The sequence below is a fragment of the Ruegeria sp. R14_0 genome (assembly GCF_017743975.1).
Taxonomy (GTDB): Bacteria; Pseudomonadota; Alphaproteobacteria; order Rhodobacterales; family Rhodobacteraceae; genus Ruegeria.
Genome location: NZ_JAGHRC010000008.1, coordinates 55318 through 112395, shown reverse-complemented (window position 1 = coordinate 112395; position 57078 = coordinate 55318). Strand labels below are relative to the sequence as shown.

The following is a 57078-nucleotide window of genomic DNA, read 5'->3' as shown; positions in this document are numbered from 1 at the left end:
GGACGAACGTATCAACGGTCTCAAAGTTTCTGGATTAGTCTCAGCTTTCTGCCTAACCTGATTTAAACACTTGGAGGTAGGAATTTGGAACGCCGCCTCGCCGCGATACTTGCCGCCGACGTCGTTGGCTACAGCCGCCTTATCCGTAATGATGAAGCCGGTACTCTGGAGACAGTCAGAACGCATCGCGAACGTCTTTTCGAGCCAATTGTATCGGCGCGGAACGGACGCATTGTAAAATTGATGGGTGACGGGCTGCTGATTGAATTTGCCAGCGCCGTCGAGGCCGTTCGTTGTGCCGTCGAAATGCAGCACTACGTCGGGGCCGAAAACGAGGGTGTACCGCAGGATGCTCAGGTTCGATATCGGATAGGGCTCAATGTCGGCGACATCGTGGTTGATCAGGACGACATTCAAGGCGATGGCGTCAACATCGCCGCTCGGCTGGAAAGCTTGGCCGAACCCGCCGGCATCTGCATGTCGGCCAACGTCTTCGATCAGGTTAAGGACAAACTCGACCTCACCATTGAAGATGCGGGACTACATCAGGCCAAGAACATGGCGGACCCATTGCACGTCTTCAATTTGGCGCTCGATGAAAAGGCCACGGCTTTGGTATCGCCCATTGTGCCAAGTGCAGCAAAGCCTGCACAACGTCGGTTGGCAGTTGCCATCGGCGTCGTGCTCGCCATGGTCTTGGGCGTAGTGGCGTGGTGGCAGCCCTGGAGTACTGATGCGATATCGTCCGCCAATGGCGACCAATATCCGACTGCGTCTGGCAAACCGTCCATCGCGGTCATGGCTTTCGATAATCTGAGCAACGATCCGAGCCAGGATTACCTGAGCGATGGTCTGAGCGAGAACATCCTGACGGCGTTGTCCCGGTTCTCCGATTTTTTTGTCATCGCGCGCAATTCGACCTTTTCGTACAAGGATAAGCCCACAGCGGTGCAGCAGATTGCGCAGGAACTTGGCGTGAGATACATCGTCCAAGGCAGTGTTCAGATCGCAGGTGAACGCTTGCGCGCAAATGCGCAATTAATCGATGCCACGACCGGCAAGCATCTCTGGGCCGACCAATACGACCGCGATCTGCAAGACATATTTGACGTTCAGGATGAGATTACCCGCACCGTCGCTTCGACGTTGAGCACCAGTATCGATCTCGCCGAGTATGACCGGCTCAAGCACCAGCCCACTGAAAGCCTCGGGGCCTATGAACTCTCCAGACGTGCTGAGGAACACTCGCTGAGATTCAGTAAGATGGACAATATTCAGGCGCAGCGGCTGAGTGAGCAGGCGATTGCGCTCGATCCAAACTTCGCGGGCGCATATGCCGAACTCGCGTGGGCACATGCCTTTGGGTACCGCTTTGGCTGGAGCGAAGACCTGTCTCGCGAAGAATCCCTCGATCTTGCCTTTGAAATGGCCAGAAAAGCGATTGATCTGGAACCCCTCGATTTTGCCGGTTACGCCGTTCTGGCTTATATAACGATGTATGCTGGCGATCTCGACCGGGCGGTAACGCTGTATGACAAGGCAATCTCGCTAAACCCGAATTCTGCGGGCACCCTCGTGAACTCAATGGACCCTCTGGTCTACAGCGGACGCGCCGAAGAAGCCGTGGAACGGATGCGCTCAGCGATCCGCCTCAACCCGCATCATCCCGATTGGTATCTGTGGAACCTGGGATGGGCACAGTATTTTGCGGAAGATTACGCAGGCGCTCTTGCGTCGATTGAAAAGATGAACGAAGTCCCGGATCGCCTAAGACGCACGCTTGCACCGATCCTCTTGCGGTTGGGGCGAGAAGAAGAAGCAAAAGCAATGATCGACGAATTCTTGGGAGATAACCCCAACTACAGCATCGAAGAGGCAAGGAAAGCGCCGTTCGAGAGCGACGATTACCTCAACCGATGGCTGGGTGACTTGCGCAGACTGGGGGTCCCGGAAACCAAGCCTTGAATGGTTGAGTCGGCATAGCTGTCATTTGTGCGCAATGCAGCATCCGGGGCTTTGGGCTCCTTCGAGACCTTCGCTGCCATCAGCTCAAATGACCGGTACGCTCGCAGACCCTTTCCATCAATATGAACTGGCGGCTGCGTGAGAATCCTATCCACTGTCACTTTTTCGAATCCGCGTGAGCGCATCGAAGTCGATTTCTTGCTTCTGTTCGTCACTTATATCCGGCCGGGTTTCCGATACCGGCTGGGGCCCTTGGACGTCCCACATCACCGCATGTGAGCCTGTACTCCAACGATAAACCCAACCAACAACACTGCACCCATCGGTCCCGATCAGATTGGCGATCGCGACGCCCTCACCCCTATCATCGTTCACTGTTTACTGACTTCCTGCACTGTGGCGCTGCGAATTGCGGCGTGGGGTTGCAGAGCGTTCACTACGACCGCGCGCCGGACTTCGTTGATTTTGGCTACCTGGTCCTCGATGAGGGAATGATCATCAGACCGGGAAAATGGGTTTCCGCGTTCTCAACAATTCATTGGCTTCATATCCTGTGGTCGGGCTCCGTGGCGGCTTCGACAATCGACAGGACTTCATCTTTATCAAAGCCGATAACCCTCGCCAGAACTGTAAACTCCACGACGTCGATACGACGCTCGCCGCTTTCGAGACGTGCCACAAACGACTGGTGGCGTTTGAGCTTCGCCGCCAACTGCTGCTGGCTGAGACCCGCATTCTGACGTGCATCAACCAACGCACGGACGAGCGCCAACTGGCCATTTGTTCTGATTGTCTTTGCCACGCGTCACATACCTTTTGTGACGTCGCTAGCGGATGAAATCTGTTATCTAAAAAGTAGATATTTGAGGGTGTTACCGGCGTCTGGTTTCCATGGGCTGCAAGTCTGATGCACACCCAATCGCCCATCAATCCCCCACCAGTTCCAGAAACCGACCGTAGTCCTGACTGACTTCGCGGGCTTCTTCGAAGGCGCGCGCGCGCTCCTGCTCGAGGCAGCGGAAGTAGTCCTGAATGTCCGTTATGTAGACCTCAAAGTCCCGTCGGATGATGTCGGCATAATCCCGAGCGGCCTGCGAATCGCTTGGAACGAACGGCTGGACCGGGGCGAGGCATGACCCGGCCTCGCTTGCGACCGGAGCGAGCATCAGCAAGGCCACAGCCTGTATCTTCACCCACCGGCTCAACCACAGGTTTCTGAAACCCCTATTTTCCTTGATAGACTCCATTGGCCGTGCCTAGTGTTTGTGTAACCGAGATACAGCCGTATCTGTCGCAATATATCTTGCGATTAATAATATACTATCGTAACTCTGGGCTTCAAGTGGGAATGCCCGGTTGTTGCGTGTTTGAAGAAAGCGTGAGCCGGGCCATGAACTGGGACATCGAAGCACCAAATGTGGTTACGGAAGCACGTTTCCGCGAACTCGTGGAAAGTGGCTATAGCGCAGAAATCCTGTGCCAGGAATCGGCACACAAGAAGGGCCCGAGTTATTACGGGGTCTGGATCATGCGTGCCGTGTCTGACGAAGGTATTGAGAAGCTCTTGGTCACCGCCCGCACACGAACAACCTACAACGACATCAAGATCCGCGAGTTCAAGACGATCACTGGCGTGGTCTCCTTCCTCATTGGCATCGGGTTCTCCCATGCCGATGTGCCACTCGAAGAAGGCCAACGGACTTCGCATAAGCTGGCGGCCACCGACAAGCGCGCCAGCGACTAGCCTTCTTCTCTTCAGCCTTCTGGCCGCGCCAACCTCGGCACAGATGGTGCTGGTCATGGAGAGCGACGGCTCTCTGACCCCATCCCGGTCTCAGGACAGTTTTGCCCGCAACTACAATGACGGCATAGGTCAGGGGTCTGCTGCTGATGAGCTAGCGATCCTCGGTGAAGATGAACCCGATACTGAACCTGACGCATTGCGTTTTGCAGCCTTCTCGCGGCCCGCTCCCCTGCCCCGCGCCGATGTCCTCTCCGGGATTCAGACCACGGCCTTGCGCTATGCCGGCCATCCCGGCCTGCGTCGCGCGGGGCTTTCCGTGACGGATTGGCTGACGCTCTATCGCGCCAATATCGAGGTTGAGAGCGCCTACCGGCAGGATGCGATCTCGAGTGCAGGTGCCATTGGCCTTGGTCAATTGATGCCAGCGACGGCGCGTGATCTGGGCGTCGACCCGCGTGATCCGTTGCAGAACCTCGACGGCTCCGCCCGCTACCTCGCGATGATGCTGGAGACGTTCGGCGATCCGCGCCTGGCGCTGGCTGCCTACAACGCCGGACCCGACGCCGTGCGCCAGTACAGCGGCATTCCCCCCTACCGAGAAACCCAGAACCACGTGGCCCGCGTCATGGCTGTCGTGGCCCGATTGGAAGGATCGAATTCATGAAACAGATTTCAAACCTCTTTGTCGCCTCGCTGGCGCTATTCCTGCTGATTGCCGAACCCGCCCTCGCCCAGAGCATTGATCTCTCCCCGATCCAGAGCCTGTTACAGGGCATTGTCGATGCGCTGACCGGCCCTCTTGGTGTGGTCATCGCCACACTCGCGGTCCTCGGCGTTTTCTTGAGCTGGTTCTTCAACATCATCGACCTGCGCCAAGCGCTTTGGGTCCTCGTGGGCATCGCTGGTGTTGCCGCCGCTCCCACCATTGTTGCCGCGGTCTTCGCCGGTGGCTGAACGCTCGCCCCTCTTTCTGGGCCTCGTGCGCCCGCCGAAGCTTCTGGGCCTGCCCATCATGTACGCGATGGTCTGGCTCTTCGGCTCGGTGCTCTTGTTCGTCTGGGTCCAGCACATCGCGGTGCTGGGCGTGGCCGCCCTTCTTTATCCGGTGCTGTGGAAGGCCGCAGATTGGGACCCGCGTTTCATCGACGTGATGATGACGGCCCTGCAGGAGACACCGCCCACGCGCAACAGGTCCATCCATGGCGGGGACAGCTATGCCCCGTGATGACGCCCGTGATGCTGCGCTCGATGCCCGCACAATGACGCCAGACTGGTATGCGCGGGAGACCCGGCTTGCGCATATGCTGCCATATGTGAGCCTCGTCGACGACCAGACCGTGCGGACGCGGGTGAACGAACTCTTCCGCTGTATCCGGCTCGAGGGGATCAACAGCTACACGACGGACGATGCCTATCTCGACAAGGTGACGGCGCTCTTTGCCCGCATCGTCGCGCAGCTCGGGCCGGAATTCAGCTATTACGTCCACAAGGTCTCCAAGGCCATCAAACCTGATCTCGACCCGATCCGTGAGGACAGCTTCGCAGGCGAGGTCGACCGGCGCTGGCGCGCGAAACTCGAGACCAGCGGGCTCCGCGACAAAACACTGACGCTCACCGTCATTCACCGCCCGCCTCCGAAAAGCCTCCTGCCGCACCTCGGCCGCAGCGCGCCGGACCGACTGAAGGAGGAGACCCGCAAACGCCTGCAGCGCCTCGGTGAGGCCGTGAACGTCTTCCTCTCGGGGCTTACCGAGCTCAAGCCGCGCCAGCTGTCAGCCGGATCGGGAGAGTTGGTGGGATTTTTGGGCGCGCTCAACACGGGCACCGAGCTGCCGCTCTACCCGGCCAACACCTACGGCTTTCTGTCCTTCAACGTCGCCAATACCCGCGTGACGTTTCATGGGGACCATTTCGAGCTCTCGGAAGGCGTCGTGGGGCATCGCTACGGCAAGAGTTTCACCATCGGGGAATATTCCGAAGGCACCTCCTGCACCATGTTCGACATGCTGAACCTGCCGGTCGACATGATCGTCACGCAGTCCTTCACGCCGATCAATTCGAACCTCATGGCGGGCCGCATCAAGCGGCAAAAGCGGCAGATGCAGGCGAGCCAGGACGCGGCCCTCTCGCTGATGGAAGCCCTCGACATCGCCGCCGACGATCTCGAGGCCAAGCGCCAGAGCTTCGGCGAGCATCATATGGTCGTGACGCTCTTCTGCGACACGCTCGAAGAGCTGCAGACGCTGAGCGCGGAGATCGTGAATGCCGCCGCGACCGAAGGCGTGAAGATGATCGGCGAGCGGGTCGCTGCCAAGGCGCATTACCTGAGCCAGCACCCCGGCAACCAGCCCAAGCGCGTCCGCGCCAGCGCCGTCACCAATCGCAACTTTGCGGATTTCGCGGCCTTTCACCGGACGCAGCTCGGCAAGCCGGCCGCACAAACCCCCTGGGGCCGCGTCATCACCTATCTGCCCACGCCCGAGCAGAGCGCCTACCGGTTTTCCTATCACGAGCAGGGATCGCCCGACAAAGAACCGACCAGCGGCCATACCCTGATCATGGGGCGGCCCGGGTCCGGCAAATCGGTTCTGTCGGCCTTTCTGATGACCCAGGCCCGTCGAGCAGGGGCGCGGATCTTCGTCTTCGATTACCGTCTTGGTATGGAGATGGCGGTGCGCGCCAATGGCGGGCGCTACGCGTCCCTGAACGCCGGCCAGCCCACGGGTCTCAATCCGCTCTGGACAGAGACCGATGCGCGGGGCACCGCCTGGCTCTCGGACTGGCTTGCCACGCTTCTTTACCGCGCCGACAAGCCGCTCACACCGGCACAGACCAATCGCATCCAAGAAGTCGTGCGCCAGAACGCGCAGGCCACAAACCCCGCCTTGCGGAACTGGCGGGATTTCGCGTCGCTTTTTGTGTCCACCGATGATGGCGGCGATCTGCACCAGCGCCTGCTCGAATGGACCGAAGACGGCCGCTACGGCTGGATCTTCGGGCAGAGCCTCGAGGACACGTTCTCGCTCAAGGGCGATGTGGTGGGCTTCGATCTGACCGGTATTCTCGACAGCGAGGCCGACAAGGAACGGATGGCGGTCCTGTCCTATCTCTTCCGCCGGGTCGAGCGCGAGATCGAGGACCGCCGCCCCACCATCATCGTGATCGACGAGGCCTGGAAAGCGCTCGACAACGCATATTTCGCCGAAAGGTTGTCGAACTGGCTCGTGACTGCGCGCAAGCAGAACACCGTCGCGGTGATGATGACGCAATATGCCAGCCAGCTCGAGCGCACCCGGACCGGCAAAACCATCATCGAGGCGGTGCCGACGCAGATCCTGCTGCCCAATATCCGCGCGCAGCCTGCGGATTACGCAATGCTGAACCTCACGGAGAAGGAACTCGACGTCCTTCTCAACACGGGCAGCAACAGCCGCTTGGCGCTGATCCGCGACGATCAGGGCTCAATCGTCGTCGATGCCGATCTGAGCGCGCTTGGACCCAATCTCACCATCCTTGGCGGCATGGAAAAGGGCGAAGCGCTTGTCGGCGCCGATTACCGCGACCGCCCGGACTTCTGGAGGCTTTCATGATCCGTATTCTTATCGCTTTGGCTGCGCTCGGCGCGCTGGCCTCCTGCACCCAGTACCGGGAGCCGCAGGCCAATTGCTTCACATTCCTTGCGTCCACGGCACCCGTCGCGCCCGATTGTGACTTCACGCCCCTTGGCACCCCGGAGGGCGACGTTGAAGTCTAGCCTGCCTCATATCCTCGCATTTTGCTTGCTGCCCGGTCTCGGCTTCGCCCAAGGCGTGCCGACCAATGACAGTGGGCTGACCGCGCGTGACATCGTCGAGACCGGCGATCGCGAGGCAGACTTGGCCCTTCAGGCCGACAAGCTTGCCGTGCGCGAACTCATCACCGAGATCGAACGGGAGCAGCTGGAAACCCTGCAACGCATCCTCGATGCCCAGACCAGCTTCGGCGGTCAGGGCTTGCCGGCTATGGTCTCGGGGCTGGAAAGCGGCAGCGGGGATCCGGCCCGGTCAGTCGAGGCGGTCTATGGCAATGCCGACATCGACCCCAATCCCGGCGGTGCGCAGATGTTCGGGGATGCGGCGGAAAACATCGAGCAGCTCATTATCCGCGTGGCTCAGGAGACCAGCGGCTTTGCCGGCGTTGGCCGCGCGGGCCTCTCCCCGGTCCAATGGCGCGCACTCCTACAGGCGCTGATCTGGCAGGAAAGCCGTTTCACCATCGGTGCACGCTCTCCCGTCGGCGCCTTTGGCCTCACCCAGATCATGCCCGGTACCGCCAGCGATCTGGGCATCAATCCGGAATACTATGACAGCCCCTACCTGCAGGTGCATGGCGGTGCACGCTATCTCGCGACACAGCTCAACACCTTCGACGGCAATATCATCAATGCGCTCGCGGCCTATAACGCGGGACCCGGCCGGGTTTTCGAGTATGGCGGCGTGCCACCCTTTCGCGAGACCCAGCACTACGTCCAGGTGATCCCCGAACGCTATAACCTCTATTTGACCCGTATCGGCGGGATCGAAGCGCTTGGCACGATCGACCCCGCGCTTCTGGCCAATGCCAACCTCTCGCTCACTGGGCACGGCGCGGCCTTCTATGGCAACAACTCACCCGCCGCGATCAGGCAAGCCGCCCTACGTATTGCGGATATCGTCGAACGGATTTCCGAGACCGAGGATGTGCAGGAGAGCGTTGCGCTCAACACTTATGCCCGCGCCGAACTCGTGCGTCTCGTGGCCGCCCGCATCCGGCTTCAGGCCGCCCGCACCCGCGTGCTCTCCGCCGAAGAGCTGGCCCAGGCCAGCGCCCGCATGGCCGAAGGCGCGTTCATGGATTTTACGATCAGGGAGATTGAATGATGGGACATCTGCTCTTGAGGACAGCTTTGGCCACGACACTTGGGGTTGGTCTGCATCTTGGCGCCCTATCCCCCGTCCTCGCGCAAGGCGTGCCCGTCGTCGATACCCAGAACATCGCGCAAAACATCCAGCAGCTGCGGCAGATGATCGAGGACGAGATCTTGCAAAACGAGCAGCTGACGCAGCTCCGCGAACAGCTCGGCCTTCTCACGGACCAACTCGCGGAGCTGCAAAGAACCTACGAGGCCCTCACCCGCCTCGCCGAACTGCCGGAGATCATCCGGACGGAAATGGAAGACGAGTTGAATGGTCTGCTCGACCAGGAGTTCGGCGACATCCTCGCCACGATTGAGGCGATCAAGACTGGGGATTTCTCCGGCCTGTCCGGTTCTGGCGCAGGCGAGATCGAAACACAGATGGACCGGGTGCTGGCCGATCTCGGATTTGACGATGACACCCTCTCGGAAATGGCCACGAGCGGCAATCCCGGGGCCAACCGTGTGGCGACACAAGCCACGACCGGCGCCCTGGTCTCGGCGGCGGCCCAGAACAGCTATGAAGACGCGGGCCAATCGCTGGAACGAGTCGACCGGCTGGTCGGTCTCATCGACGACATGGATGAACTGAAGGAAAGCGTCGATCTCAACACGCGCATCACAGCAGAACTGGCAATCGCGCTTGTCGCCATGTGGCAGCTCGAAGCCGTGCAGACCGTGGGTGACGGCACCGGCGGTGTGATCGATGCCGCCACCATCGCCGAGGAGCAGCGGTTTATGGACTTCACGCTGCCAGAGTTGCGGGCAGACTGATCAAGGGTTGTGACAGATGGCGAGTGAACAAGAAATCATCGAAGAAGAACTGGTCTACGGTGCCTTGCGCCGCGAACGGCTCTGGCAACGCCTTGGCCTGATCGGCCTGGTCTTCGGTGTCATCGGCTGTCTGAGCGCCGCGGCTGTCTCGATCCTCGATGTCGACCCGCCCCCCGTCGTTGTCCCCTATGATCCTGCCACCGGCTTTGCCCTGCCCGAGGCCTCGGTGGGCGCGACGTCTGTCACGGCCAACCAGGCGATCATCGAGGCGGAGGTGTTCCGCTATGTGACCGACCGGGAGGTCTATAACCAGCTCGACAACGATCTGCGCATCCGCAACGTCCTGCGCCGCTCCGACGGAACTGCCGAGAGCGGACTGCGCCAGATCTGGAACAGCGCCAATAAGAACTACCCGCCGACAGTTTATGGCCCCAATGCCCGGCTTGATGTGGAAATCCTCAGCATCAACCGGATCGGTACGAACCGCGCCACCGTCCGCCTGCGCAAGCGCCTGACCTCCATCAATGGCGTCCAAACCGGGCTTTTCACCGCCACGCTTCTCTTCGAGTTCCGCCCCGAGACCCGCCGCTCCATCGATGAGGTCTGGACCAACCCCTTCGGCTTCACGGTCCTCGAATATTCCATCCGCTCCGACAGATTGGAGAACTGAATTTGTTCCCTGCTCGACTTTTGATATTGCTGATTGCCCTGTTGCCCGGCCTTGCTTTCGCCGAAGCCATCCCGCGTGGCGGGCCCAATGACAATCGGGTGCGGCTGGCAACATATCAAGAAGGTCAGGTCTACCGCCTCAGCGTGTCGCTCACCCATGTGACCACGGTCGAGTTCGGGGAAGGCGAGAGCATCCGCTCGATCATTGCGGGCGACACGGAAGGCTTCGAGATCGACGGCGTGCCCGGCGGTCAGGCCTTCGCGATCAAGCCGGTGGCGCGCGGGGTGCATACCAATGTGACCGTCTACACGAACAAGCGCAGTTATTACTTCAACGTCGAGGAGACCCGCAGTCCGACCTTTTACGTGGTCCAGTTCCGCTATCCGGACGACAATGCACGGCCCACACGTGCCATCGCGGCCCAAGCGCCGAACTATAATTACGGTGCAAGCGCGCGGACCGAGTTCACCCCCACCCGCGTCTGGGATGACGGGACGTTTACGTATTTCGAATTTCCGCGGAACGCGCCGGTGCCTGCGATCTTCCGCTACGCCAATGGCCGTGAGCGTACGGTCAACACGCAAGCCACCGAGGACGGCGTGATACGGGTTTCAGGCGTGAACCGACAATGGGTGCTGCGGATCGGAGAGGAGGTGGTCTGCATCGAGGCCACACCACCTGCGGGGGTAGGCTCATGAGCGATACTGGAAACGCAGACCTCGAGAAACGCCTCGCTGCTCTAGAACAAGGCAAGGGCGCTGGTTCGCCCCCTGCCCCACGGCCCTCACCGCTGCTCGCTTTGGTCGTCGTCCTCGTGATCGGCGCGGGTGGTGCCCTGCTTTATCTTCTCTCACAGCCCGACGAAGAGGAAGCCTTGCCGACGGCCACCCCGGATGTCTTCCAAAACGAGGGGGACGGCTTTGGCGCCATCGAGACCTTGCCCCCGCCCGAGCCCGAGGTTGTGTTTGTCGGACCGGATCCAGTCGAGCCCAACGCGGAGCTTCTGGCGCAGATCACCGCGCTGCAGGCCCAGATCGAGGAGTTGCGCAACGCCCCTGAACCAGTTGTCGAGGAAGACACCGCTGCCGCAGATGCGATTGACGCGCTGACCGCGCAGATCGCGGCCCTGCAAGCCGCGTCGGAAACCGCGCAACAGCAGTTTCGCGATGAGCTCACGGCGCGCGACCGCGAACTGGAGCAACTCCGCATGGACCTTGAGCTCGCGCAGCTTGAGGCCAACCGGCCCCTTCCGGCACCCATCGGGCCCACCGAGGACGAGTTACGCGCGCGGGAAGAAGAGCGGCTCCGGCGCGAGGAAGAAGCAAGACGGCTCGCGGAACTTGAACGCCGCGCCGCGGAGGAACGCGCCTTCCAGGAGCGGCGCATCGCCTCGCCGACCATCGCTTTTGGCGGTGCCTCCGGAGCGAATGAAACAGCTCTGACCGAACGCACTTTTGGCGAGGTGACGGATTTCGTGCTGAACGGGGCGCTGCCCTCTACCGTGACGCAGGCCGAGGTGATCGCCAATCCCTCCAACACGATTCTACAGGGCACCATGATCCAGGCCGTCATGGAAACTGCCCTTGACAGCTCCCTGCCCGGCCAGACCCGTGCCGTGGTGTCCGAGGATGTCTACAGCGTCGATGGCGCGCGCCTCTTGATCCCCCGCGGATCCCGTCTCATCGGGCGCTACCGCGCTGGCGTCGATATCGCGCAGCGCCGGGTCACCATCGCCTGGGACCGGATCATCCTGCCCGCGGGCCAGACCGTCCAGATCAGCTCCTTCGGAGGTGATGAACTGGGCCGTTCTGGCGTCACCGGTTTCGTGGACACACGCTTCGCCGAGCGTTTCGGGTCGGCCGCCCTGATCTCGCTGATCTCAGCAGCACCCAGTGCTGCCGCCTCCGAAGTCCAGGATGAGACTGCCGCCGACACTCTCGAAGACGTTGGCGATGATCTGGCAGATGCCACGGACTCTGTGATTGGCGACTACCTCTCCATCGGCCCCGTCATCTATGTCGACCAGGGCGCCCGCGTGACGGTAATGGTCGACCGGGATCTGGAGATCTTCTGAGCCCATGTCGCTGAGCTATCTCCAGACCTCGCTTGATCGGATCGACGCCGCCGCACGCGACGATGTCATCGAGATCTGCATCAACCCCGACGGCACCTGCTGGGGAGAATTCCAGGGCGATCACTTCATGCGAAAGCTGGACCAAGAGCTGACGGCAACCGAAGTGAAGGACCTCGGCAACCAAATCGCCTCTTCCGCCAACACTACGATGAGCAAGGACCGCCCGATCGTCTCGGTCTCGATCACCTACAAGGGCCGCCCGATCCGGGCTCAGGTCATCACCCCACCCGCCGTGCTCTCTGCCATGTCGATCAGCCTGCGGTTTTTCTCAAGCCTGCCGCTCGATGGGATCGCGCTCGATTTCCTCTATGGCAAGGAACGCAAACTCGAAGAACTCCGCCTCGAGAAAACCCGGGAACTACGCGAGGTCGTGGCCTCGGGCGTGATTGATGATGCGCTTTCCTTCTGCGTCGAGAACAAACTCAACATGATCGTCTCGGGTGGCACCTCCACCGGCAAGACCGTCGCCGCGCGGAAGATCCTCTCTCACGTGCCTACCGATGAACGCATCGTCACCATCGAGGAAGCCGCCGAGCTTCTGCCGACCCAGCCCAATGCCGTGACCCTCATCGCCAATCGCGACGCGGAATTCCAGACAGCCGATGTTTTACTCACCGCGACACTGCGCATGCGCCCCGATCGGATCATCCTCGGCGAAGTGCGGGGCAAGGAGGCCATGACTTTCCTCGAAGCGATCAATACTGGCCATGGCGGGTCCATGACCACGCTGCACGCCGAAACCCCGCAATTGGCCGTACAGCGGCTCGCGATCGCGGCCCTCAAAACAGAGATCCCCATGACCTATGCCGACATGATCCAGTACATCGAGAATTCCATCGACGTGATCATCCAGGCCGGTCGCCATGACGGCAGACGCGGCATCACTGAATTCTACCTCCCCGGCGCAACCGAGATCGGAGCTTCGCAATGAAGACTTTTGAGTACGATATCCTCAGTTTCCCCATGACCCGCAAGACCAGCCTTTCCGACATGCAGGCCAGCCTGAATGCCAAAGGTGCAGAAGGCTGGGAAGTCGTGTCGATCAGCTCCTCGGAATTCGCGAATGTTGGGCATACGGTCTTCCTGAAACGCGAAACGACCACCATCGGAGCCACGGCATGAGGCTGGCACGGCTAACCCTTGCTTTGACTGGGGTGGCCCTGAGCCTACTGGCTGTCCCCGCCTTCGCCGAACCCAATCTGGTGCCGACCCTCGATCGCAACTTTGACGTCTGTCCGGACCGACCCACCGAGCCCATGTGGATGCAAGAAATCCCCCTGCGCCAAGCCTATCAGCGCGTGGTGGTCCAGGACATCTATCGCGCCCGAAACCTCGAGCGGATTGTCGAGTCCGGCAGCTGCGATTGCGAGACCCGGTTCCCATCTTGGGACGGAGCTGAGGCGGTGTTTCATGGGCGCCACGCCGGTGACGAACGCTGGGAAATGCTGGAAGCTTCCGATACCTACAATCGACGCGCCAACGACGTTCGCATTGAGGCCAAAGCCATCTGCGAAGCCGCGGGCAATTGGTAAGGCAACCCCCTCATGAGCGTCGTCACCTACTTCGTTGAAACCTCCCAGGGCTATCTCGACACCGCGGCGGAAACCCAGTTTGGGTCCGTCGCGGCAACGGTCGGCACGCTTCTGGTACTGGGAACAACGCTGGTGGTGATCCTCGTCTTCCTGAACATGATCTACCAGTACAAGGCGATGGACGGGCGCACGGCTTTCTGGCTCGCGGTCAAGATCGGGCTCATCGGGATATTCGCGACCAACTGGGTGCAGTTCAACGCGCTTTCCGCCGCTATCCTTGCCGGGATCGACAGCATTGCGGGGGGCCTCGTGGCCTCAGTTGGCGGTGGAACTCCCGGCCCTTCTGGTACCTTCGCGGAAGAATTCGACCGATTGATCGCGGAACTCGGCGACTACCTCAATGCCGCCGGATCAGAGCTTAACTGGATGGCAGGTGCCATGCTCGACATCGTCGGGGTCCTGTTACTCTCGATACTCGGCGGGCTGGCTGCCTTTATCCTCGTGGCCTCGCGTTTGATGATCGCACTTCTGATCGGAATAGCGCCGGTGATGATTTTCCTGACCCTCTTTGAGGTGACCAAAGATTATTTCGCGCGCTGGCTTTCGGCGTTGGTTTCCTTCGCGCTCTACCCCATCGTCGTGGCCGGCGTGTTCGCGACGATCACCGGCGTTTCCTCCGCACTCATCGGCGAGCTTGGCGACCCGGAAGGCGCCTCAAACATCGGCGCGCTCATCCCCTTCTTCATGATGGTGCTCATGGCCAAGGGCTTCATCATCGCCACACCCTTCATCGTCCGCGCGATCTCGGGCAATATCATGTTGCCCGCCCTCTCCGGTGGCCTCGGCGGCGGCTACAGCTTCGCCCGCGCTGCAATGGGCAGCCAACAGGCCTACAACCGCTACCAGATCGGCGGGGCAAGTGGCGCGGAGTACGCAGCCCTCAGGGCTCGGCAGTTCTTCGGGGTACAGCAGATGCCCGTGCGGCAAGGGATGGGACAGACGGGTCAGGCAAGCGGCACAGGGTCACCGGGGGCCGGGTCCCAGATGCTGGCGCAACTGGCCCGGTTGGGAAGGCTGGGGCGGAGGTGATGAAGTTTTGTTTTGCAAGGCTACTGAGCCATGGATGAACGGCGGTCCCATAAACATTCACCAGTAAAAACGGTACCACTAGAGCGGGTTCAAGCAGTCCTGCGCTCAGCAGTGAATGGAAGATCTGTCGGGCTTGAAGAGGCAATAAGTGTTCTGGATTGCGATGCACATCACGCCAACCGCGTCTTGCGCCAGATGGCCGAGGCTGGATACTTGGAGCCTGCCGACATCCTTGACGGTTTGTTTTATTGGCAGCTAACACCGAACGGAACTCGCCTGGCAATGGAACCCAAGCGAAAGCGTATCGGGCTCGATAAGGTTCAAACCATCATTTCTGAACTGCTTGCTCGGGCCAAGGTCATCAACAGCGATCCGAACCGCCTGCAGCGTATCACGTTGAAGCTGTTCGGCAGCGCGCTCGGGGACCGTGACGACTACGGGGACGTAGATGTTTCGATTGCGTATGTGCGACGCCAGCTAAGCGATATCGAACGTGAGCGCATCGAAAACACACTGAAAGCCCGTCAGAGCAAGTCAGACCGCCAATCCTTTCACGGACGTCTCATGGGGGCGGAACGTCAGGATACGCGCGAGATCATGGCGTTCCTCAAAAAGGGTCTGCCACATCTTTCGCTCATGAATGATGATCCTATGGACCTCGGGACATCGTACCGCTGGCTGGTCGACCACGACGTGAAAACGGACAGACCAGTTGATGTACCTGACGATATCGTTCGACCCAATGGGCCTTCGATCCTCGACCAACACCCGAGGAAACCGCTACCGCCCATCACACTGCTTGAAGCACGACACAGAGCCATTTCTGCGGATACCAAAGTTGCGATTGATGACATGCGCATAGGTTTGGAGGACGCAGCCACGCTCGAAGAACGAATGTGGTCTCCAAAGGTGACACGCAAAGGCGCTTTCGTTGCCAATGACATCAGAAGTGAGAAGCGGGGCAAATTCGCCGGGTTTCAGCACCTATGTCCGATCTGGAAGAAAGACCTCGGCGGCGTAGCGATGTTGAAGGAAGCCCTCGACTGGTGCGATGAACATAGGGTTTGGGTCAGGGACCTATATCCGGGAGTTTCAATCCAACGGTCCGACCGGACACATATCATACGCCTCGGTTGGGGCCATGACCTGATCTATTTCAATGTCGGCGGCAAATCGACAACTGGGAGCCTGCTCTCTGGGAGTCGAACACGCGTTTCCAAAATTGACTTGGCCGGAGCCTATGCCGTCGGAAGGGCACTTTCGAAGATGTATGACGAAAGTAGGTCCGCGAAAATGCCATGGTTCAGCGCTGACATTTTGCTTCCGTTAGTCGAGCTAGACAGGCTTCCAGATTTCCCGCGGCTGCATAAAACGGGCGCGTTTAGAGAAGGCGCGTTTCAAGGTCTGCGGGAGGTCACCTTCTTCTGAGCCGGGATCATGGGCCCTACCCCGAACGAACTGGTTTCAGTAGAAAAGCACGTCTAATTGCCCGGCTCTACCTTGACGATCAACTGGCTTTGGCTGTCGTATCTGTACTCATGCAACCTGCGTTCTTGAATGAGCTGAACTGCTTGGCTGACATGCTCAGGGAGCACGTAGAACCATTCTCGAGGATGGACCGCCTTGCCGAACCGGTCGGTGATCACAAGACCCTGCGGCCGCGCCGCGTCAAAAAAGCGATGCAAGAGATCCTCGACCTTCATGCGCTCCAGATTATGCAGCTCGTAGGTCGCAACAATTTCGACGGGCGCGAGCAGGAAAGTTGGATCGTTCTTCGCATCAGCGATACGCCGCCGGACATCCTGACTGGTCACACCGACCTTGTGCAGGATCTTTGATATTTCTACGATTTCCGGGTCTCTGGACAGGCTTCGCGCCACATACACTGTGCCGGTGACCGCCATGCTATCCTGATCCCATTCCGGATCGAGCCGCCCAAACCCGGCTCTTTCGACGATCCGTGCGGTATTGTCTGCTGCAAGCGCTTTGCGGAATGACGACGACAGAGGATCGTTCTCCATGCCATTGGAAAAGATGATCCGTAAACGGTGATCTGGCTTACCGCTCCTGCGCGAAAGTTCCGTTTTTTCGGCGACATAGACCAAAAGGCCGCGATGGATGAAGAAGTCGCCTTCGTAGACCGTGATCTCAACATTGTCCTGAACCGGGAGAACCTTTCGATCTCCGGACTCGAGCTTCGACTGCATCTCGGCAAAGCCGCCTTCGAAGTGTTCGAAATCCGGACACGGGAACATGTCGGCCCGGTGGTCAGGCAACTGGCGTTCTGAAGCTGGCGTCACATTACGGATGTTGAGAAGCGCGTCATGCACGTCGAGGTCATCATCGCCGAAGATGTCGTCAAGGCTTGCCGGAACTTCCTCGTCGGAAACGTCTTCGCGCCAATCGGGCTCAGGCACAGCCGGAGACTCCGTTTCGGCATTGCTCGCAGTAGGCGCCACTGGATGACCATGCCCAAGAAGCCGGTTCCGGTCTGCCTCCATCATCGCAGCCGTTGGACTGGTCCGGATCGATCGCCAGATCGTCCCGAGTTTCATCTCTTCGAGGTCCAGGCTGTTGTCGTCCGGAATGTGGCCATTCGACTCGTAAAAAGCATTCACCTGCGAGACGATCTCGGCATTGCGGGCGTCTGGCGTTGCCGCCGCGCCGCGGTTCCGCTCCTGGATTTCGAGCAGCCCGAACTCATCCGGCTCGTCGAAGATTTCATCGAGGGATCGATAGCGCGGCATAGGGCTCAGGTTCCCGACTGAGCCGCTCGCTGGCGTTCGGCCTTTTTCGTCTTGATGTATGCGTGAGCCTCCGCAAGGCGCTTCTCCAATGGATCGGCCGAATGCGGGTTGGGTTCGCGGCCTTCCTGCGCCCGAAACCGCTTGATGCGCGGCCACAGCGTCAGAGCTTCTTTTTCGGTCATCTGGATGCGCTGTGAAATCATCGCGTCCTGGATCGTCTTCAAGAGTGGCGTGTCGAAGGCACGCGAGGCGACGTCGAAACCTTCCTTAAACGGGTTCACGCTGTCGATCAGGTCGATATCCAGTTCGCGCACGTTCACGAACCGTTTCACCATGTTCATCAGCGACAGGTTTTCCGACGGCTCAGCGTCGTACTCCTCGCCCTCTTCAGCAAACCCGCCTTCTTGCGATGCGCGTTTCGCCATGCCGATCAGGTTCATCCGCGCTGCGAGGTCCTGGCGCACGGATTCCGTTTCGTCATCGGACAGGTTTTCGTAGGTTGTCTCGATGATATCCGTCAGCACCATCTGAGTAGCGACTTCCGGGGCCACATCATCCGCGACAACGCGCCGGTCCATGGCTTGGCAAGCCTTGGCCACGAGTTCGTTCATGTCGTTTTCGACAATCGCACGGGCGCGGGCCGTAGGCGGCTCCATCAAGCCCTTGATCCCGATATGCACAGTGCCGTCGTTCGTTGTCTCGACGGGCGCGCGGATATCCCCGTCTTCTCGGCGATAGAATTTGAAGTTGGGCGCCAGCACCTGCTCCATCAGCATCGCACCCGAAATTGCCTTGAGCATGTCGTTGACCGCGTCAGCGACGACTGTTGTTTCCACACCGGGCTCAGCGACCAGGTTGGTGAACTGGGCGTGGGGCTTGCCAGGTGCATCGCGAGTCGCCCGACCGATGATCTGGACGATCTCCGTCAACGAATTCCGATAGCCGATGGTCAGCGCATGTTCGCACCACGGCCAGTCGAACCCCTCCTTGGCCATTCCAAGCGCGATGATGATATCGACCTTGGCCCTATCCGCCGCGTCGTCCCGCTTGCCATCAGGACCCTTCGCCTCTGCCTGCAACGCGGCCTTGATGCCGTCGCGTCCGTCGCCGTCATCCACCAGGTCGGCGATTTTCAAAACCCTGCCGTCCGAGGCGCGTTTGACCAGATCGAACCCGGTGCCCGGATCGCGGCCGACGTGCTCACCGATCGCGCCCATGATCAGCCCGACCTCATCGTGCTTTTCGCCGAACGCCTCAGCAGACCCGCGATGCGGGATGTGGACTATCGTCTTGCGGTCGGTGTCGAGGACATCGGGGATCGCCGAGATGTACCGCCCCCGATAGAACGCATAAGAAATCCCAAGTGACTTCAGGTGCTCGTATCCCTCAAGCTGCTCATAGTAGCTGTAGGTGATGGACTTGAACCGCGCCTCATCCTCGGGGCGCAGGACCGGCACGCTGTCGCCCCGGAAATAGGACCCGGTCATCGCCATCATGTGCGCTTTCTCTCGGGCCAGCAGCTTGCGGAGGATCTCGCCTAGACGGTTATCATCCGCCGCCGCTACGTGATGGAACTCGTCGACCGCGATCAGGAAATCGTCGAACGCCTCCACCCCGCGAGCCTTCTCGATCGCGTCGAAAGCAAAGCGGAACGTCGCGTGAGTGCAGACGATCACACGGGCATCGCTGTCCATGAAGGCTTCGAACGCTTTCACCTTCTGAGACTTCGCCATGCCGTCTTCACCCGATAGGCAAAGGTTCCATTGCGGGTCCACGTCCCAATCGGCCCAGAACCCGTGCGAGGTGAGGTCGGTCGAACGGAATGAACTGCCGATAGAGGTTTCAGGCACCGCCACGACCACTTTCTTCACGCCCTGGTTTTCCAGCTTGTCGAGCGCTAGAAACATCAAGGCACGGGACTTGCCCGCCGCCGGTGGCGCCTTCAACAGCAGAAACTGTGCGGCGCGCGCCTCGTAGACGCGGGCCTGCATCGGGCGCTGGCCGAGGCTGTTCGTCTTGGAATCCGCGCCGGAATGGCCATAGGTCATACGCACAAGATCAACCATTACTCTTAACCATTCTTCTGGGGGCCTCTTCCTTCTTCAGCTTCTCGATCCGGGCAGCATAGAGCTTGAACAACCGCTCAAGCCGCTCGGTATCGTTGCGGAACGGACGCCCGATATACATCGTTTCGAGCAATTCGTCATTCTGGCGGTGCACCTCGCGCAAGTCGTCCGGCATCTCGTCGGGGTCGTATAACTGCGCGATGGTCTTGGGGTGGTGCATGTAGCGCGTCTTGAGGATTGCTCGTGCAGACGCGTTCAGTGTTTCCAGCTGATCCTCGGTGAAGCGAGGCACGGGGAAGGTGTTCCAGCCAAGCGTGTTGGAATAGCGGAAATCCGATTTGAGCTTGCCGCAGACCGTGCCGATCCAGACCAGATGAAGACGCGAAGCGATGAGGGCGAGGCACCATTCGGGGGCATCGTACAAAGCAAAATTTAGGTCCGAAGCGATAACTTCCGCCCCCACACGGTCGACAGGAAGGTACGGGCGTCGTTCGGAACTGACCCGTGGGATGAGCAATGCGGACTCTCGCGCTGTGCCTTGTATCTGGACAAAGCGATGCGCTCGCTCGGCAAATGCTTGCGTGGACTCAGCTGGGCTTTGACGTCTATTTTCGGCAACAGCTTCTAGGCGCTGCTTGATGAACGGAGAGGCGGTCGCTTCAGCTACTTCTTCGTCTGCGATCCAAAGGCACCATCGGTCCTTACCTTTTATAAGTTCTTCTGATCCCAAGTATCTCTTCACAAACCGCCCAAAGCCAGCGACTTCGAGGGCTGACTTCTCTTCGACCCCTAGCACCAGATGGCCACCATCTCTTGGCATGTTCCCAAAAAGCATCTCTGGCAGACCGAATAATGAGGCCCGCTCGGCTGTAACAAATGCATCGGACGCGTTGAGGAGGTAGGCATTGATATTGGTGGCTTCGATGCCGGTGGTATCATCGAAGACTATCTTTTTCGCGGAGGTCTGGTTTCGCAGACCAACAATCACGCACATTACTGCTGCATTGGCAGATGCGTTGTTTTTCCATTTGAAAGTTCGATGCGCAAAGCCGATTTGGATTCCGTCTTCCAGAATGTGTGGCCAAAGCGTTGGCACCGAGGCGCCCTGACAAATGGAGTTTGTTGCGACCAGCGCTGCTGCAGATCTCTTTCCGCGAATGTAGTTGGCAGCTTTGAAGTACCACGCCGCGACCATGTCCAAGGCCTTTTGGGTACCCGGAACTTCCTCGAAAACGGCAATAGTGTCGTTCTTCTGTTGAGTGGTCATGTTCCGGCCGCCCAAGAAGGGTGGGTTGCCCGCAATGAAAACCTCTTCATTCGCCCCAGGCGGCGGACAGACTGCCTCCCAATCCAATCGCAGTGCATTGTCGCAAACGATGTTCCCGCCATCTCGCAGGGGCAAAGCCGGGGCGGTGTTTCCGAACATCTCGCCGAAGCGCGCATTGGCCTGATACTCGGCGATGAACAGCGCCAGCTTGGCCGTCTCCGCCGCAAAATCCGTGATCTCGATGCCGTAGAAATTCGCCAGCCGCACACCTGAGAACATCTGTGCAGAAGCCCCGCCATCCAGCTGCGCCAGATGCTCCAGCACGCGCATCTCCCGGGCACGAAGCTCCCGATAGGCAACGACGAGGAAGTTGCCCGATCCGCAGGCCGGGTCGAACACCCGGATTCCCTCTATCCGTTTAAGAACGCGCGCCAGCCCCTTGCGGCTATCGCCGGCCTTCTCGATCTGCTCATCCAGATCATCAAGGAACAGCGGCCCCAGCACCTTGAGGATATTTGGCACCGAGGTGTAGTGCATCCCCAGCTCGGACCGTTTGTCCGGATCGGCGACCGACTGGATCATGGACCCGAAGATGTCGGGGTTGATCTCTTGCCAATCGAGCTGGCAGGCGTCCTGAAGGTAGCGATAGGCCCCACGGTCGAATTTTGGCACATCCAGCGCATCGGCGAAAAGCCCGCCGTTCACAAAGGGAAAGGCGTCAGCCCAAGCCGGAAGGTCCTGACGCTGGCCGTCGGGGAGGTTCATCGCGGCAAAGGCCGAAGCGATGCAGGACTGCGCCTCTTCACCCTTGTCGCCCGCATGGGTGAAGATGAGGCGCGAGAACAGGTTGTTTTCGAAGATGCCCACGTCTTCTGCGAACATGCAGAAGATCAGCCGAGTCATCAGCTGGTTCAGGTCATGCCGCCGTTCCGGTGTCTTCCAGTCCGGGTTCTTCTTGAGAAGCGCATCATAGAGTTTGGCCAGTCGCCCGGCCGCTTTGACGTCGACTTCATTTTCCTCCGCCGCTTTGTAGCGCGACATGCCAGCCGCTGGCAGGAAGAACCCGAAGTTGTGATGCAGGTCCGCGAACTTGATGTGCAAGCTGTCGCCCGAAGCGACATGTTCGGCGGACAGGTCAACACCGTCGGTTGCCAGAAGGATCGCCGGTTTGTGGGTGGTGGTCTTCTTGTCCGACCGGATCATCGACAGGCCCTGGTCCACGGCACCAGGGTCAGTCACGATAGCATAGAACTTACGGTTCATCAGGACCGCGCCGGGCACTTTCGATTTGTTGATTGTCCCACTGCGGAGCTTTGAAACCGTGGCTTGCGGACTTCCCATGGCGGCAGCGAACGCAAACGCGAACTCGCCGCCGTCGAACGGGCGAGCGGCGATTTCTTCCAGGGCGTCTGCGATTTCTGTCGGGTTCATTTAGGGTCCGTCGGTAAACTCATACGAATGCTACAGAAATTTTGGAGCGATGACGATAGTGACCGACGCCTCTGACAGCCCAATTCGGCTTTCGCCAATGAAAAAACGTGCGTTGATACTACGCAGCCATTTGAGCCAATCGGAAATCACTGGCGATTTTGGTCCAGCGCAGCATTGTGCAGCAACCATCGACAATGTCGCAAATGAATGATCGGCACCCCGGACCTGAGGCTAAGCTGAAGAAAGTGACATCTTTAATCGGCCAGACATGACATCGATCACCACAGCCCCTTCCACTGCGGATGCCCACAAATACGGTGTGCTCTTCGTATTTGCGGCGGGTGTGCTGTGGTCGACGGTCGGCCTCGGTATTCGCCTGATCGAAGACGCCGTCGTGTGGCAGATACTGCTCTACCGGTCGATCAGCCTGTCGCTGTTTCTCTACGTGCTTATCCGCGTGCGGTCTGGCGAAAGCCCATTTGTTCAGATCCGCCGCATCGGCGCCCCTGCCGTAATTGCGGGGCTCTCACTGGTCGCGGCCTATTCCGGCGGCATCTACGCGATCCAGAACACCTCGGTCGCGAACGCCATGCTACTGTTTGCGACCGCACCGTTTATGGCCGCTGTGCTCGGATGGATCGTGCTACGAGAACCTGTCCGCGCCGCAACCTGGATAGCGATTGCCGTCGCAATCGGCGGGATCGGGATCATGGTCGCCGACAAGTCGGGAGGCGTCGCCCTGAAAGGCAGCCTTGCCGCACTTGGATCGGCCTTTGGCTTCGCGGTCTTCACCGTGGCCCTGCGATGGGGGCGAACCGGTGAGATGCTGCCAGCGGTCTTTCTTTCGGGTCTCTTCGCGATCGCCATCACCTTGGCGATATGCCTTGGCCTTGGCCTCCCGCTGGTTCTGAGCCTCAATGACGGGGGCATCGCCATGGGCATGGGCGTGTTCCAAGTCGGGGCTGGCCTGATCCTCTACACACTGGGCTCGCATAGCCTCCCCGCGGCAGAACTCGCCCTGTTGTCCCTTGCCGAAGTCTTGCTCGGCCCGCTCTGGGTCTGGCTGTTCCTCGGGGAAACCGCGAGTGCGAATACGTTGATCGGCGGTGCTGTTCTGCTCGCGGCCATTGCGGGCAATGCGCTTTCGGGTAAGCGAAGAAAACCACCGCCAATCACGGCTCCTTAGAACCGCAACCTACGGCCCGTTGCCGACCTTTGCTTCGCCGACTAACGCCGCAGCGCGGCATCATCACACCGGACTTTCGCTGCGCCTGCAGAATTTTTGCGGATGAGGGGATCAGGTGCAACCTCGCGCTTACATTCACCTTAAACGCGAAGTAGGCTGGAAGAAAATTTCGGAGCGCCTCTGAAAACCTATGCCATTGAACTTTCAAAAAGCCGACCTTTCACCAACCTGCAACTTCTCGCAATGGGCGATCATTGACGAAGGCCGCCTGATCCGCACTTTGGCATGGCTCTACCTGCGCAAGCCAAAACATGCAGTCCAGATAATCAATCAATTAGAGCCAGGCAAAGCCGGTTTTCCGGGGAAAGTGTTCGCGAATGCAATTTCTCTTCTTTCCATAAGGCTCGCGGACATTGCAGCAGACCTGTCAAGCGCCGACCCGGAAAAGGAAAAAACGGCCAACAACAAGAAAAACAAGCGTATCGAGCAACGCGACGGCTTGCTGTTTCAGCATCTTTCATGGGTTGCAGCATCTATCGACATGCCAGCCGCCCTCGCTACGCCACCTCATGTTCGCAGGGCAGACAAGGGTTTTGACGGCCTGCTTGTGAGTATCCAAGACGGATCCGGTGCAATTTCGAGAGTGGTGCTTTGCGAAGACAAAGCGTCAATCAATCCCAAGAGCCTCGTTCAGGGTAGCGTCTGGAACGAAATCGACGGGATCGTTAACGGGAGTAAAGATCTGGAACTCTTAGATGCGATCACTGCTATTTTGAGAGAACAATCAGGCCTAGGAGGCGACACGCAGGAGGAGCTACTGGAAGCGCTGATATACGAGCAAACGAGGGCATTTAGGGTCGCAGTTACAGCCATGCCAGCAAACGCGGACGCAGATGGCTACCAACATATTTTTAAAGACTTTGACAAACACGCCCTCGGTGCGGACACCGTACGTCTAGCAGAAGTCCTACCATCCGATGATACCCGATCATTTTTGAAATCTTTGGCGAGAAAGGTCAGGAGAGAAATAAAGAGGATCGCAGATAATGTTTGATCCGGTAACAGAGGAGTTGATCGCGGGATCGCCAGATCTGAAAAGCTTGAGTGCGTCGGAACTGGTCGAATTGCTCACGTCTGCCAGCGTAGAAATAGCGACCGCGCGGCTTCTAGCAGACAACTTTGAGACGCTACCGGACGAACTGATTGCCGTTAGGTCTACGATGAGTCGATTGGCAGATGTTTTTGAGGCTCAAGTTGCTTTGGGTGTAAATCCGAAACGCTTGCGCTCAATTGCATTCGTTGCGGGATCTGCACGTCAAATCGTTGATCGAATAGATTGGCTAATCCTGACTGAAGAGCGCCAAAGCCTTCTTAGTGAGGATTGCATCGGGCCTGATATCGCTTCCTCCTTGCTTTTTCTGGCTTCTGAACGGTTTTCCGATGCGGCGGAGGTCGGTCGCGGCATCAGAGCAACTGGTGAAGAAAATGCACTTAGGCGACTGCTGATCCTGACGCTCGGCCGTCTTGCACGGGGGCAATACGAAGACATCTCCAACACGGAAATCGAACAGGTAGATGCTGGTTCGGAAACAAGTGAGGCACTTGCCACTGATCTGCTTTACAGGGAAATTCTTCGGTCGCTTATTACTTTCTCGAAATTCTCGGCAGGACATTTGGAACCTGTAGCTCTTGAAGACGTACACTCTACTCTTCAACGAGTTATCTCTCTAGCTGGGCCCATGTCAGAGAGTTTGGAAGGCGTGGCTGACACTCCGATTGTTGCGTTGACCACTTTTCCCGGACCGCACCATCTCGCTTCCCTTTTGCGCATTGCCCTCGGAGCCGTGGCTGACAATCTATTAGTGAGCATTCCGAACCCGAATGGCACTGATCACGGAGCTTGGCGTGACTGGATAATCCGTGAGGCCAAGAGATGGCCTCTAATCTGGGAGAACCACAAAGCTGCTATTGCAACTGGTTTCTTAGATGTGGGCTCTTCCATGATCATGACCACGCCAACTGGCACAGGTAAATCTACCCTATCTGGCTTGAAGATTGCCGCGACGTTGGCGTCAGGAAAAACCGTCCTTTATCTGGCACCAACCCACGCGCTCGTCTCACAAGTAGAGTTTGATCTTAATGAACGTCTCTCAGAACTAGCTGTAGCCCAAAGCCTTGACGAGCTTACCTTGGACGAGACAGTGGAAAGACTGCCCGACATTTCTGTCATGACGCCTGAGAAGTGTTTTGCTCTCCTGACCTTCGCACCGCATCTTTTTCAAAACGTTGGTCTGTTAGTGTTCGATGAATTTCACCTGATGAGCGCCGCCTTCGATCCTACTTCTCGCACCGGCATTCGAGCTGACCGGAGAAGCATCGATGCTATGCTTTGCTTTTTGCAGTTCGGTCAGATCAATGAGAGTTCCGATTTTTTGCTACTGTCTGCGATGATCTCTAATGGATCAGAGCTGAAGAACTGGCTCGAAACCCGAACTGGTCGTCCTTTCGTGGCCTTTGACTATGAGTGGAAGCCGACACGCCAGCTCCGGGGGTGTGTAGTGTATTCACACACCGACCTGAGCAATTTCACTACGCAATTGAACAATGGCGTCACCCCGGACGGGTTGGCCATTCCCTACGGCTTGTTCTCACTAGACTCGAACTGGCTACCACAGCCCGACAGTTCGAGTGCCCTAAAGCCCCTCTCGGACTCCCCGATGCCGCTAGGCGTTGGGGGGCCCAACAAGACCGGATACCGCTGGCTTACCTCGAACCGCAACGAGGTGGCCGCAGAACTGGCGGTCAAGCTTGCGCAGCATGGCATCAAGGTTCTTGTGTTCTGTGAAAGCATCAACTTCACAATATCAACGGCCAACAAGATTAACGCTCAGTTCTCTGCTATCGAACCAACACTTACGGCTGATCAGTCCGTTTTGAGGGAAACTGCGATTGAGGAGATCGGCAAAGTAGAATCCATCTATGACGCAGGGAGCAAAATCGCGGCGGTCCACCATGGTGAGCTTCTTCCCTACGAGCGTCGACTTGTTGAGGGCTTGTTTCGGTCCAAAGAAAGCGGCCTAGACGTGCTTGTTGCGACATCCACACTTGCGCAGGGGCTAAACCTTCCCTGTGATGCCGTAATTCTTGCAGGGACCGACCGACTCGACCCCGAGACTGAAAAACGAAAAAACATGCAAGAGCATGAAATTCTAAATGCATTGGGGCGCGCAGGCCGCGCTGGTCATGCTTCCACGGGCCTAGCTCTAGTTGTCCCCGGCAATCCGGTTCCTTGCGATTTGAACACTTACGTGCCCCGAGAGAAGGTAGTCGCCAGTATGGTTCTCTCGTCCAAAGACAGATGTGTTCCCCTTATTGATCCGCTTTGCACATTGCTTGACGAAATAGAGGTAGAGGCCACCGGGCGTCCCGTCGCTGAGTACCTCGCGCGAAAACTCACTGTTTCATTGAAGCCAAACGAGGATGGAACAACTCCTTTTCAGCTTCTTACTTCTCGGTCTTTTGGATACTTCCAGAAGCGGTCTGTCGACGCCGCAAACGCGGATGCATGGCTGAATGGCCGCAAACAGAAACTTGAACAAGTGTTGTCTGACGCTGAACCAGAAACTCCTGCTACATGGCAAGAGGCGCTCGCCGCGAAAACGGGGGCGAGCCTTAAGTTTGTCCGCAAGCTCGAAAGTGCACTTCCGTCAGCACCATGGCCATCAGTTCAAGCCATAGATTGGGCGATATGGGTATTGGATCAGTTCGACCCCAAGGAGGAAGACTTTGACGCATTTTTCAGGCCCGAGGGCTTGGAGAAGATATTTGCGAGAGCATACAAGAACAAGAAGGATCCGGTGGCAAAGCGAACTGTGGCACTCGCTGGCATTCGCGAGCTCCTGTCAGACTGGTTTGACCAGAAGACTCTATTGGAACTAGATGCAACAATATTAGATTTCATTGTGAAAAACGAAGCCCCGGTCAAGATACCCACCAAGTCCGACGGGATGGCGAAGTTTGCGAGGCGTTTTTCGAACCGCTTTGCGTCCGAGATTAGCTTCGTCATGAGTGCTTTCGCGCAGTTGGTAACAGAAATCGAGCTTGCCACTGGCACGGACCTTGCGCCGATGCCGGGTTTCCTACCACAACTCGTTCGTTTCGGCTTTCCAACACCCTACCACTTTGCGGTTAGCCGAGAGCTATCTACGTCGGCGCGCATAGAAGTTCAAAAGCAATACGAAGGTATCTCAAATTACATCAAGCATGATCCTTCAGACGATTGGGACGCTGTAAGAGCAAAGGTATCAAACGCCATGGCCGTATCGCTCTTCACAAATATTAACGAAGATGATCTTGCGGCCCTGGAAGAGCTGCTCAAGAAGGATAGCGACTCTGAGTAACACGCTCGAAAGGAAAGCAAGTAGAACTTTCTGGTAGAAGGATCCTTCAGAGATTTTCGTGACCAAGGTCCGCTTGCTCGATCTCCGCATAAGCTCGCTGCAACTGCAGCGAATGTCAGTTTTCCGCCCCTCCCTGACAGACACGCGATGCCCAACACGCTATCGAGCAACCAGCTTTTCGCCATCCCCCTCCCGCAGCATCGCTTCCATGTCGTCCAAGCCATCGACATTAGAGCGCATCTGCGCCTCATCACCCAAGCCCACAGCCTCGGTCTCCGCGACCTGGCCCCCAAAATCCATCTCCATCTGTCGCTGTTCCTCGGCGATAACGGCTTGAACGACCGGCGAAGTTTTCTTTGGAGCGACATCAGTTTTCCCTGACGATTGGCCATCAGCAGCCTGGCGTTCGGCCTCAACATCGGCCTCGGGTCCGCCTGACCCGTTCGCTGGCGGTGTCATCGGCATCGCGCGCATGCTCAGCGGCAGCGCGTCTTGCGAGCCCCCTCCCTCCGGTTCCGGAAACGGCAACTCCCCGGCCTGCGCCGCGTGGATCGCCTTGAAGAGACGGTCGTCGAAATACTGGATCCGCTTTGCGCGGACCGGCATCTGGGCATCGATCACCATGACGATCTCGTCGAGCGGCAGACGGCGGGCCTCGTCTTCGGGGAGCAAGGAGCTTTCTTCAGTCCGGGTTGATTGGCTACGGCCCTCGAAGGGGTTTTTGCCAATGGACTGCGAGCGCGTGATGACGGTCTTCGTGGTCTTGCCGACAGCCTTGCTGAGCTCTTCGACGGTCTTCTCATCCGAGGGCGTGAGATAAAGTTTCACGCCCGCGTTGCCCTGCAGCGCACGGCGGGTGTTTTCGCCATAGATTTCATCGAGGGCGGGGATCGTTTGCGTGACCACGGCCAGATGTCCACGATAGGTCCGCAAGGTCTCGATGCTCTCGACCACGATGGGCATCTTGCCGAGGCGATTGAACTCGTCGAGCATGATCATTACGGGCCAGGGCTCATCCGGCCCGGGATCCTTTTCCTGCATGGCGGAGAGGAGATCGGAAAAGAAGAGCCGGATCAGCGGCGCGAGCGGCTTCACCATCAGCGGCTGGACCACCAGATAGACCGAGAAGGGCTTCTTGCGGATCGTCCGGAAATCGAAATCCGAGACCGCCGTCGCCTCATCGATGGCCGGGTTCTGCCATTGATCTAGCCCCGAGGTCATCAGGAGCGAGACATAAGAGGTCAGCGTGTCGTTGTTGGTTGAGGCCAGACGCGTGAAGATCAGCTTGGCGGCCCTGTTCTCCACCTCGTGGCCGCGCGCGAAATACTCCTTCTGCTTGTTCCCGCCCGAGGCCGCGATGCGGTAGATTTCGCCCAGTGTCGGACGTTTGCGCTGGAATGCCAACAGGCCTGCTGCCACAAAGAGATCAATCCCGCCCTTGAGGAGGCCCTGCACCCGGTCATTGTCGCTTTGCAGGAAGAGCGTCGCCAGGAGCTGCAGTTCCATCTGCTGGCGCGCGGGATCTTTCAGCTCAAAGATGCGCAGGAGCGGGTTGTAGCGATGCGTGCGTTTGCCCTCCCAATCGGTGGGGGCAAAGCGATAGACCTTGTCGCCCTGGGCTGCGCGGTGCCGGGCCGTGGCCTCGAAACACTCGCCCTTCACATCGAGCGTCACGGCGGAGCCTTGCCAGGTCAGCAGGTTCGGAATGACAAAGCCCGTGGTCTTGCCACGGCCCGTGGGCGCCACGATCAGCGCATGCGGGAAGACCTTGGAGCAAATGTAGTTGGCGCGGGAGCCCGGCGGCCCCAGCTTACCGAGGATGAACCCGGTGCCGGGCGCCCCGAAAAAACCATTGGCCTTCATCTCGCGCGCAGACTGCCAATGGGTCTGACCAAAGCGTGTAAGGGCGGACCCTGAGAGGGCGAGGCTCAGCATCAGGCCGGCGGCGGCGAAGCTACCGATGATCAGGTGAATAAGTTGCGCGTCCTCCGGGCGGCGATCGCGGATCGCCAGATAGTTCTGCGCGATATAGGCAAAGTCGATCTCGGCCACGAAGCCGAGATTCTGGTAGGTCAGCACCGCCGAAGCGATGGTATAGCCCATGGCCCCGGTCACAAGCGTCACCAGCAAGACGCCGGTTGCGATCCGCGCCTTTCCCATGGGCGCGCTCAATGGACCTGACCCCGCTCGGTCTCGCCATCCACGTCTGTCGCGCGGTGTTTTTCATACTCAGCATCGGCCAGTTCATCGACCACCTGGCGCAAGGCCTCAGTATTGGCCGTCGCGGCATCGGATTGCAGGTAGACCTTGGCGACATAGAGCCGGTCGAGACGGTCCTCAAGAACCTTGTCCAGCGCATCGGCATCGCCGGATGTGAGCCGCTCGATTTGGCGGTCATCCAGCACCCGCGCGATCTCCTCGCGGAAGGCGTCCCGCTCCGCCTCAGTCTCGAAGGGCGCGGACAACTCCCCCGCCCGCTCATGGTCCAGAACACGCGCAATCTCGTCTGCAAGGCGGTCGGCACGGTCAGACTGCGGCGCAGTTTCACCGCGGGCTGCGAGGGGTGCGTCGCGCGTGCCAACCGCAAGCCCCTCGCGCAACTCGTTGTCGCGGCGAACCTGATTGATGGCCTCCGTGTCGCGTATCTCGACGACGGCCGCATAGGTCGCTCCGAGCCCACGGGCAAGGTGGGCCGGCATGTCCGGATAGCGCGCGCGCAAGTCATCCGTGACTGCATCTGCAACGGGCGTACGGAGGTCGCGTCCCTCCATGATGCGGTCGACTTCGCGGGTGATCGCACTGGCGCGGGCCGCATCGGTGATGGTCTCCCTGTAGGGTTCAGACCGGTCGATCACATCGCTAGGGCGTGCGAGCAGATCCGGGTGTGCCTCGAGATATGCACGCTGCTCCGTCTCGATGCGGCGCTCCGCCCGTGAGACAACCTCCCAGTCCCGGTCCTCGATCTGCTGCGCGGTCAGGCCGTCTGCGCGCATCTCCTGACGGATTGTCCCTTCCATCGCCCGGACCGCGTCCCGGTGATAATGGAACCGCTCGCTGATCGGTTCCGCTTCTATGACGCCATCCCGGCGCAGCACGTTCTCGCGCTCCAACAGCGTGCCAAGTTCCACATGCACGTCATTGAGAATGTCGCGGGCCTGTTCCAGATCGGCGCGGCGCTCGAGGTTCAGATCCCGCGCCTCAGCCACTTTGGAGAGATCATCGGCGATCCACTGATGCTCGAGCGCTGCATTTGAGGCGCCCGTCTCGATCCGGGCCACCACTTCCGATGTGCTGATCCCCGTGCCCCGCAGGGCCGCGTCGATCCGCGACCGCAGTCGCGGCTCTGTGAGGCGCTCCAGCTGGCTCTCTTGGATGTTTACCTCGGAATAGACCCCGCCCTCCGAGGGCGCCTCTGACAACGTGCTCGAACGCAATCCGAGAGGCTGCATGTGCTGGACCTGCGTCTGGATCTCGATGAGGCGTTTTTCCAGCACGGGACGTTCCGCGTCAGACTTCTCGGCGATCATGCCCTGCACCCGCGCGAGCTTCTCCGCATAGAGGCTTCTCAGGTCCTCGAAGCTCTGATCCTCGGCCATATACACATCTCCTGTTCGATCCACCTGCCCGCCCCGCGCCAGCACCTCGCCCGCGCGGAAGAGGGCTGCGGCAATATCTTCGCGGGCCTCCCGAGAGGCTTCCGCGGCAAGCGAGTGGTAGACAGTTCTAGTGTTGGCGATCTCCGCTAGCGTCCACGTCAGGTCGGCCCCCACGCGTTCGCGCTCGCGGGGCGCGCGCCCCTCTTCTTTCGCCGCATAGACCTCGCGGGTAGTGGCGGGGTAATGCACAACCCCGCGATCCACCCGCCGCGTGGCTTCCAGGCGTACGCCATACTTTTCCGCCTCCTCGACCATGGCGAGGCGGAAATCGTCATAGTTGAAGCGGTGGTTGCGCCCCAGATAGAAGAACTCGCCTTCCTGCGAGCGGCGGTTGAGCACCAGATGCGCATGGGGGTGATCGCGGTCCTCATGCACCGCGATGATGTAGTCGAAATGCCCCGCGTCGGTCTGGAAGAACCGCTCGGCCACATCCGTCGCGATGTCGCGCACATCCTCCCCGCGCGTGCCGATGGGGAACGACATGAGCATATGGGTCGCCTGGCCCAGCTTGGGCTTGAAGCCCGCATCCCAGCGCTTCGCAAAGCGCTCGGTGAGGTCCTTGATGTCGCCCGCCTCGAGCTTCGTCTTGCCATCCAGGAACCCGCTACTGTCCACGATATGGGTGGACTTGGTGGTGAGGTAATCGAGCTGGTTTGCGAGCTGCGATTTGGTATGCGTGCCCCCGCCCCGGATCGCCTTGAAGACCGCTGGCCGATGCCCCGCAGCCGCGCGCACAAGCTGGCTCTGCTTGGCCACGTGCAGCCCTTGCATCGAGCCCCGGACGCGGCTCCAGCCATCCCGGAAGACCTCGCCCGTAACGGCATGGACAGCATCATTCAGCCGCATGGGCAAACTCCCTCAGCGCGGCCGTGGCCTGCAGCTGCATGGCATCGCGACGGCGGCGCAGGAGCAGGTCGATCTCGTCAGCAGAATCCAGGATGAACCGCGCCAGCCCGCGCATCTGCGCGAGGCGCAATTCGGTGAACTCGGCACTCGTGCCGCCCACGGCCCCCTGCCCCATCCGGTTGGCCCGCGTCATCTGCTTGGCGATCTGCGCGACCCCATTGCCGACCTCGTGCAGAGAGGCGCGGTAGCGCGCCATCTCTGTTGCTATCTGTACGTCCGGAACGAACACTCCGCCAGCCGCTTGGATGAGCCGCCGCAGACCCTCGGCCCGGCTCTCAATCCCCGCCGCGGCCAACACTTCATCGAGCGCCTCAAGCTCCGCAGCCGTCACCTTCACGCTGACAGCGGAGACCGGGATCGCGGCATCCGTCTGGCGCTCGGCATCAGCTTTGAGCGTGTACTGGATCGCCCGGGGCGACACGCCAAACCGCTCCGCCAACACGGATGTAGACACACCTTCCGCAGCCTCGCGAACGATCTCCATGCGGTCCGCATCTGTGAGACGTTTTGAGCGCGACATGCGAAGAAAGACCCCCTATTTCCTGCCACCTTCCACCAAGGCTGCCCCTACATTACGATAATATACCTAGCTGTCAATTATATACTTACGTCGCATTCAGGCTCAGGCAGCCTTGGTGTCCGCTTCACGCCGCGGCCCGCAGGGACGCGGCTCTGCCGCCCTCACCACCGGGCAACCCACCTGTCCTTGGGGTCCCGTCCGCCAGCCCCGCCCGACGGCCTGGCCGAACGCCACGTGTTCGGACGGAACCGCGGGCGGGCGCAAACCCCACCGACAGGGCGGACAGGCAGGGTCAAGGAGGGCCAGATTTGGGTCCCCAAATCTCTGCCGCAAAAACCGGGAGGCCCTGGCCGATAGGTTTTTGTGGATGGCCCCCTTGAGGCTGACTGGCCGGTCTGTCGCGACCTGATCATTCCGGGGGGAGTGCGTCCGTTGAACGCGCAGGGACCGGCATCCCTGGAACAGGGACAGGGCCGCCCCAAGATCGTCCCGGGGCGGCCCATCCTCGTCAGAGGATTCAGTCCTGGGGATCTTTCGCGCTCGGTGGGAACATCACCAGCTCCGAGACCGCGACCGGGAAGTCGAGCTTGAGGCTGAAGAACTCCGAGCCGTCCCCGTTGCGGGTGTTGCGGAACATCGCACCCACGCGCTGAAAACGGGTGCGCTCCTGGCCATCGGTATCGGTGAACTTGACGGGGACGGTGGCGACGTAGTGGTTGGTCATTTGGGTTACTCCTTGTTGCGATGGGGATCACCCGGCACGGGGGCAAGAGGCCCGGTCGCAAGCGCAAATGCGGAGGGTCCGCGGCCAGCCGTGGAAGCCGTATTTGTGCTTGCCGAAGCGTGAGCTGAGGGCACGAACGGGCCGACCCCGTGCGATCCACATCCATGAGCAAAAAGGAGAGACCCGAATTTGTGCCACCACTTTGAAGTCGCGATCGCACCCGACGATACCGATCTGAGGTGGCTTGGTTCGTTCTGATCCAATGCATCTGGATAATGATCCGTCACGCGCACCACACAGCGGGTCAGCGTTCTTCAGCCGCGCGCGAAGATTCGTCGTCTGTGTTGGGTGAGTGCCCCTGCTATCGGCACCAGGGTTGAGGGGGTGGGGGACAGCTGGTGCGGCCACATCGGTATGGCACGGCCAAACCTTCAGCAATGAGCGTACTGCCCACGTCCCGACCGTCAACGAACAACGAGCCACAAAGCCGCCCGAAATTGCATCGATCCGTGCCTTCAGTCCCGGGCCGGCAGGAACAGGTCACGCGCTCAAATTCAATTGACGCCGCACCCTGCACCAATTGACCAAGGCGCGCTGTTGCCTGTTCCCCGACCTGGCGCTCTGCAGTGCAGGATGGTCTCCATGTCTCAGGCGCGTTAAACCCGACGAGACGTACGTTCGCTGTCATGCCTCGAATATCAATCGTATCACCATCAATGATCCGCACATCGCTGGCTCGAAGCGACCGGTCGTGCGAGGCGGGTCGCTCTGCAGGTGGCGCGGCCGGCGATAGGAAACTGGAAGACATCCAGCCCACTCCCAAGTTAGACCGAATTTGGGTCCATTGCCCTTCATCGCGAAGCATTTCGACGCGAGTCCCTTCGCTCAAGACGCCCATCACAGCGTTCGCGGTAGACGGCTCAGAACGTTGGTTGACACGTGTCCCTGTCACATAGACGTAAGTGGTGTTTGTCGTTTGCGATGTGGGAATTGCTGACGGACTGTAGGGCGTGGATCGTGAACTCGACGTCTCAAACAATGATCCAACCAATGCGAAGAACCCGACAGCAATAACCAGCGGCACCATGATTTGGCGTTGAGCCTTTCGCACAGCACGCCGAGGTGCGGTGATTGCGCGGCTCACGGAGATCGGACGAGGTCTCGCCTGAACGACTCTGGAGCTGCGCTTTGGTGCTGGTTTCGAAGTGCCGTCGTCGGCAGCTGCCCTTGTCTGGGCCGGTTTTTCCCCTTCCAGTTTCAGGACTTTGTGCAGGCTGGCGTACTGAGCTTTGCTCAGGCGCGTCTCCGTCCCGTGACGCTCAAACCGTTCAGCCATGTTTGTGAGAAAAGACACTTCCCAATCGTTTGCCTGCCCGGACCGCAAACGCGCATCAATGCGTGATTGGATCTCTTTGGTGCGTTCCGGAGAAAAAGGCATCTAGGAAAAACCTGGGCGGGTGTTGATCGGTGCAACAAATGTCTTCTGCCGCACGGCCACATTAAGCTGTATTTGCATAGAGATACCATCTAGCCATTCCCGAAACCAGATTGGCCGGACTACGATCACCAAGCCTGTCGATGCCCATTGTTGGAGTTAACTGCGACACCACCGATGTTCACACACTTCTGGGAAAACGGTGAAAGGGCCGCCCGAAGGCGACCCCCTCTCTTCAATCCTGCGACGCCTTCTTCGCCGGGTCCGCAACCCGCATGACCGTCAGGCCTTTCGCTTCCGCCTTCTGCCCGAGGTTCAGCGCGACCCCGTTGCCGCCGAAGAGAACAACCCCCGTCGCCGCGAACTTGTCGTCCAGCATTTCGTCGTTGCACTTGAACGGTGCCGCCCGGCCATGCGCGGACCAGCGCGGATCGAAGCGCGCCTGCGCGACCCCGCGTGCCCGGGCCCACCGAGCCGCAATCATCTCCGCCCCGTGCTTGCCACCCTTGTGGCAGAGGAAGATCTCCTGGTTGCGGTTCTGCTTGATCCGCTCGCGAACCTTGTCGAGCGTGTTGAAGATCACATCGACATCGGTCCAGTCGGTGGCGCCTGAGACGATCAGGGGAACCCCCTCGACTTTCGATTTCTCGGCGGTCTCGCGGTCGTGCTGCTCCAGGAGCTGCCGCGCCTCGAAGACCGCCCCGGTCTCTTGCGCCCGGACGCTTGCGCGCGAACCGGCTGCCGGGATGAAGGCGTGGCCCGTCTCGATTTCGTAGCATTCCGCCGCTGCCTCGCTCATCACCTCGATGGCGCTGACAATCTCGCGCAGCTGCAGAAAGCGCGCCTGCGCCTCTTCGAGCGCGGTCTCGGCGATTTCCGATCCGTCGTGGGATTTTGCCAGCGCGCCGATCTTGTCGGCGGTGCGGTCGACCTCCTTGCCAAGCGCCACCTTGCGGCGCTGCAGGATCGTCGCGAGCCCATGGGCCAGCGGTTCGATTTCCGCTTCAAGCCCGGTCCCGCGCAGCTGCCCGAGCAAAGCTTCGAAGCTCTCGCGGATGATGTGGTCGGTCAGGACGTGATCCTCGGGGATCGGGAGCTGTGCGTCCTTCTCGGTCAGCCCGAAAAGTTCGATGGTCTCGTAGGTATTCGCGGTGTCGTAAGCCATGTCTGGTCTCCAGTGTTCGGTTCCAAGGCCACCACGTGAGTGTGGGGGCATGGCCGAATGCCTGGTTTCCGAATCTGCCCGGGTCAGGGACGGCTCAGCCGCCGGCTTGCCGGGCGCAAAAGTTTTCTGCGCGCAGCAACTGACACATGCGCGCCCTCACGCACGGGACCGCCCCAAGCCACAGGCCCCGTCCTCGCCGAAAAGTTTTGCGATCCTTGACGCGGGCTGATTTGGGGGCCATCCGGAGGATATGCTTCCGCACTCATGTGTGTGTGTTTCGACGGTAGGTTTGCCCGACCCGAGCAGGCAAACGGCCCGACCGGACGCGGGAGACGGATGGAGCGCCGGGATCGTTTTGCCACGCAAAACAGACCAGAGCGCAATCCGGCGGAGCGGCCGGGGAGGGACGTGCTCGCGAGGCGGGCAAACCGGGGGCCTGGGTGCGACGCCGCGGTGAGGCCGCATGGCCGAATGCGCGACGGACCGAAGGGCCGTTCGCCCCTGCGACACGCGAAGCCGAGCAGGGAGGCTGGAATGTGAAGGGTCAGGTCAATGGCAAAGTGCACATGCAATTGTAGCGTAGCAGTTCGTCGACGACTGTAATCGCACCTGCAATCCTCCGCAGGATCGGCGGATTCCGGACCTTAAGAGCGTTGTAATCCGCCTACCAGAAACACATATCCTAGGACAACTTAGAGGGAAATTTGAGCATGGCTGTCACGATCACAAAGCAGGCTGAAGCATATCTTGAAGCTTTGGCAAAGGCGCTCGAAATTCCGTCGGCACGCTATGAACAGGCCGAAAAGAGCTATAAATCACTCGGCGACTGGCTGCATCGGGACGCGTCCAGTGTTCGGGATCATGATCCAGACATCTTTGTACAGGGTTCCTTCCGGCTTGGCACGGTCATCAGGCCAATATCTGACGATGAAGAGTATGATGTGGACTGCGCCTGCTCGCTCACAAGTCTCAGCAAGTCGGACCTGTCGCAGCACGATCTGAAGGACATGCTGGGTGAGGAAATCAAGCTTTACCGTGATAGCAAGGGCATCAAGAAACCTGTGCACGAAGGCCGACGGTGCTGGCGCCTCGAATACGCCGATGGCGCGCAGTTTCATATGGATATTGTGCCTTGCATTCCGAACGCTGAGGACCAGCGCTTGCTGCTCGAGGCCCGCAGTCTCGATGCAACCTACGCCGACACTGCCATCGCCATTACGGATAATGAGGTAGCGGCGTATGACGTCATCACGGACGATTGGCCGCGCTCCAATCCGCGTGGCTACGCGGAGTGGTTCAAATCGCGCATGGGCGATGTCTTCCTTCGCAGGCGACAGCAAATCTTGGAAGAGGTGCGTGCTGAGGGTGTGACCGCCAGCGTCGAAGACATTCCGACATACCGCGTTCGCACGCCGCTGCAGTCCGCCATCATGATTTTGAAGCGGCACCGCGACACCATGTTCGCGGACGATCCCACCGACAAACCAATTTCGATCATAATCTCCTCGCTCGCCGCGCACGCCTACCAGGGCGAAGAAACGATTGGATATGCACTGCTATCGATCCTGAACCGGATGGAGGAGGCCATCGAGCATGACGGGACGAAATACGTCATCAAGAACCAAACGGACGCGCTTGAGAATTTCGCGGACAAGTGGGAGGAGCATCCGGAGCGTGCTAGCGCGTTTTTCGAGTGGTTGAAGCAAGCACGAGAGGATTTCTCCGCCGCAAGCCGCCTAGTCGAACACCGGCGAATGTCGACAGTGCTGGCCGACCGTATGGGGCGGCACCTCACCGATCAGGTCAGTGACGCTGCGTTGCAACCAACGCAGCCAGGTTCGCCCGGCCTTGTGAAAGCGGCGGGGGTAGCCTCCGCGGCCTCTGCCCCTAGCGTTTCCTTTGCAGATGCACCTCGTACTCCCAAAAAGCCTGATGGTTTTGCATGACTTGGTGGCTGCTACAGCATTCAAGACTGGGCAGCGAAAAGGCCGCCCTCGCTGAACTCGAAAGCGGCGCGGATTGGCTATCTGTCGAGAACTGGCAGGCCAACAGTGATCTTGAAATGTGCGTCGCTTTTGCCATCACGCATGGCACCAAACGCTTTGTTTTTAGGATGCGGTATCCGAGCATCTTTCCTGATGCTCCGCCGATGATTTTCACAGACGACGCATCGCAGATTTCAAACCATCAGTACGGGGCTGACGGCGAGCTTTGTCTCGAACACCGCCCGGACAACTGGCATCCTTCGATTACGGGCGCTGATATGGTGGCAAGCTGCCAGCGCCTGATTGAAGAAGAGCAGCCCGAGACCGGCGATATCGTGCATGCGCGATCCGCACACACCGTCTCTCTCGGACGCGACCTTCGCTCACAGTCTTGTCGGCTCTTGATGAGCGAGAGGGATGTGGCCGCAGTCAACAGCCTGCCGGACCACCAAGAAATCGAGTTCACGTTTTCAGAGCGGAAGACGTCAACCATCTATGTCGCCTCACTGACGCGGATCGGGTTGAAGGATAATCCCATTTGGGTAAGCGACCTGATCCTGCCCGAAGGATATGCGCAGGAAACTGGGACTGTTGTGCGGGTGCCGGGCGCCAGGGATTCTCGTGCCGTTACCGCAAAAAACCTGGGCGCCTTCCTAGACGACCAAGATCTTGGTGACCTGCGCAGTCGCTTGCTCGAGACTGATGCGTTCGCCCATTTGCTCTTGGGTGACGAAGGTAAGTGGGAACTGTTCTCGATCTTCGGCAAAGCAGACGACCGAAAAATCATTCCGTACAAGACTGTGATGGTCCCGGCCGCGCAACAACGCTTGCCAGACGAGTTCAAGGTGCTCGCCGACAAGACCGTTGGAATCGTTGGATGTGGCTCCGTTGGGTCGAAGGTTGCGGCAAGTCTTTGCAGAACTGGTGTCGGCAAGTTCCTCCTGATTGATGAAGACATCTTCTTCCCTGGGAATGCGGTGCGCAACGAGTTGGACCTGAGTATCACGGGCGCGCACAAAGCGGTTGGTCTGCGCGAGCGACTCAAGAACTTGGCTCCTGAGGTCAGTGTCAGAGTATTTCGCATGACACTTGGCGGCCAGGAAAGCGCGGCGTCGATGGTCGGCGCGCTTGAGGCACTTGGCGACTGCGATGTGCTCATAGACGCCACCGGGTCGCCCACCGCATTTAACATGATTGCGTCGATGGCCACGCGCAAAAGCAAGCCAATGGTCTGGGCTCAGGTGTTTGCCGGGGGAATTGGAGGCCTTGTCGGAAGAGCGCGGCCCCATGTCGATCCAGTGCCGCTCCTGGCACGGGTACAGATTGACAGGTGGTGCGAAGATCAAGGCGTTGAGTGGATCAGGCCGGATGATCCAGAGCGCTATGGCGGGCAAGGCGCTGACGGGAGTCCGATGGTGGCTGACGACGCTGAGGTTAGTGTCGTTGCCGCGCATGCCAGTCGCTTCGTGATCGATCTGCTGGCACGCCCGGACAGTAGCATCTTCCCTTTCTCTGCATACGTGATCGGCCTCTCATCGGAGTGGCTCTTCGACCAACCTTTTGACACACGGCCAATCGATTTGATCCCTGCTGGCGAATGGGGCGAAAAAGTCGAGCCGCTTGATGCAGACTCTTTGGTTGAAATTCTCAGGGCTCACTTGCCTCCAAGGGAGGACGCCGATGCAGTTGCAGTTGCCGATTGATGTTCTGCGACGAATGCGACGCCATCTTCTTAAGTCAGGATCACGTGAGATCGGCGGGATCTTGATGGGCGAAGAAATCGGCGACCAAGAGTTCCAGATTGTTAATTTCAGCGTAGACACCTCCAGCGGGACGCCTTCCCAATTTGTGCGCGACGCCGATCAGCATGATGAGGCCCTCTCGGCCTTCTTTGAAAGAACGGGCGGAGAGTACGGTCGCTTCAACTATCTGGGTGAATGGCACAGCCACCCAAGCTTTAGCGTGCACCCCAGTCTTCAAGATATGCATGCCATGCAAGATCTCGTCGACGGCTATGGAGGCGTTGATTTTGCCGTGCTCTTCATCAGTCGGCTGAGATGGTATTGGCGCTTTGAATGCAGCGCGCATCTCTTTGTGCGCGGCCATTCACCGTCCGTGGTAAGCGTCACACGCGTGGAGTCGACCCCTTAGAAGAAAGACCTATTCAGAAATGCTAAGACGACACTTCGATAACTTTCTTACCAAGCTCATCGACTGGTGGTTTCGCGTCGCAACGATCGAGCGGTTTCTGATCGGAACGGGCGTAGGTCTATTGATCGCGATCTTTGGCGGCGTGCCCTTGATCCTTGAGTTTTTGCGATTTGCACTTGGGGCCCTTCCAGAAGGCGTTGTCCGATTTGAAGCCGCACTCGAGACCATCGATGTCCTCATCTTTGGAGTCGCGCTCCTTCTCATAGCCGCCGGCCTTGCATTTGCGGCCGCCAGATTCGTGGGAGAGGCCCAAGCGCGATCGAAGTTGCGGAACATCGTTATCGAGGCGCGCGGTTTGCGGGACGACGACGGCAACCCACTGGCAGACAAGGTGGCGAAACACCAGAAAGGCACAGTGGTACCCGTTTTGCTGGACTTGAGAAACAGATTGGACGGTCAGGTGATAGCGCCAGAAAGAGCCCTGCAAGAGATAACATCAATGCACCGATCTGTTTTGCAGAACAAGAAGGATGGAGACAGAGCTGATCTTAGGACGATCTATGGCGGGCTGACATCGGTCCCCTACACTTTCCTGACGGGCGTGTTGCTCGACGATGAAGGAAGCATCATCACGTATGACTGGGACCGCGCTCAGGAAGCATGGCGCAAAATCGAAGGCCCTGACGACGGTGCTCAATTTCATGTGGACGGGGTCGAAGCAATCGGTGGTGCGCCAGAAGTCGTGTTGGCAACGGCATTTTCATATCCGATCCAAGATGACGACTTGGCGACGACTTTTGACCTCCCAAGGATCAGACTTAACCTTGATGGCATGTCATCGGACGGACACTGGTCGCAACAAAAGCAGAACCGCCTAGCCCAGGAATTTCTGGAGGTCGTGAAGAACCTCGCTGGGAAAGGCGTGAAGCGGCTGCATCTGGTGCTGGCCGCACCGAACAGCGTGGTTTTCACATTTGGTAGGCGCTACGATAAGCGGAACCTGCCCGAAATCGTAGTTTATCAGTATGAGCGCGGCGAGCCTGTCGCCTATCCGTGGGGTGTATCCATGCCCGTCGCTGACCTTGACGAAGCCAAAGTAGTCTATGTTGGGTGAAACTCTTGAGGCGCGGGATCTCGAACGATTTCTGCGGTCAAACCGCGCCGCAGCAGCGGCAAGGACAACAAAAGTCCGGAATGGGCCGGTAGCCATCTGACTGCGCCGAGAGACTCATCTGCGGACCACGTTTTAGTCCAAACGGACATGGAAAAAGGGGAACCGTGGTCCCACGGCTCCCCTTTCGGTTCGTATCGTTTTATCTCGCGCGCCGATTAGGCGACCAACGACAGCCCCGTGCCTGCATCCTGCGGCTGCTCACCGCTGTCGATGAACGGGATGATCGAGAAGGTCTGCCCACCGCGCTGTTCTTCGTTCTGCACGGCGTTGACGCGCAGGTCGCCATCGGGCGTGTTGATCAGCAGCGACAGGTAGTCATTGCCCGTGCGGCTGCTTTTGGCCATCCACGCCGAGCCGACGCGGATTGGTTTACCCCGGGGCGAGCTGACCTCGATCCGGTAATCCGGGTGGGTCTCCTCGGATTTGTAGCTGTTCTCGATCAGCATGAACTCCAGATCGAACATCATGTTGGCGATGTAGCCGGTGAAGGCGTTGTCGGCGTCCATGGCGGTGAGCTCGCCCGAGATCGAGCCGGATTTCATCAGGCCGTTCGAGACTAGCGGGATGATCTCGAAGTCCCCGCTCTGGGCCGCGCGCGCCTCTTTCGTCTGCACCGCGTTGACCCGGAACGGACCCAAGCCGACATCGATCTGCATCGAGATGTAGGGGTTGCCGCTGGTATTGCCGGTCTCGTTCCAGGCCGTGCCGATACGCACCTTGCGGCCTGATTTGTTGACTGCCGTTACGTCAAAATCCGGGCTGCGTTCGGACATCTTCGGGCGGTTTTCAAGCTGGATGGCGATATCGAAACGTGTCGAATGGATCATGCCGGTGTACTGAGCGGCTGCGGTCTCGACGTTGCGGGTGAGGGTTCCTGCGAACATGGGATAGTTCCTTTTGGATTGGCCGGTGCCTGACGTTCTTGCCAGCGCATCCGGGATTGCTTTCTCGACCCCTTGAGGGATCACAAACCAGAAAGCCTGCTTTCCTTTCAGCCTCGCCCACGGGTCAAAGCTGCCGTCCGAGCGGGAATGCCCCCGCGCCTCCGGGTGCTACGCCCCTCCCCTGCCCGTCTGGTCTTGATTGGCTGCCCGGATTTTCCGCGCTGTCCTTCGATCGCACGATGAAGAACTCCGTTTCTTTTCCGTTCAACCGGTGCCCGCTCCGGTCGGTCAGGCCGATGCAGCTACCGTTCGGCTGATAGGTGATCAGGTACTGACCGAGCCTGTCCTTGTGGACAATGTAGCCGGTATTGGCCCAATGCACGGTCTGGCCCGCATCGACGGCCGCCTTGATATCATTGAGTGTCATGCGATCCTCCTCAAGAAGAATGGTGGGGAAACGACGCAAGAAGCCCGATCTTCCAACCGGGCTTCCATACAGTATTCGTTTGGCAAACGGCCGAGAGCTGTCAGGCGCTTTGCGTGGCCCGCGTCGCGCGCGCCGCCATCCAATCTTTCAGGCCAAGAACCGTTCGTCCGGCGGCAACCTCGGAGGCCCAGGCGACCCTTGGGTCGCCGCAGGGCTCATCGCCAGAATGCCGGTCGATATGGCCATTGGCCATCCATGGCTCGGGCTGGATCCGTCGCAGCCAGTCCGCCATGCTCGGGATACGGCCCTGGCAATCTTCGCGGACATGTTGCTCGCCGATCCAGCGCACAGGTATGTCCCGACCAGCGCTATTGGTCAGGGTCAGGCCGAAGACACGTTCGGCTTCAAACAGGCCTTGAGCATGATGGCGCATGGCTCGGTGCGTGAAGAGCGCGAGGTGCTCTTTCGAGGCGTCGAACCAGTCGTGGACGGCTTGATAGTCGGACGGCACCCCGCCGAATTTCCGGGCAGAGCTTTCAGCATGATGAAGCGGATGGGCCATCTCAAAGACCCTCATCATAGCTGTGCGAGCATTCGACATAGCGGTCCGCGTGATCGAGGGTGATGCTGTCTAGTGCTATGTCCCAGGTCAGCGTGCCGTAGCCGCCCTCGTTGTTTTCGAACCCCGGGTGATGGTGATAGGCGAGCGACCAGGCGAAATCGCCAACTTCTGTGACAAGCGGCTCCGGCAGGTTGACCTCTGCAGGCCGCACCGTCACATCCTCGACATTGCCGGAGTCGCCATAGCCTTCATATTCGGCAGTGACCTCGCTGATGCCAAGCGCACGTAGTTGCGCGAGCAGCTCCACTCTGGATGCCTTCAAGGTGGTTTCGCGCTCTGCACGCCACTGAGCCGCCATTGCGGCATAGTCGATTTGGGGATTGGTCATGGGTCTGTCCTCTCGTCTGAATTTGGGGGGACCGGGCGTGGCATTGGTCTGCACGCGCCCGGAAAGCGCAGACCGGTGAAACCCAAATCCGCGACGCCCGACCGGAAGCCCGCTTTGACTTTTCAGGCGGCTTGTTCTGCCGCTTTGGTGGTTCCCTGCCCGACGATCCGAGCCAGAATGCTTCCCGTGTCGATCCCGTCCCCATGCGGCAGGAACACCCGTAGCTGGAAGGCGATGATCTCGGTGAAGCAGCCGAGGGCCTTGAGGCCATCAATCATGCCCCTGTCCACGCCGCACAACTCAAGGCGCATCTCGCCTGCGACACGGCGACGGGTCAGGGTGAGACCCCGGCCCAGATCGACAGGCGCGGTGGTGCCGAGGGCGGCGGTCAACATCTCCTGCGGTGTTTGCGGGTTGGAGACGAGGAAGCGGGCGCGCAGCGCGGCCGCTCCTTCCTCGCTCAGCGTGCGCCCGATCATGGCGGTCGCCCCATCGGGCGTGACCCGGTAGATGCGCTCATTGGTGGTCGGAATGTCCTTCCAGATCGGCAGCAGCAGCCCGGTCAGCAGGTAGAGCTTGGTCGTGGTGGTTTTTGGCAAGGACGCAGCCTCTGCATCCCAAAGACGTGCGAACTCGGGCCTGTCGATCTCTTCCCAAGCCGAGGACTCAAACCGTGCCTCTTCGAGATAGCTCGACCCGTTTGGCCGCACCGCCTTGCGCATCAGCGTGACAATGTCCTCGTCATACATCTGCATGGGCCGCGCCGAGATGAGCGCCGCGCGACCGGAGGCGCGATTGACCATCGGCAGCTTGTCCGGATTGCGAGATATGGCCTCTTCGGCGCCCAGGACATGGACCGGGTCCGTCACCTTGAGCCCGATGATCCGCGTCACGGCACCGGATTTCGGGCAGGTCCAGAGATCCTCTGTGGAGACCTGTTCGATCCTTTCGCCACGCAGGGTTTCGACGCCGAGATCGAGCGTGCCCGCCGCGCGCGCCCGTTCAGTCTGATCGGCAATCCGGCGCATGAACTCGGCAAAGAGTGCGTTCTGCATGTGGATGGGCAGGGCAAGCACCCGGTTGAGAAACCGCTGGATCGGGGGAAGCTCCTCAAGGAGCACCCCGTCCTTGTCGATCAGCCGCAGGGCCGTCCAGTCGGTGAAGCTCTCGTAGCTCATCGCCTCAGCGCGCCCGGCGGCAAGATCGGCGAAATACCCACGCAGTGCCGCCCGCGCGATCGGGCTTTCGAGATTGTCCTCCTCGCGGAACATGCCCTGCGAGCCGGTCTCGCGCTGACCCTTGGTCAGGGCCCCCAGCTGGTCGAGGCGTTTGGCTATAGTTGACGTGAAGCGTTTCTCGCCATGCACATCGGAGGTGCAGACCCGGAAGAACGGCGCGCTGACCTGTGCTGAGCGATGGGTGCGCCCAAGCCCCTGAATGGCCGCATCCGCGCGCCAGCCGGGCTCCAGTAGATAGTGCCGCCGCCGCTTCTGGTTCTTCGCCGTTTGTGCCGCATGATAGGACCGGCCCGTCCCGCCCGCATCGGAAAAGATAAGGATATCCTTCTCGCCGTCCATGAAGGCTTGGGTCTCGGATGAATTGCTGCTGGCGGCGCGTTTCTCGATGAAGAGGTGGCCATCCTCGGCCTTGAGGGGCCGGATGGACCGGCCCGTGACCTCTGCTACAGCCTCGTCGCCAAAGGCCCAGAGGATCTGATCGAGCGCCGAGGGGATCGGGGCCAGCGTCATCAACTCCATCATTGCCGCATCGCGCAGGGCGAGCGCCTCGCGCGAGACAACGAGCGCGCCGGTCTCATCCCGCAAGGGTTCCGCCACCATGTTGCCGTCAATCTCCACGAGCTTTTGCGCATGAATCGGGAAGGCCTGTTCGAGGTATCCCAGGACGTAGTCGCGCGGCGTTAGCGCGCCCTCGACCAGCTCGTCCTCCGGGTCCATCGTCTCAAGCCGACGTTTCAGCAGGCTTTCGCCTGTAGAGACCACCTGAATGACGCAAGCCTTGCCCGCCGCCAGATCGTCCGCGATGGCGCGGATGATGGTCGGGGCCTTCATGCCCATCAGCAGATGATTGAAGAAGCGCTGCTTCGTGCTCTCGAAGCGAGATTTGGCCGAGGAGCGTGCGGCCGAGGCATTAGTCTCTCCCGAGGCGTCGTTGACGCCGGTCGCTGTCAGCGCGGCCTCGAGATTGTGATGGATCGTCCGAAACGAAGTCGCGTATGCGTCGTAGATCTCGATCTGGGCCGGAGTGAGCGCGTGTTCGAGCACGTCATACTCCACGCCGTCGAAGCTGAGGGCACGCGCCGTGTAGAGCCCGAGCGTCTTGAGATCGCGCGCGACCACTTCCATGGCAGCGACACCGCCGGCTTCCATCGCAGAAACGAAGCTCTCGCGGCTTGGGAAGGGGTATTCGGGGCCCTGCCCCCAGAGCCCCAGCCGCGCGGCATAGGCGAGGTTGTGGACGCTCGTCGCACCCGTGGCCGAGATGTAGAAGACGCGAGCGCGGGGTGCTGCCAGTTGCAGCCGGAGGCCAGCAAGGCCCTGCTGGGAGGGTTTGACCCCCCTGCCCTGCTCAGACCCCGCCGCATTCTGCATGGCATGGGCCTCATCAAAAGCCAGCACGCCGTCGAAGTCTTCGCCCATCCAGTCGAGGATCTGGCTCAGTCGCGTGGTCCCGCATTTGCCCGCCGAGCGCAGCGTGGCGTAGGTGACAAAGAGGATGCCGTCACCCATAGGGACAGGCTGGTCCGGTTTCCATTTGGAGAGCGGCTGGATGTCGGCTGGCGAGCCGCCAAGATCGGTCCAGTCGCGGATCGCGTCCTCGATGAGCGTGGCGGATTTGGAGACCCAGACCGCCTTTCTGCGCCCGGCAAGCCAGTTGACAAGGATAAGCCCCGCGCATTCGCGGCCCTTGCCGCAACCGGTGCCATCCCCGAGGAAATAGCCAAGGCGATAGGCCCGTGCCTCCGGGTCATCATCGGCGCACGTCAGCTTGGTCTGGTCGTCATCGATCGTGAACCGGCCCGGCAAATCACGCCCATGGGCATCATGCGCCATGATGATGGTCTCGAGCTGCGCCTCGGAGAGATGTCCCTCCTCGATCAGCTTGGCGGGCAGGCGTAATTCCGAGCTGGCGGCACCCGAAGGTACGGGTGGCGCAACAGAGGCCATGGCGATGCTCTCGACCAGCGGGGTGGGATGTTCCTGCGCGCCTGCAATCTCGATCCTCTGCGGGCGGTAACGCGCATAGATGTCCGAGACGGGCCTGTTGTCGCGCGGGGTCTCTAAGCTTGCGAAGCTGAGCGGACAGACGGCATTGGCCCGTGGTTTGGAGGTGGCAACAGGCGCAGCGGCGGTCTTGCTTTGGGCAGATGACGGAACGGTCGGCCGAGGATGAGGGATCGCTTCAACCCGTTGGGCCGGGCGCATCTCGGTCCGTGTTTCGGCCACGGCGTCGACAAAAGGAAGGGCTTCATCCAGATCGCACACAACGGCGCGGATCATCTCGCCGTCCTCCTGCACCTTGTCGAAGACCATGAGCTGGGTTTCCACAGAGGTGCCGAGCTTGCGGTAGACCTGCCCAGGCATCGTCAACGCCAAGCGCGGCGTCAGGAGACCGCAGGCGCGGGACCAATGCGCGGCATCGCGTTCGGGTGTGAATCCCGGCGGCATGATCGCCACAAGCCGCCCGCCGGGTGCCAGACGCTTTGCAGCCGCGACGAGATGTTTGGCGGCGATGTGCTTGTCCCGGGAGCGGTCGACCGAGGAGGCGAAGGGCGGATTCATCACCACGACGTCGGGTAGAAGCGGCGACTGCAGCAGATCGTCGATATGCTCGCCGTCATGGCCCGTCACCTCGCCGCCGAAAACCGCGCGCAGGAGGCGCTGGCGAAAGGGGGCGATCTCGTTGAGCAAAAGCGTGGCACCGGCCCGGGCAGCGAAAGCAGCCAGGGCACCGGTGCCAGCCGAGGGCTCCAGAACGGTCTCGCCCTTGCGGACCGCAGCCGCCCGCACGGCCAAGGCGGAAAATGGCAGTGGCGTGGAAAACTGCTGCAGCCGGATTTGCTGTTCCGAGCGGCGGGTTTCCGTCAGCAGCCGTGAGGCAAGCAGCCTTGCAGCAGCGATGTCACCTGCCGCGTCGGCCCCACGCAGCAGCACCTGGACGGCCGCGGCCTGCATCAGGTCATATGCCATGCGCCAATCCCAGGCACCGCCGGCATCGCTGCCATGAAACGTCTCGCGCATGATGCGCGCAAGCGCTGAGCTGCGCAGGGGTTGGTGGTCGACCTCCGCTCCGATTCGCGCGAGGGCAGAGGCGAGATCAGCGTCGGAGATTGAGAGAGCCGAGTTTGCCGGTTTGGGCTTGGACATGGGGATTTCCTTTGGATCAGGGTCTGAGTTCCAAAGGACAAAAAGCCCACTTTCGCTTTTCGGGGAGATGAGGTCAGACCGCGCTGACCTTCAAGGCTTGGTCAGGGCTTGGATTGGCCCTGGCGCTTCGCATCAATCAAAGCCTGCGCGGCCTGCATTACCTGAACCTGTGAAGTTCCAGCGCGCGCATCCTCAAGCGCGGCCTGTACCTGCGCGCGAAACCACGCGTCATACGAATTGACATCAGCCGCCACGGAAATGCTCCTCGAGACCGAAGTGCGGCTGTTCCTTACCCGTTGGGTCCATTGCGCTTTCTCCGACTATGCTATGGGTCGATGCTACATCACCCACAGTGGTGCCGTAAACGGGAAGGCCGTAAGGTTCACAGCTAACCGGGCCACTTACCGATCGGGCGCCGCTTCAAGAGACGTCTCGAACCGCTTGTCCGCCGCCGCAGCTTCTTTCAAGAGCGCGTCGAAATTGTCAGGTGGATTGCCATCTTCCAACATCCCTTTGAACGTCGCATAGGCATCCGTCTTGCTGCCGTAGGCGCGCAGGGTCTTGTCGTCGTTCACCCAGGCCACCACGATGACCTTCGCATCGCTGTTGAACCGATAGAACAGCCGATACTGCTGGAAGAATTTCGCCCGGAACCAGTGCTTGCGGTGATCGCCGAATGTGCCGCCTTGCCGGAAGGCGGCGGCACCCGGATCTGCCGGTATGGCCTCGGTAACCAGCTTGAAGATGGCGGCCAGCCGTTTCGTCGGGTTTTTCTTGCGCCAGGTCTTAGGATCGCGTGCTTTACGCGCCTCGACCTCTTCAATCAGCCCTTCGAGCTGATCCAGAAAGAGCGGATGCGCATAAATCGACCATCCGTTTACGACAAGGGGCGATTGGGCGGGCACGCTATCGCCGCTCATTCATCCTCGAGCGATAGCGGCGCATCGAGATCGACGTCAACGTCTCCGACCAGTGCTGCAAGACGGTCATGCAAAGCCCCATCGAACGCCCGAATGCGGTCCGGATGCGCCTTGATATCGGCCTCGACAAAATCGAGAAAGGCGCCAAGCGCGGGATCATCCTCGTCGCTGCGCACGGGCTCGATATAGACCCTGCCACTCGGCTCGGTGCAGTAGCGAATCTGGTCGCCCTTGCCCAGCTTGAGCTGCTTGCGCACACCCGCCGGCACGGTCGTCTGATACCGATCCGTGAGTTTCGAGACATCTTGTGCGAGCGCTGTCATGGCAGTCTCCTAAAAGAATGGGGATCTTTGCTACCTGCGATAGGTAATGCATTTGCATTGTCTTGTCAAGATTAGACGCAGGATCTGCTGTCGCCGGGCAGGTCGATGAGCTGTCCGGCGCAGCACCTATTCTCGCCCCGCTAGTCACCCGGAACTGAATTTGCCATCATTGATTTGAGACAAATCAGGGGGCGAGCATGCGTGGACGGGCATCAGTTGCGATAGACCTCAGCGATGAGGAGCGGAGTTTTCTGGAAGCGCAGTTGCGCAGGCACAAGGCGGAGCGGTCGCTTTCGGATCGGTGCCGGATTGTGCTGCGATGCGCAGATGGGTTGACCAGCAAAGAGGTCGCGGCGGAACTTGGTCATGCCGAGCATACAGTCGGGAAATGGCGTAGGCGATTTGCCGAACATCGCATAGAAGGCTTGTCGGACGAATATCGTGCGGGCCGTCCGCGCACAATTTCCGACGCGCAGGTTGCCGAGATCATCAAGCAGACGCTGGAAACGACACCGAAGGACGCAACCCATTGGTCAATTCGGTCAATGGCGGCCGAGACGGGATACTCGCATACGACCATCCGTCGCATTTGGAACGCGTTTGGTTTGCAGCCACATCGCTCGGAGACGTTCAAGCTATCCACCGACCCGCTATTCGTGGACAAGGTGCAAGACGTGGTGGGACTGTATATGTCGCCACCCAACCGGGCTATCGTATTGTGCTTGGACGAAAAGTCCCAAATCCAGGCGCTGGATCGCGAGCAGCCCGTTTTGCCAATGGCACCCGGTGTCGCAGAGCGTCGCACCCATACCTACCTGCGCAATGGGACAACATCACTCTTTGCCGCGCTGGACATCGCGACCGGGGCTGTCGTGGGCAAGTGTTACAAGCGGCACCGCGCGACAGAGTTCCTGGACTTCCTCAAGGAGTTGGACCGCAACCTGCCCGAAGGGCCGGACGTGCATCTGGTGATGGACAACTATGCCACGCACAAGACGCCGAAGGTGAAAGCATGGTTGGCCCGCAGGCCGCATTGGCAGGTGCACTTCACGCCGACATCAGCCAGTTGGCTGAACCAGATCGAACGCTGGTTTGCGGAACTCACTCGAAAGCAAATCCAGCGTGGTGTGCACAGATCCGTCGCTGAATTGGAGGCTGACATCATGGCCTTCATCGATGCGCATAACGATAATCCAAAACCCTACAGATGGGTCAAATCAGCCGACGAAATCCTAACCTCCGTCAAACGCTTCTGCCTCAAGACAATGAACCGAACTTCGATTCCGGGTGACTAGGAACTCCGCCAGCACCGGGCTTGCCGCGCCCTTCGCGGAGCTGAGCAGCTCCGAGCCCGCAAGCGAGGCTTTCGAGAGGCGCACGAGCCCACCGGTTTCCTCGATGCGGTAGCACCGGCGTTTTTGCCGCCCGCGCCTGTAGTGGGTCGCGGTGACGATCTGGCAGGTGCTGCCGTCGGTGAGCGTCACCGGTTTTGCGAGCTTGATCTTGTCACCTTCGTCGTAATCCGGGATCGACGCCCAGTCCCGGCAGCGCTGGCGCCAGTCCTGGGCATAGCTCTCTGGGTCCCTCAATTCCGAGAGCAGCGCCAGAAGGCTGAGCGGAGCGCGCGACTCGTTCGGGCCAGCGCTTTCCTCCATGTCCTTGTAGCCCCAGCAGCCCTCATCGTATCGGGTAAGGAATACGGCGGCGAAAGTGATGGAACCATCCGCATCGGTGACATAGGTCGTGTCTTCGACAGGGGTGCCGTCGATATTTGTGACCTTTGCCGCCGCATACCAAGTCGAACCCACCTTGCAGGCTTTGACCAGTTCCGTCTTGCGCCTTTCGCCCTCGAAGGTGCACAGCCGAGCAATCTCCGCTTTCTCATCCGCGTAGGTCTGGACGCGGCCGTCGGTGTAGAAGAGCCAACCCATTACGCCGCCCTCCGGTCATCGATTTCCATCAGCGCATCGAGCGGCACGCGGTAGGGCTGCATGGCGTCGAAATCCTCGCAATTGCCGCAGTTCTGCACGATCGCGAAGGTGTCGCAGGCATCCTTGAGAATGACCCGGAAGGTGCCGCCGAGGCCCGAGGGCACCTCGTAGGTCCCGCCGATGAGATAGTCCGAAGCCCGGCGCACGAAGACGCGGATGCTGTGGCCATCGGTGGCGAGCCGGATGGCCCCCCGCCCCCGGTCGATGAGCACCTGCACGTCATCCAGGATGTCGGTGTAGAACTGGCCGGTCAGATCACGAAACGCCATGCGGCGCTGCGCCATCCAGTCGGTATCCCGAAACGGGTTCATGCCATTGGCGAAAGCAAAGGAAGGATCGGCCTGTTCGGTGGTGACGATACGGGTGGTTGTGCCATCGATGCCGTTTGAGCGCAGATGCACGCCATTGCCGACGATGAGGATCAGGGCGGGCCTGTCCACGGGCCCGTTCCAGTTGGGCAGGAAGGTTTTGCAGGCGCGTGCATGCGCCATTTGCGCCGCAACAGCGGACGCAGAGAACTTGAGAATAGCCATGAGGATGTCTTTCGGTTGGGTGTGGGAGGGTCGACCCGCGCGGGGAATGCCTCGCGCGGGTCGCGTGATGGCTCAGGCCGCTTGCGCGACCTCGCTGTCACGCTCCGGGGTGTCCGCAATGGGCTCCGCCTCATCAAAGGCGACACCGGCGGTCTGCATCATCGGCGGGCACCAAGCGGCCACGGCAGCGCGCTGCGCGTCCGTGAGCGTCGCGAAGGGCTCTGAAAAGAGCTTGTCGCAGAAGGAGACGATCTCCTTCTTGCTCGACGAGGCCAGCGTCACCGCCTCCTGGGCGAGGCCCAGATCCTCGCCGAGGATCTTCAGGAGCCAAGCCTTCTTGAAGCGGTTGAAGAGCGCCGCATTCGGCGTCCAGTGGGCGCGGATGTCGGGCATGATCTCGATCTCGAACGCATGCATCAGGCTGTCGCGCTGGCGGTCCCGCGCGAAGCAGGACTGCGTGGTGCTCGCGGTTGCAAAGGCGACGAGCTTGGCTTTCTCGCCCGGCTCTAGCGCGCGAAACGCCGCGAACTGATCGGCGGGCGCGCGGGTGTCATCAAGCCACGAGAGGTCAAGCGCATCATGCGCCGCCGCCACCTGCTCGAGCGAGGTCTCGTCGATCTCGTCCATCTTGGCGTGGGTGCGGTATTCCCTGCGTGCCTCGATCCTGATCGCCTGCGTGACACTCATACCGCTGGCCAGAACATCACTGACCAGCTTGAAGAGCGTCAGATCGAGCGTGGCCTCCGGATGCAGCGCCATCGCGGCGCCAAGGGCCATGGCCCGCTCGGTCTTGAGGTCCTCGGCCAATGAGGCCGGGTAGCTGATTTCGCCTGCGTCCGGGGCCTCCTCGCCCGTTCGGTTGACCGACGAACTGCGCGCGCCTTCCACTTTCACGGTGTCCTCGGGGCGGACGAGGCCAATATGGAGCGTGATCTGCCCACCCTGCCACGACGCGATCACCCCGGACCGCGCGAGGTCCTCGGCGCTGTAGGCCTCCTGCAGATCGCGCGCTTCTTCTTCCAAGGCGTCCACGCGCTCGTAAAGGGCATTGTAGGCACCGTCCTCGAGCCCCTCATCCTCCATCTCGAGCTGCAGCTTCTCGAGTTCTGCGGTGATCTCATCGATGCGCTTCTGGGCCGCTTCATCCGGATCGATCGGGCCGGGATAGACGCGGCCATAGTCCGCCATGGTCGCGTAATCATAGCGGACTATCGCATCGGCCCAGGCAAAGCCCAGCCTCATACGGGCCTCTTCGGCGGCGGCACCGAGCTTCTCGAGCAGGATGGTCTCGACCAGTGCTGCATCCTCAAGCACGGAATGCTCTTCCAGAAGGTCAGCCGCGACAGCACCGCCACGCGCCTCGTAGTCCGCGCGCACGAAAGCCCCGATAGCGTCGCTGACCTGCACCCCACGGGATTTGAGCGCCTGACGGACCGTGTAGGCCTGCAGATAGCCGCCGTCTTTTGTGAGCGCCTCGAAGACCTCGCGCTGCGCCTCCTGGCTCGGGTGCTCGGCGAAGGCTTTCATCGTGTCGAGCGTGATCACCTTGCCCCGGGCCGCGGCGCGGATGTCGGGGTGGATAAGGCCATAGCGCAACCGGCCTTTCACGGCCGCCACCGTGGCGCCGAAGGTCTTTGCGATCGTCTCGGGCGTCTGGCCGTCGACCTCCATCATCCGGGCGAAGGCCTCGAACTCGTCGATGGCATTCATCGGTGCCTGGGTGATGTTCTCGGCGAGCGACAGTGCCGTGGTGACGTCGCACTCCTCAGGGACAAGGCGGCAGTCCACCTTGGTTTTCGCGGTGAACCCCTTGGTGGCCTTGTCAGCGATCAGCTCCTTAAGCGCGGCATGGCGCCGGCCACCGGCGAGGACAGCATATTTGCCGTCAAGCTTCTGAACCAAGAGCGGCTGGAGTAGGCCCAGCACAGCGATACTGGCCTTCAGATGGGCGATGTTTTCGGGGTCATAGGTTTCCGGCGCGTTGCTGCGCACATTGGCGGGGTGTGCTGTCAGATCGCCGATAGCGACGGTAAGGGGAGCAAAGCTTGTGGTCATGGGATATCCTTCCAGGAGGGTGAGGTGTGGCCCGCGCGCTCACGCGCGTGACCAATCCCCGGCTTCAGGGATCACCACGACAAAAGGCCCACTTTCCCTTTGAGGGTTCAGCGGGCCTTCATCGTCTCAGATGTCAGGGGGAGGAGTCCCCTGCCCTACCAGTCGCGCGCCAGCATGATGGTCAGCACGCGCATGGTGGTGGCAGGATTGTCCGGGGTCTCAGCCCCGTAGCGGAAGTCCGAGTCTGCTTCGTAGAGATCGATCTTCCAGAACACGGTCTCGCCCCGGATCTCGACCGCCCCGAAATCGTGCCATCCCTCGGGATCATTCTCAGGCTCGAATGTATCAAACGCACCGGTCGCCTTCACCGCCTCGGCCATGAAGCCGTCACCGGCCTCCATAAGCGCGCGGGTGACATGCATGCGGCCCTGGATGGGCTGCGCGGGCGGCACCCCAAGGCACGCGAGCTTGCGAAACGCGTCGTTTTGCGCCGCGATCACGGTCGGATCCGGAAGGTCTGGCTGGGGTTGAACATTCATGGACATGGGGATCTCCTTTGAGAGGTTTGAAACACCCTTCTCAAAGCCCACTTTTCCTTTTCCGCTTGGCGGAGGAACCCGGTCCAAACCTGCCCGAACCAAACAGTTCCAATAGTCCGCTCTGCGGGACTTTTCGGGCTTTCGCTGCGCCGTTCACGAAGGTCCGTTGCCCCCTCTTCTTTAGGGTGGACTAAGCATCGAGTAACGCATCGATCACCGCGCATTCTGGGGCAGCATCGCCGGTGCATCGCGCAACAGTGTCCGACAGGACGCGCTCGATGCGCTGCAGATCGGCAATCTTGGCCTGAACGTCAGTCAGATGATCTTCGGCGATGATCTGCACCTCGGCGCATGTCCGGGATCGGTCATCGACCAGCCCAAGCAGCCCGCGAACCTCTTCGAGAGAAAAGCCTAGATCGCGGGACCGCATGACGAATTTCAGCCGCTTGACGTGGGCATCGTCGTAGCTTCGGTAGCCCTTCGTACTGCGCGGCGGGTCCGGCATGATCCCGATTTTCTCGTAATAGCGAATGGTTTCCAGGTTGCAGCCCGTTGCGCGGGCCAAATCGCCCCGCCGAATTGATCTCACGCTTGTGTTACTCATTGTGCCGAAAAATCCCTTGAGCCTGTATCAACTACAGACCCTAGAACGGTGGAAACATCTGTTCAAGGAAGATTCGATGGAACAACATTTGGCGGAACTTCCGCAATCTCAGTCGCAGAAAATTGGCGACGAAACCACCAAGGGATGGGGCGTGACCGGCCTCGGCGTCCTCGGTGCGCTGGCGATGACTTCTTGCTGCATCCTTCCATTGGTGCTGGTCAGCTTTGGCGTGACAGGCGTGTTCATCGCGCAGCTCGGGGCGCTCTATGCCTACAAATGGTACACCTTCGCGCTGAGCGCCGCGTTTTTGGGATACGGCTTCTACAAGGCTTACAAGCCTGTAGATGCCGAGGCCTGTGCCGATGGCACCTGCGCCCGCCCCATCGACCGCCGCATCATGCGCGCAACCCTCTGGGCCGCTTCCGCGATTGTCGCTGTCGCCATGATCTTTCCCTACATCACCCCCTTCATCCTGAAATTCTGAACGAGGACCATGACCATGAAGCATCTCCTGTTATCCGCCCTGGCCATCGTCGCACTCTCGACCCCGGCCCTCGCTGAAGAGCGCCAGGTCGAGATCGCCGTCAGCGAACTGACATGCCCGTCCTGTTCGTTCATTGTTGCCAGCTCGATGCGCGGTGTTCCGTCGGTCGAGATCGCCGCATTCGAGGACGGCCCCGAATACGGGCAGGGTGTTTACAGCGTGACCTACGATGACGCCGAAACTTCCATCGAAAGCATCATCGGCGCGGTGACGGCCAATGGCTATCCGGCGCAGGTGCTGCCCGACACAGCCTCCTGAGCCGCCTGCAATGCGTGACAATCTCCTGCAATGCGTGACAATCTGATGGGTGGCCTGCTGGCCTTCGGAATAGCAGCTCCGGTCGTGGTCGTCTGCTGCGGCGGCGGAACTGCCGTGCTTGCAGCGTTGTTCGGCGGCGTTGGGGCTTGGCTCTCTGGAATGAGTGGCATTGCCGTGCTGGTTTTGGCGGGTCTGACCTACCTGATCGTCCGCGCACTGCGTCGTTCGCAAATGAAACGCGCCTCCGGCCCCGACCCATCACAAAGAAAGACGGCTCCTTGACTGACACACCTGAAAATTCCGACCGTCTGCTGAAATGGGGGCTTGGCGGTGCGCTCTTCGCCGCGCTCTGCTGCTTTACACCGCTTCTGGTCGTCATCGTCGCTGGCGTCGGATTGTCGGCCCTCACGGGCTGGCTCGATTACGCCCTGTTCCCGCTGCTGTTTTTCAGCCTCGCCGTGGTGGCACAGGCCCTTTGGCTGCGCGCTGGCAAACCGGGACCGGCCCCGAAACTTTGGGCCACCGGCCTCGCGGTGGCCCTGTCGATCCTGATCATTCTTCTCGAATTCAGGTTCGCAATACGGATCACAATCGGCGTTTTCGCCGCCACAGCACTCTACGCGGTTCTCCTGAACCGTGCGCAAAAGAAAGGATCGCTCTTATGATGATGGGATGTTGCACCGCCACCGGCATGGTCTTCGGCCTCCTCGGCATGTTGACACCGCTGATCGCCATCGGCGCGGTCATATATCTGCTCGCCGCCAGACCAAAAGACCCCGAACATGGCGAGGCGCGCTGAGATGAAAGACCTGAACAAAAACGACGATGAACAGGGCGGCTATGACCTGATCGTTCTTGGGGCCGGATCGGCGGGGTTCTCCGCCGCAATTACCGGCGCGGATGCCGGAAAGCGTGTCGCCCTCGTAGGACATGGCACCATCGGCGGAACTTGCGTCAACGTGGGATGCGTGCCCTCCAAGGCGATGATCCGTGCGGCAGAGGCCGTGCACT

General features: G+C 60.0%; 55 protein-coding genes (1 of these 55 only partly in view). 31 read left to right on the top strand and 24 right to left on the bottom strand.

Annotated features, from left to right (window positions below; all coding sequences use genetic code 11):
- The first annotated feature begins 84 nt into the window (after positions 1-84).
- Positions 85-1965 carry an adenylate/guanylate cyclase domain-containing protein gene (locus J7416_RS18975; RefSeq protein ID WP_209227007.1) on the top strand — a complete coding sequence of 627 codons (1881 nt, stop codon included), beginning with the start codon at positions 85-87 and terminating at the stop codon, positions 1963-1965.
- Between the two features lie 147 nt (positions 1966-2112).
- Here J7416_RS18975 and J7416_RS22855 read toward each other — a convergent pair whose 3' ends face one another.
- The 3 genes from J7416_RS22855 to J7416_RS18965 all read right to left on the bottom strand — a co-directional run bounded on the left by J7416_RS22855 (position 2113) and on the right by J7416_RS18965 (position 3152).
- The gene (locus J7416_RS22855; RefSeq protein ID WP_058239122.1) at positions 2113-2340 is read right to left on the bottom strand and encodes a hypothetical protein; all 228 of its coding nucleotides are present in this window, start codon (positions 2338-2340) and stop codon (positions 2113-2115) included.
- A 169-nt stretch (positions 2341-2509) separates the two neighbouring features.
- On the bottom strand, positions 2510-2767 hold the full coding sequence (locus tag J7416_RS18970; protein WP_028284972.1) for a helix-turn-helix transcriptional regulator: 258 nt from the start codon (positions 2765-2767) through the stop codon (positions 2510-2512).
- Positions 2768-2891: 124 nt separating this feature from the next.
- Positions 2892-3152, bottom strand: coding sequence for a hypothetical protein (locus J7416_RS18965; RefSeq protein WP_111734114.1), 261 nt, complete (start codon positions 3150-3152; stop codon positions 2892-2894).
- Positions 3153-3355: 203 nt separating this feature from the next.
- Between J7416_RS18965 and J7416_RS18960 the strand changes: the two genes are divergently transcribed.
- The 16 genes from J7416_RS18960 to J7416_RS18885 are packed head-to-tail and all read left to right on the top strand — an operon-like array spanning position 3356 to position 16269.
- On the top strand, positions 3356-3709 hold the full coding sequence (locus tag J7416_RS18960; protein WP_163851985.1) for a hypothetical protein: 354 nt from the start codon (positions 3356-3358) through the stop codon (positions 3707-3709).
- Between the two features lie 43 nt (positions 3710-3752).
- The gene (locus J7416_RS18955; RefSeq protein WP_209227006.1) at positions 3753-4373 is read left to right on the top strand and encodes a lytic transglycosylase domain-containing protein; all 621 of its coding nucleotides are present in this window, start codon (positions 3753-3755) and stop codon (positions 4371-4373) included.
- A complete protein-coding gene (locus J7416_RS18950) occupies positions 4370-4663 on the top strand; it encodes a TrbC/VirB2 family protein (RefSeq protein ID WP_009503803.1) in 294 nt (97 codons plus the stop codon). The genes J7416_RS18955 and J7416_RS18950 overlap by 4 nt, the downstream gene beginning before the upstream one ends.
- Positions 4656-4934, top strand: coding sequence for a VirB3 family type IV secretion system protein (locus tag J7416_RS18945; protein ID WP_008327373.1), 279 nt, complete (start codon positions 4656-4658; stop codon positions 4932-4934). The genes J7416_RS18950 and J7416_RS18945 overlap by 8 nt, the downstream gene beginning before the upstream one ends.
- A complete protein-coding gene (locus tag J7416_RS18940) occupies positions 4924-7299 on the top strand; it encodes a type IV secretion system DNA-binding domain-containing protein (RefSeq protein ID WP_209227005.1) in 2376 nt (791 codons plus the stop codon). Before J7416_RS18945 ends, J7416_RS18940 begins: the two co-directional genes overlap by 11 nt.
- Positions 7296-7463, top strand: coding sequence for a hypothetical protein (locus tag J7416_RS18935; protein ID WP_209227003.1), 168 nt, complete (start codon positions 7296-7298; stop codon positions 7461-7463). The genes J7416_RS18940 and J7416_RS18935 overlap by 4 nt, the downstream gene beginning before the upstream one ends.
- On the top strand, positions 7453-8607 hold the full coding sequence (locus J7416_RS18930) for a lytic transglycosylase domain-containing protein (RefSeq protein WP_247744380.1): 1155 nt from the start codon (positions 7453-7455) through the stop codon (positions 8605-8607). The genes J7416_RS18935 and J7416_RS18930 overlap by 11 nt, the downstream gene beginning before the upstream one ends.
- Positions 8607-9416: a type IV secretion system protein gene (locus tag J7416_RS18925; protein WP_209227042.1), complete on the top strand. Its 810-nt coding sequence runs from the start codon at positions 8607-8609 to the stop codon at positions 9414-9416. Before J7416_RS18930 ends, J7416_RS18925 begins: the two co-directional genes overlap by 1 nt.
- A 16-nt stretch (positions 9417-9432) precedes the next feature.
- Positions 9433-10086, top strand: coding sequence for a type IV secretion system protein (locus J7416_RS18920; RefSeq protein ID WP_209227001.1), 654 nt, complete (start codon positions 9433-9435; stop codon positions 10084-10086).
- A 2-nt stretch (positions 10087-10088) separates the two neighbouring features.
- Positions 10089-10784 carry a TrbG/VirB9 family P-type conjugative transfer protein gene (locus J7416_RS18915; RefSeq protein WP_209227000.1) on the top strand — a complete coding sequence of 232 codons (696 nt, stop codon included), beginning with the start codon at positions 10089-10091 and terminating at the stop codon, positions 10782-10784.
- A complete protein-coding gene (locus J7416_RS18910) occupies positions 10781-12160 on the top strand; it encodes a TrbI/VirB10 family protein (RefSeq protein WP_209226999.1) in 1380 nt (459 codons plus the stop codon). Before J7416_RS18915 ends, J7416_RS18910 begins: the two co-directional genes overlap by 4 nt.
- Positions 12161-12164: 4 nt before the next feature.
- The gene (locus J7416_RS18905) at positions 12165-13151 is read left to right on the top strand and encodes an ATPase, T2SS/T4P/T4SS family (RefSeq protein WP_209226998.1); all 987 of its coding nucleotides are present in this window, start codon (positions 12165-12167) and stop codon (positions 13149-13151) included.
- The gene (locus tag J7416_RS18900; RefSeq protein WP_209226995.1) at positions 13148-13342 is read left to right on the top strand and encodes a DUF4177 domain-containing protein; all 195 of its coding nucleotides are present in this window, start codon (positions 13148-13150) and stop codon (positions 13340-13342) included. The genes J7416_RS18905 and J7416_RS18900 overlap by 4 nt, the downstream gene beginning before the upstream one ends.
- Positions 13339-13752, top strand: a complete 414-nt coding sequence (locus J7416_RS18895) for a hypothetical protein (protein WP_209226993.1) — start codon at positions 13339-13341, stop codon at positions 13750-13752. The genes J7416_RS18900 and J7416_RS18895 overlap by 4 nt, the downstream gene beginning before the upstream one ends.
- A gap of 12 nt (positions 13753-13764) precedes the next feature.
- On the top strand, positions 13765-14841 hold the full coding sequence (locus tag J7416_RS18890; RefSeq protein WP_209226992.1) for a type IV secretion system protein: 1077 nt from the start codon (positions 13765-13767) through the stop codon (positions 14839-14841).
- Positions 14842-14871: 30 nt separating this feature from the next.
- Positions 14872-16269: a hypothetical protein gene (locus J7416_RS18885; protein WP_209226991.1), complete on the top strand. Its 1398-nt coding sequence runs from the start codon at positions 14872-14874 to the stop codon at positions 16267-16269.
- 53 nt (positions 16270-16322) lie between these two features.
- Here the strand turns inward: J7416_RS18885 and J7416_RS18880 are convergent, their stop codons facing one another.
- From J7416_RS18880 to J7416_RS18870, 3 genes are read right to left on the bottom strand one after another with little or no spacing between them, the layout of a single operon-like run.
- Positions 16323-17588, bottom strand: a complete 1266-nt coding sequence (locus tag J7416_RS18880; RefSeq protein ID WP_209226990.1) for a GIY-YIG nuclease family protein — start codon at positions 17586-17588, stop codon at positions 16323-16325.
- A 5-nt stretch (positions 17589-17593) separates the two neighbouring features.
- The gene (locus tag J7416_RS18875) at positions 17594-19654 is read right to left on the bottom strand and encodes a DEAD/DEAH box helicase (RefSeq protein ID WP_209226989.1); all 2061 of its coding nucleotides are present in this window, start codon (positions 19652-19654) and stop codon (positions 17594-17596) included.
- Entirely contained in the window at positions 19647-22352 is a 2706-nt protein-coding gene (locus J7416_RS18870) for a DNA methyltransferase (protein WP_209226988.1), read from the bottom strand. Before J7416_RS18870 ends, J7416_RS18875 begins: the two co-directional genes overlap by 8 nt.
- A 268-nt stretch (positions 22353-22620) precedes the next feature.
- Between J7416_RS18870 and J7416_RS18865 the strand changes: the two genes are divergently transcribed.
- From J7416_RS18865 to J7416_RS18855, 3 genes are all read left to right on the top strand, one after another.
- On the top strand, positions 22621-23538 hold the full coding sequence (locus tag J7416_RS18865) for a DMT family transporter (RefSeq protein WP_209226987.1): 918 nt from the start codon (positions 22621-22623) through the stop codon (positions 23536-23538).
- Positions 23539-23728: 190 nt separating this feature from the next.
- Complete coding sequence (locus tag J7416_RS18860) at positions 23729-24592, top strand: hypothetical protein (RefSeq protein WP_209226985.1); 864 nt, start codon at positions 23729-23731, stop codon at positions 24590-24592.
- Positions 24585-27938 carry a DEAD/DEAH box helicase gene (locus J7416_RS18855; protein ID WP_209226982.1) on the top strand — a complete coding sequence of 1118 codons (3354 nt, stop codon included), beginning with the start codon at positions 24585-24587 and terminating at the stop codon, positions 27936-27938. The genes J7416_RS18860 and J7416_RS18855 overlap by 8 nt, the downstream gene beginning before the upstream one ends.
- 159 nt (positions 27939-28097) lie before the next feature.
- Here the strand turns inward: J7416_RS18855 and J7416_RS18850 are convergent, their stop codons facing one another.
- The 5 genes from J7416_RS18850 to J7416_RS18825 all read right to left on the bottom strand — a co-directional run bounded on the left by J7416_RS18850 (position 28098) and on the right by J7416_RS18825 (position 36344).
- Entirely contained in the window at positions 28098-30098 is a 2001-nt protein-coding gene (locus tag J7416_RS18850; RefSeq protein WP_209226981.1) for a type IV secretory system conjugative DNA transfer family protein, read from the bottom strand.
- 8 nt (positions 30099-30106) lie between these two features.
- Positions 30107-32440: a relaxase/mobilization nuclease domain-containing protein gene (locus J7416_RS18845; protein ID WP_209226979.1), complete on the bottom strand. Its 2334-nt coding sequence runs from the start codon at positions 32438-32440 to the stop codon at positions 30107-30109.
- Positions 32427-33020 carry a helix-turn-helix domain-containing protein gene (locus tag J7416_RS18840; protein WP_209226978.1) on the bottom strand — a complete coding sequence of 198 codons (594 nt, stop codon included), beginning with the start codon at positions 33018-33020 and terminating at the stop codon, positions 32427-32429. Before J7416_RS18840 ends, J7416_RS18845 begins: the two co-directional genes overlap by 14 nt.
- 517 nt (positions 33021-33537) lie before the next feature.
- Positions 33538-33744 (bottom strand): hypothetical protein, encoded by a 207-nt coding sequence (locus J7416_RS18835; protein ID WP_007120662.1) that lies wholly within the window; start codon positions 33742-33744, stop codon positions 33538-33540.
- Positions 33745-35414: 1670 nt separating this feature from the next.
- Positions 35415-36344 (bottom strand): DUF2493 domain-containing protein, encoded by a 930-nt coding sequence (locus tag J7416_RS18825; protein WP_209226976.1) that lies wholly within the window; start codon positions 36342-36344, stop codon positions 35415-35417.
- Positions 36345-37054: 710 nt separating this feature from the next.
- Here J7416_RS18825 and J7416_RS18820 point away from each other — a divergent pair.
- The 4 genes from J7416_RS18820 to J7416_RS18805 are packed head-to-tail and all read left to right on the top strand — an operon-like array spanning position 37055 to position 41594.
- Complete coding sequence (locus J7416_RS18820) at positions 37055-38290, top strand: nucleotidyltransferase (RefSeq protein ID WP_209226975.1); 1236 nt, start codon at positions 37055-37057, stop codon at positions 38288-38290.
- Positions 38287-40032, top strand: a complete 1746-nt coding sequence (locus J7416_RS18815; RefSeq protein WP_209226973.1) for a ThiF family adenylyltransferase — start codon at positions 38287-38289, stop codon at positions 40030-40032. The genes J7416_RS18820 and J7416_RS18815 overlap by 4 nt, the downstream gene beginning before the upstream one ends.
- Positions 40010-40480: a Mov34/MPN/PAD-1 family protein gene (locus J7416_RS18810; RefSeq protein WP_209226972.1), complete on the top strand. Its 471-nt coding sequence runs from the start codon at positions 40010-40012 to the stop codon at positions 40478-40480. Before J7416_RS18815 ends, J7416_RS18810 begins: the two co-directional genes overlap by 23 nt.
- Positions 40481-40499: 19 nt before the next feature.
- Positions 40500-41594: an SAVED domain-containing protein gene (locus tag J7416_RS18805; protein WP_209226971.1), complete on the top strand. Its 1095-nt coding sequence runs from the start codon at positions 40500-40502 to the stop codon at positions 41592-41594.
- Between the two features lie 215 nt (positions 41595-41809).
- Here J7416_RS18805 and J7416_RS18800 read toward each other — a convergent pair whose 3' ends face one another.
- From J7416_RS18800 to J7416_RS18765, 8 genes are all read right to left on the bottom strand, one after another.
- The gene (locus J7416_RS18800) at positions 41810-42538 is read right to left on the bottom strand and encodes a DUF736 family protein (protein ID WP_209226970.1); all 729 of its coding nucleotides are present in this window, start codon (positions 42536-42538) and stop codon (positions 41810-41812) included.
- 124 nt (positions 42539-42662) lie between these two features.
- A complete protein-coding gene (locus J7416_RS18795; RefSeq protein ID WP_209226969.1) occupies positions 42663-42965 on the bottom strand; it encodes a hypothetical protein in 303 nt (100 codons plus the stop codon).
- 100 nt (positions 42966-43065) lie between these two features.
- Positions 43066-43527: a hypothetical protein gene (locus J7416_RS18790; RefSeq protein WP_067260969.1), complete on the bottom strand. Its 462-nt coding sequence runs from the start codon at positions 43525-43527 to the stop codon at positions 43066-43068.
- 1 nt (position 43528) lies between these two features.
- Entirely contained in the window at positions 43529-43915 is a 387-nt protein-coding gene (locus J7416_RS18785) for a DUF6878 family protein (protein WP_067260971.1), read from the bottom strand.
- A gap of 122 nt (positions 43916-44037) precedes the next feature.
- A complete protein-coding gene (locus tag J7416_RS18780; protein WP_209226967.1) occupies positions 44038-48300 on the bottom strand; it encodes a strawberry notch family protein in 4263 nt (1420 codons plus the stop codon).
- Between the two features lie 101 nt (positions 48301-48401).
- Positions 48402-48554 carry a hypothetical protein gene (locus J7416_RS18775; protein WP_017467972.1) on the bottom strand — a complete coding sequence of 51 codons (153 nt, stop codon included), beginning with the start codon at positions 48552-48554 and terminating at the stop codon, positions 48402-48404.
- Between the two features lie 147 nt (positions 48555-48701).
- Entirely contained in the window at positions 48702-49220 is a 519-nt protein-coding gene (locus tag J7416_RS18770) for a type II toxin-antitoxin system YhaV family toxin (protein WP_017467971.1), read from the bottom strand.
- Entirely contained in the window at positions 49217-49543 is a 327-nt protein-coding gene (locus J7416_RS18765; protein ID WP_036562940.1) for a type II toxin-antitoxin system PrlF family antitoxin, read from the bottom strand. Before J7416_RS18765 ends, J7416_RS18770 begins: the two co-directional genes overlap by 4 nt.
- A gap of 197 nt (positions 49544-49740) precedes the next feature.
- On the opposite strand from J7416_RS18765, the gene J7416_RS18760 reads away from it, so the two are divergent.
- Positions 49741-50838 carry an IS630 family transposase gene (locus J7416_RS18760; RefSeq protein ID WP_209226966.1) on the top strand — a complete coding sequence of 366 codons (1098 nt, stop codon included), beginning with the start codon at positions 49741-49743 and terminating at the stop codon, positions 50836-50838.
- Here J7416_RS18760 and J7416_RS18755 read toward each other — a convergent pair.
- From J7416_RS18755 to J7416_RS18735, 5 genes are all read right to left on the bottom strand, one after another.
- Positions 50776-51474, bottom strand: coding sequence for a hypothetical protein (locus tag J7416_RS18755; RefSeq protein ID WP_209226965.1), 699 nt, complete (start codon positions 51472-51474; stop codon positions 50776-50778). The genes J7416_RS18760 and J7416_RS18755 overlap by 63 nt on opposite strands.
- Positions 51474-52067 carry a regulator gene (locus tag J7416_RS18750; RefSeq protein ID WP_209226964.1) on the bottom strand — a complete coding sequence of 198 codons (594 nt, stop codon included), beginning with the start codon at positions 52065-52067 and terminating at the stop codon, positions 51474-51476. The genes J7416_RS18755 and J7416_RS18750 overlap by 1 nt, the downstream gene beginning before the upstream one ends.
- A 72-nt stretch (positions 52068-52139) precedes the next feature.
- Positions 52140-54122: a ParB/RepB/Spo0J family partition protein gene (locus J7416_RS18745; RefSeq protein ID WP_209226963.1), complete on the bottom strand. Its 1983-nt coding sequence runs from the start codon at positions 54120-54122 to the stop codon at positions 52140-52142.
- A gap of 155 nt (positions 54123-54277) precedes the next feature.
- Positions 54278-54667, bottom strand: coding sequence for a DUF3768 domain-containing protein (locus tag J7416_RS18740; RefSeq protein WP_064260186.1), 390 nt, complete (start codon positions 54665-54667; stop codon positions 54278-54280).
- A gap of 184 nt (positions 54668-54851) precedes the next feature.
- A complete protein-coding gene (locus J7416_RS18735; RefSeq protein WP_153218054.1) occupies positions 54852-55265 on the bottom strand; it encodes a helix-turn-helix domain-containing protein in 414 nt (137 codons plus the stop codon).
- Positions 55266-55341: 76 nt separating this feature from the next.
- On the opposite strand from J7416_RS18735, the gene J7416_RS18730 reads away from it, so the two are divergent.
- The 6 genes in view from J7416_RS18730 to merA are tightly spaced (at most 30 nt apart) and all read left to right on the top strand, a layout consistent with a single transcriptional unit that may run on beyond the window.
- A complete protein-coding gene (locus J7416_RS18730) occupies positions 55342-55749 on the top strand; it encodes a mercuric transporter MerT family protein (RefSeq protein WP_007803565.1) in 408 nt (135 codons plus the stop codon).
- A 15-nt stretch (positions 55750-55764) separates the two neighbouring features.
- On the top strand, positions 55765-56067 hold the full coding sequence (locus tag J7416_RS18725; RefSeq protein WP_040545980.1) for a hypothetical protein: 303 nt from the start codon (positions 55765-55767) through the stop codon (positions 56065-56067).
- A 30-nt stretch (positions 56068-56097) separates the two neighbouring features.
- Positions 56098-56349 (top strand): hypothetical protein, encoded by a 252-nt coding sequence (locus J7416_RS18720; protein ID WP_072629817.1) that lies wholly within the window; start codon positions 56098-56100, stop codon positions 56347-56349.
- The gene (gene merF / locus J7416_RS18715) at positions 56346-56732 is read left to right on the top strand and encodes a mercury resistance system transport protein MerF (RefSeq protein WP_007803570.1); all 387 of its coding nucleotides are present in this window, start codon (positions 56346-56348) and stop codon (positions 56730-56732) included. The genes J7416_RS18720 and merF overlap by 4 nt, the downstream gene beginning before the upstream one ends.
- The gene (locus J7416_RS18710; RefSeq protein ID WP_007803572.1) at positions 56729-56866 is read left to right on the top strand and encodes a hypothetical protein; all 138 of its coding nucleotides are present in this window, start codon (positions 56729-56731) and stop codon (positions 56864-56866) included. The genes merF and J7416_RS18710 overlap by 4 nt, the downstream gene beginning before the upstream one ends.
- On the top strand, positions 56850-57078 hold the beginning of the coding sequence (merA, locus tag J7416_RS18705; RefSeq protein WP_082631153.1) for a mercury(II) reductase. Its footprint extends 1220 nt past the window's final position; 229 of the gene's 1449 nt are visible here — the first part of the coding sequence; its start codon is at positions 56850-56852; the stop codon falls past the right edge of the window. Before J7416_RS18710 ends, merA begins: the two co-directional genes overlap by 17 nt.

Bases quoted from the DNA above. Each gene is read 5' to 3' on its own strand.
- J7416_RS18960 (WP_163851985.1), top strand. From the start codon at position 3,356: ATGAACTGGGACATCGAAGCACCAAATGTGGTTACGGAAGCACGTTTC.
- J7416_RS18955 (WP_209227006.1), top strand. From the start codon at position 3,753: ATGGTGCTGGTCATGGAGAGCGACGGCTCTCTGACCCCATCCCGGTCT.
- J7416_RS18950 (WP_009503803.1), top strand. From the start codon at position 4,370: ATGAAACAGATTTCAAACCTCTTTGTCGCCTCGCTGGCGCTATTCCTG.
- J7416_RS18940 (WP_209227005.1), top strand. From the start codon at position 4,924: ATGCCCCGTGATGACGCCCGTGATGCTGCGCTCGATGCCCGCACAATG.
- J7416_RS18935 (WP_209227003.1), top strand. From the start codon at position 7,296: ATGATCCGTATTCTTATCGCTTTGGCTGCGCTCGGCGCGCTGGCCTCC.
- J7416_RS18925 (WP_209227042.1), top strand. From the start codon at position 8,607: ATGGGACATCTGCTCTTGAGGACAGCTTTGGCCACGACACTTGGGGTT.
- J7416_RS18920 (WP_209227001.1), top strand. From the start codon at position 9,433: ATGGCGAGTGAACAAGAAATCATCGAAGAAGAACTGGTCTACGGTGCC.
- J7416_RS18910 (WP_209226999.1), top strand. From the start codon at position 10,781: ATGAGCGATACTGGAAACGCAGACCTCGAGAAACGCCTCGCTGCTCTA.
- J7416_RS18905 (WP_209226998.1), top strand. From the start codon at position 12,165: ATGTCGCTGAGCTATCTCCAGACCTCGCTTGATCGGATCGACGCCGCC.
- J7416_RS18900 (WP_209226995.1), top strand. From the start codon at position 13,148: ATGAAGACTTTTGAGTACGATATCCTCAGTTTCCCCATGACCCGCAAG.
- J7416_RS18895 (WP_209226993.1), top strand. From the start codon at position 13,339: ATGAGGCTGGCACGGCTAACCCTTGCTTTGACTGGGGTGGCCCTGAGC.
- J7416_RS18890 (WP_209226992.1), top strand. From the start codon at position 13,765: ATGAGCGTCGTCACCTACTTCGTTGAAACCTCCCAGGGCTATCTCGAC.
- J7416_RS18885 (WP_209226991.1), top strand. From the start codon at position 14,872: ATGGATGAACGGCGGTCCCATAAACATTCACCAGTAAAAACGGTACCA.
- J7416_RS18880 (WP_209226990.1), bottom strand. From the start codon at position 17,588: ATGCCGCGCTATCGATCCCTCGATGAAATCTTCGACGAGCCGGATGAG.
- J7416_RS18875 (WP_209226989.1), bottom strand. From the start codon at position 19,654: ATGGTTGATCTTGTGCGTATGACCTATGGCCATTCCGGCGCGGATTCC.
- J7416_RS18870 (WP_209226988.1), bottom strand. From the start codon at position 22,352: ATGAACCCGACAGAAATCGCAGACGCCCTGGAAGAAATCGCCGCTCGC.
- J7416_RS18865 (WP_209226987.1), top strand. From the start codon at position 22,621: ATGACATCGATCACCACAGCCCCTTCCACTGCGGATGCCCACAAATAC.
- J7416_RS18860 (WP_209226985.1), top strand. From the start codon at position 23,729: ATGCCATTGAACTTTCAAAAAGCCGACCTTTCACCAACCTGCAACTTC.
- J7416_RS18855 (WP_209226982.1), top strand. From the start codon at position 24,585: ATGTTTGATCCGGTAACAGAGGAGTTGATCGCGGGATCGCCAGATCTG.
- J7416_RS18850 (WP_209226981.1), bottom strand. From the start codon at position 30,098: ATGGGAAAGGCGCGGATCGCAACCGGCGTCTTGCTGGTGACGCTTGTG.
- J7416_RS18845 (WP_209226979.1), bottom strand. From the start codon at position 32,440: ATGCGGCTGAATGATGCTGTCCATGCCGTTACGGGCGAGGTCTTCCGG.
- J7416_RS18840 (WP_209226978.1), bottom strand. From the start codon at position 33,020: ATGTCGCGCTCAAAACGTCTCACAGATGCGGACCGCATGGAGATCGTT.
- J7416_RS18835 (WP_007120662.1), bottom strand. From the start codon at position 33,744: ATGACCAACCACTACGTCGCCACCGTCCCCGTCAAGTTCACCGATACC.
- J7416_RS18825 (WP_209226976.1), bottom strand. From the start codon at position 36,344: ATGGCTTACGACACCGCGAATACCTACGAGACCATCGAACTTTTCGGG.
- J7416_RS18820 (WP_209226975.1), top strand. From the start codon at position 37,055: ATGGCTGTCACGATCACAAAGCAGGCTGAAGCATATCTTGAAGCTTTG.
- J7416_RS18815 (WP_209226973.1), top strand. From the start codon at position 38,287: ATGACTTGGTGGCTGCTACAGCATTCAAGACTGGGCAGCGAAAAGGCC.
- J7416_RS18810 (WP_209226972.1), top strand. From the start codon at position 40,010: ATGCAGTTGCAGTTGCCGATTGATGTTCTGCGACGAATGCGACGCCAT.
- J7416_RS18805 (WP_209226971.1), top strand. From the start codon at position 40,500: ATGCTAAGACGACACTTCGATAACTTTCTTACCAAGCTCATCGACTGG.
- J7416_RS18800 (WP_209226970.1), bottom strand. From the start codon at position 42,538: ATGTTCGCAGGAACCCTCACCCGCAACGTCGAGACCGCAGCCGCTCAG.
- J7416_RS18795 (WP_209226969.1), bottom strand. From the start codon at position 42,965: ATGACACTCAATGATATCAAGGCGGCCGTCGATGCGGGCCAGACCGTG.
- J7416_RS18790 (WP_067260969.1), bottom strand. From the start codon at position 43,527: ATGGCCCATCCGCTTCATCATGCTGAAAGCTCTGCCCGGAAATTCGGC.
- J7416_RS18785 (WP_067260971.1), bottom strand. From the start codon at position 43,915: ATGACCAATCCCCAAATCGACTATGCCGCAATGGCGGCTCAGTGGCGT.
- J7416_RS18780 (WP_209226967.1), bottom strand. From the start codon at position 48,300: ATGTCCAAGCCCAAACCGGCAAACTCGGCTCTCTCAATCTCCGACGCT.
- J7416_RS18770 (WP_017467971.1), bottom strand. From the start codon at position 49,220: ATGAGCGGCGATAGCGTGCCCGCCCAATCGCCCCTTGTCGTAAACGGA.
- J7416_RS18765 (WP_036562940.1), bottom strand. From the start codon at position 49,543: ATGACAGCGCTCGCACAAGATGTCTCGAAACTCACGGATCGGTATCAG.
- J7416_RS18760 (WP_209226966.1), top strand. From the start codon at position 49,741: ATGCGTGGACGGGCATCAGTTGCGATAGACCTCAGCGATGAGGAGCGG.
- J7416_RS18755 (WP_209226965.1), bottom strand. From the start codon at position 51,474: ATGGGTTGGCTCTTCTACACCGACGGCCGCGTCCAGACCTACGCGGAT.
- J7416_RS18750 (WP_209226964.1), bottom strand. From the start codon at position 52,067: ATGGCTATTCTCAAGTTCTCTGCGTCCGCTGTTGCGGCGCAAATGGCG.
- J7416_RS18745 (WP_209226963.1), bottom strand. From the start codon at position 54,122: ATGACCACAAGCTTTGCTCCCCTTACCGTCGCTATCGGCGATCTGACA.
- J7416_RS18740 (WP_064260186.1), bottom strand. From the start codon at position 54,667: ATGTCCATGAATGTTCAACCCCAGCCAGACCTTCCGGATCCGACCGTG.
- J7416_RS18735 (WP_153218054.1), bottom strand. From the start codon at position 55,265: ATGAGTAACACAAGCGTGAGATCAATTCGGCGGGGCGATTTGGCCCGC.
- J7416_RS18730 (WP_007803565.1), top strand. From the start codon at position 55,342: ATGGAACAACATTTGGCGGAACTTCCGCAATCTCAGTCGCAGAAAATT.
- J7416_RS18725 (WP_040545980.1), top strand. From the start codon at position 55,765: ATGAAGCATCTCCTGTTATCCGCCCTGGCCATCGTCGCACTCTCGACC.
- J7416_RS18720 (WP_072629817.1), top strand. From the start codon at position 56,098: ATGCGTGACAATCTGATGGGTGGCCTGCTGGCCTTCGGAATAGCAGCT.
- J7416_RS18710 (WP_007803572.1), top strand. From the start codon at position 56,729: ATGATGATGGGATGTTGCACCGCCACCGGCATGGTCTTCGGCCTCCTC.